General features: G+C 52.9%; 56 protein-coding genes, 4 tRNA genes, 3 rRNA genes and 1 riboswitch (2 of these 64 cut by a window edge). Of the genes, 36 read left to right on the top strand and 27 right to left on the bottom strand.

Annotation, left to right across the window (positions count from 1 at the left end):
• Positions 1 to 863: the 5' portion of an ABC transporter permease gene (locus ASD8599_RS01750; protein WP_108826941.1), read on the bottom strand. It extends 64 nt beyond the left edge of the window; only the first 863 of its 927 coding nucleotides appear in the window; it begins with the start codon at positions 861 to 863; its stop codon lies beyond the left edge, outside the window.
• Positions 863 to 1,954, bottom strand: a complete 1,092-nt coding sequence (locus ASD8599_RS01745; RefSeq protein ID WP_108826940.1) for an ABC transporter ATP-binding protein — start codon at positions 1,952 to 1,954, stop codon at positions 863 to 865. The genes ASD8599_RS01750 and ASD8599_RS01745 overlap by 1 nt, the downstream gene beginning before the upstream one ends.
• Before the next feature lie 282 nt (positions 1,955 to 2,236).
• Here ASD8599_RS01745 and ASD8599_RS01740 point away from each other — a divergent pair, with 282 nt between their 5' ends.
• From ASD8599_RS01740 to ASD8599_RS01695, 10 genes are all read left to right on the top strand, one after another.
• Entirely contained in the window at positions 2,237 to 3,514 is a 1,278-nt protein-coding gene (locus tag ASD8599_RS01740; protein ID WP_108829952.1) for a flavin-containing monooxygenase, read from the top strand.
• A 16-nt stretch (positions 3,515 to 3,530) separates the two neighbouring features.
• On the top strand, positions 3,531 to 3,947 hold the full coding sequence (locus ASD8599_RS01735) for a RidA family protein (RefSeq protein ID WP_108826939.1): 417 nt from the start codon (positions 3,531 to 3,533) through the stop codon (positions 3,945 to 3,947).
• Positions 3,944 to 4,618, top strand: a complete 675-nt coding sequence (locus ASD8599_RS01730; protein WP_108826938.1) for a DUF1028 domain-containing protein — start codon at positions 3,944 to 3,946, stop codon at positions 4,616 to 4,618. Before ASD8599_RS01735 ends, ASD8599_RS01730 begins: the two co-directional genes overlap by 4 nt.
• Positions 4,619 to 4,723: 105 nt before the next feature.
• Positions 4,724 to 5,653, top strand: coding sequence for a LysR family transcriptional regulator (locus tag ASD8599_RS01725; protein ID WP_108826937.1), 930 nt, complete (start codon positions 4,724 to 4,726; stop codon positions 5,651 to 5,653).
• A 106-nt stretch (positions 5,654 to 5,759) separates the two neighbouring features.
• Positions 5,760 to 7,829 carry an oxidoreductase gene (locus ASD8599_RS01720; protein ID WP_108826936.1) on the top strand — a complete coding sequence of 690 codons (2,070 nt, stop codon included), beginning with the start codon at positions 5,760 to 5,762 and terminating at the stop codon, positions 7,827 to 7,829.
• Complete coding sequence (locus tag ASD8599_RS01715) at positions 7,826 to 9,157, top strand: pyridoxal phosphate-dependent decarboxylase family protein (protein ID WP_219928847.1); 1,332 nt, start codon at positions 7,826 to 7,828, stop codon at positions 9,155 to 9,157. The genes ASD8599_RS01720 and ASD8599_RS01715 overlap by 4 nt, the downstream gene beginning before the upstream one ends.
• 97 nt (positions 9,158 to 9,254) lie before the next feature.
• Positions 9,255 to 9,473: riboswitch (cobalamin riboswitch) on the top strand.
• A gap of 120 nt (positions 9,474 to 9,593) precedes the next feature.
• Positions 9,594 to 10,001 (top strand): DUF1636 family protein, encoded by a 408-nt coding sequence (locus tag ASD8599_RS01710; RefSeq protein WP_108826934.1) that lies wholly within the window; start codon positions 9,594 to 9,596, stop codon positions 9,999 to 10,001.
• Complete coding sequence (locus tag ASD8599_RS01705) at positions 9,998 to 10,780, top strand: ABC transporter ATP-binding protein (RefSeq protein ID WP_108826933.1); 783 nt, start codon at positions 9,998 to 10,000, stop codon at positions 10,778 to 10,780. The genes ASD8599_RS01710 and ASD8599_RS01705 overlap by 4 nt, the downstream gene beginning before the upstream one ends.
• A 13-nt stretch (positions 10,781 to 10,793) precedes the next feature.
• Complete coding sequence (locus tag ASD8599_RS01700; protein ID WP_108826932.1) at positions 10,794 to 11,729, top strand: ABC transporter substrate-binding protein; 936 nt, start codon at positions 10,794 to 10,796, stop codon at positions 11,727 to 11,729.
• Between the two features lie 6 nt (positions 11,730 to 11,735).
• Positions 11,736 to 12,788 carry a FecCD family ABC transporter permease gene (locus ASD8599_RS01695; RefSeq protein WP_108826931.1) on the top strand — a complete coding sequence of 351 codons (1,053 nt, stop codon included), beginning with the start codon at positions 11,736 to 11,738 and terminating at the stop codon, positions 12,786 to 12,788.
• A gap of 248 nt (positions 12,789 to 13,036) precedes the next feature.
• On the opposite strand, the gene ASD8599_RS01690 is transcribed toward ASD8599_RS01695, so the two are convergent.
• Positions 13,037 to 13,453 carry a MerR family transcriptional regulator gene (locus tag ASD8599_RS01690; RefSeq protein WP_108826930.1) on the bottom strand — a complete coding sequence of 139 codons (417 nt, stop codon included), beginning with the start codon at positions 13,451 to 13,453 and terminating at the stop codon, positions 13,037 to 13,039.
• A gap of 45 nt (positions 13,454 to 13,498) precedes the next feature.
• On the opposite strand from ASD8599_RS01690, the gene ASD8599_RS01685 reads away from it, so the two are divergent.
• Genes ASD8599_RS01685 through ASD8599_RS01675 form a run of 3 tightly spaced genes read left to right on the top strand, consistent with a single transcriptional unit; the run spans position 13,499 to position 15,479 of the window.
• Positions 13,499 to 14,296 carry a transglutaminase-like domain-containing protein gene (locus tag ASD8599_RS01685; protein ID WP_245925905.1) on the top strand — a complete coding sequence of 266 codons (798 nt, stop codon included), beginning with the start codon at positions 13,499 to 13,501 and terminating at the stop codon, positions 14,294 to 14,296.
• Positions 14,296 to 14,931, top strand: coding sequence for a cation efflux transmembrane domain-containing protein (locus ASD8599_RS01680; protein WP_108826928.1), 636 nt, complete (start codon positions 14,296 to 14,298; stop codon positions 14,929 to 14,931). The genes ASD8599_RS01685 and ASD8599_RS01680 overlap by 1 nt, the downstream gene beginning before the upstream one ends.
• On the top strand, positions 14,928 to 15,479 hold the full coding sequence (locus ASD8599_RS01675) for a methyltransferase family protein (protein WP_108826927.1): 552 nt from the start codon (positions 14,928 to 14,930) through the stop codon (positions 15,477 to 15,479). The genes ASD8599_RS01680 and ASD8599_RS01675 overlap by 4 nt, the downstream gene beginning before the upstream one ends.
• A 67-nt stretch (positions 15,480 to 15,546) precedes the next feature.
• Here ASD8599_RS01675 and cueR read toward each other — a convergent pair whose 3' ends face one another.
• A complete protein-coding gene (cueR, locus tag ASD8599_RS01670) occupies positions 15,547 to 15,930 on the bottom strand; it encodes a Cu(I)-responsive transcriptional regulator (RefSeq protein ID WP_108826926.1) in 384 nt (127 codons plus the stop codon).
• Between the two features lie 110 nt (positions 15,931 to 16,040).
• On the opposite strand from cueR, the gene ASD8599_RS01665 reads away from it, so the two are divergent.
• The 6 genes from ASD8599_RS01665 (at position 16,041) to ASD8599_RS01640 (ending at position 20,250) form a co-directional block, all read left to right on the top strand.
• Positions 16,041 to 16,790 carry a glutaredoxin family protein gene (locus ASD8599_RS01665; RefSeq protein ID WP_181364383.1) on the top strand — a complete coding sequence of 250 codons (750 nt, stop codon included), beginning with the start codon at positions 16,041 to 16,043 and terminating at the stop codon, positions 16,788 to 16,790.
• Between the two features lie 73 nt (positions 16,791 to 16,863).
• Complete coding sequence (locus tag ASD8599_RS01660) at positions 16,864 to 17,301, top strand: c-type cytochrome (protein ID WP_108826924.1); 438 nt, start codon at positions 16,864 to 16,866, stop codon at positions 17,299 to 17,301.
• A 27-nt stretch (positions 17,302 to 17,328) separates the two neighbouring features.
• Positions 17,329 to 17,670, top strand: a complete 342-nt coding sequence (locus tag ASD8599_RS01655; RefSeq protein ID WP_108826923.1) for a copper resistance CopC family protein — start codon at positions 17,329 to 17,331, stop codon at positions 17,668 to 17,670.
• A gap of 2 nt (positions 17,671 to 17,672) precedes the next feature.
• A complete protein-coding gene (locus ASD8599_RS01650) occupies positions 17,673 to 18,521 on the top strand; it encodes a copper resistance D family protein (RefSeq protein WP_108826922.1) in 849 nt (282 codons plus the stop codon).
• Positions 18,522 to 18,529: 8 nt separating this feature from the next.
• The gene (locus tag ASD8599_RS01645; RefSeq protein ID WP_108826921.1) at positions 18,530 to 19,828 is read left to right on the top strand and encodes a multicopper oxidase family protein; all 1,299 of its coding nucleotides are present in this window, start codon (positions 18,530 to 18,532) and stop codon (positions 19,826 to 19,828) included.
• A complete protein-coding gene (locus ASD8599_RS01640) occupies positions 19,825 to 20,250 on the top strand; it encodes a c-type cytochrome (RefSeq protein ID WP_108826920.1) in 426 nt (141 codons plus the stop codon). The genes ASD8599_RS01645 and ASD8599_RS01640 overlap by 4 nt, the downstream gene beginning before the upstream one ends.
• 18 nt (positions 20,251 to 20,268) lie before the next feature.
• Here the strand turns inward: ASD8599_RS01640 and ASD8599_RS20365 are convergent, their stop codons facing one another.
• Together ASD8599_RS20365 and merF are read right to left on the bottom strand one after the other, a co-directional pair.
• Positions 20,269 to 20,493 carry a GDCCVxC domain-containing (seleno)protein gene (locus ASD8599_RS20365; protein ID WP_081498354.1) on the bottom strand — a complete coding sequence of 75 codons (225 nt, stop codon included), beginning with the start codon at positions 20,491 to 20,493 and terminating at the stop codon, positions 20,269 to 20,271.
• The gene (gene merF / locus ASD8599_RS01630; RefSeq protein ID WP_108826919.1) at positions 20,472 to 20,678 is read right to left on the bottom strand and encodes a mercury resistance system transport protein MerF; all 207 of its coding nucleotides are present in this window, start codon (positions 20,676 to 20,678) and stop codon (positions 20,472 to 20,474) included. The genes ASD8599_RS20365 and merF overlap by 22 nt, the downstream gene beginning before the upstream one ends.
• A gap of 107 nt (positions 20,679 to 20,785) precedes the next feature.
• Here merF and ASD8599_RS01625 point away from each other — a divergent pair, with 107 nt between their 5' ends.
• Positions 20,786 to 21,193 (top strand): MerR family transcriptional regulator, encoded by a 408-nt coding sequence (locus ASD8599_RS01625; protein WP_108826918.1) that lies wholly within the window; start codon positions 20,786 to 20,788, stop codon positions 21,191 to 21,193.
• 7 nt (positions 21,194 to 21,200) lie between these two features.
• On the opposite strand, the gene ASD8599_RS01620 is transcribed toward ASD8599_RS01625, so the two are convergent.
• Entirely contained in the window at positions 21,201 to 21,734 is a 534-nt protein-coding gene (locus tag ASD8599_RS01620) for a Crp/Fnr family transcriptional regulator (RefSeq protein WP_245925903.1), read from the bottom strand.
• A gap of 121 nt (positions 21,735 to 21,855) precedes the next feature.
• Between ASD8599_RS01620 and ASD8599_RS01615 the strand changes: the two genes are divergently transcribed.
• From ASD8599_RS01615 to ASD8599_RS01605, 3 genes are all read left to right on the top strand, one after another.
• Entirely contained in the window at positions 21,856 to 22,377 is a 522-nt protein-coding gene (locus ASD8599_RS01615) for a hypothetical protein (RefSeq protein ID WP_181364381.1), read from the top strand.
• A gap of 164 nt (positions 22,378 to 22,541) precedes the next feature.
• On the top strand, positions 22,542 to 23,102 hold the full coding sequence (locus tag ASD8599_RS01610) for a recombinase family protein (RefSeq protein WP_108826916.1): 561 nt from the start codon (positions 22,542 to 22,544) through the stop codon (positions 23,100 to 23,102).
• Positions 23,103 to 23,281: 179 nt separating this feature from the next.
• Positions 23,282 to 25,453, top strand: coding sequence for an AAA family ATPase (locus ASD8599_RS01605; protein WP_108826915.1), 2,172 nt, complete (start codon positions 23,282 to 23,284; stop codon positions 25,451 to 25,453).
• Between the two features lie 92 nt (positions 25,454 to 25,545).
• On the opposite strand, the gene ASD8599_RS01600 is transcribed toward ASD8599_RS01605, so the two are convergent.
• Positions 25,546 to 26,925, bottom strand: a complete 1,380-nt coding sequence (locus ASD8599_RS01600; protein WP_108826914.1) for a hypothetical protein — start codon at positions 26,923 to 26,925, stop codon at positions 25,546 to 25,548.
• A 170-nt stretch (positions 26,926 to 27,095) separates the two neighbouring features.
• Between ASD8599_RS01600 and ASD8599_RS20205 the strand changes: the two genes are divergently transcribed.
• Positions 27,096 to 27,263 (top strand): hypothetical protein, encoded by a 168-nt coding sequence (locus tag ASD8599_RS20205; protein WP_181364380.1) that lies wholly within the window; start codon positions 27,096 to 27,098, stop codon positions 27,261 to 27,263.
• 553 nt (positions 27,264 to 27,816) lie between these two features.
• Here the strand turns inward: ASD8599_RS20205 and ASD8599_RS01590 are convergent.
• Entirely contained in the window at positions 27,817 to 28,479 is a 663-nt protein-coding gene (locus ASD8599_RS01590) for a heparin lyase I family protein (RefSeq protein WP_245926111.1), read from the bottom strand.
• A 322-nt stretch (positions 28,480 to 28,801) separates the two neighbouring features.
• Here ASD8599_RS01590 and ASD8599_RS01585 point away from each other — a divergent pair, with 322 nt between their 5' ends.
• The gene (locus ASD8599_RS01585) at positions 28,802 to 29,221 is read left to right on the top strand and encodes a helix-turn-helix transcriptional regulator (protein WP_108826912.1); all 420 of its coding nucleotides are present in this window, start codon (positions 28,802 to 28,804) and stop codon (positions 29,219 to 29,221) included.
• A 3-nt stretch (positions 29,222 to 29,224) separates the two neighbouring features.
• Here ASD8599_RS01585 and ASD8599_RS01580 read toward each other — a convergent pair whose 3' ends face one another.
• Complete coding sequence (locus ASD8599_RS01580; RefSeq protein ID WP_108826911.1) at positions 29,225 to 31,765, bottom strand: DEAD/DEAH box helicase family protein; 2,541 nt, start codon at positions 31,763 to 31,765, stop codon at positions 29,225 to 29,227.
• Positions 31,762 to 33,645, bottom strand: coding sequence for a site-specific DNA-methyltransferase (locus ASD8599_RS01575; protein ID WP_108826910.1), 1,884 nt, complete (start codon positions 33,643 to 33,645; stop codon positions 31,762 to 31,764). Before ASD8599_RS01575 ends, ASD8599_RS01580 begins: the two co-directional genes overlap by 4 nt.
• Positions 33,646 to 33,915: 270 nt before the next feature.
• On the opposite strand from ASD8599_RS01575, the gene ASD8599_RS20200 reads away from it, so the two are divergent.
• A complete protein-coding gene (locus ASD8599_RS20200; RefSeq protein WP_181364379.1) occupies positions 33,916 to 34,086 on the top strand; it encodes a hypothetical protein in 171 nt (56 codons plus the stop codon).
• Positions 34,083 to 35,705, top strand: coding sequence for a recombinase family protein (locus tag ASD8599_RS20535; RefSeq protein ID WP_422664757.1), 1,623 nt, complete (start codon positions 34,083 to 34,085; stop codon positions 35,703 to 35,705). Before ASD8599_RS20200 ends, ASD8599_RS20535 begins: the two co-directional genes overlap by 4 nt.
• Here the strand turns inward: ASD8599_RS20535 and ASD8599_RS01555 are convergent.
• From ASD8599_RS01555 to ASD8599_RS01540, 4 genes are all read right to left on the bottom strand, one after another.
• Positions 35,662 to 35,738 (bottom strand) — tRNA-Met (locus tag ASD8599_RS01555). The genes ASD8599_RS20535 and ASD8599_RS01555 overlap by 44 nt on opposite strands.
• Positions 35,739 to 35,820: 82 nt before the next feature.
• On the bottom strand, positions 35,821 to 36,981 hold the full coding sequence (locus ASD8599_RS01550; RefSeq protein ID WP_108826908.1) for a DegT/DnrJ/EryC1/StrS family aminotransferase: 1,161 nt from the start codon (positions 36,979 to 36,981) through the stop codon (positions 35,821 to 35,823).
• The gene (locus ASD8599_RS01545) at positions 36,978 to 37,907 is read right to left on the bottom strand and encodes a GDP-L-fucose synthase family protein (protein WP_108826907.1); all 930 of its coding nucleotides are present in this window, start codon (positions 37,905 to 37,907) and stop codon (positions 36,978 to 36,980) included. Before ASD8599_RS01545 ends, ASD8599_RS01550 begins: the two co-directional genes overlap by 4 nt.
• A gap of 129 nt (positions 37,908 to 38,036) precedes the next feature.
• Entirely contained in the window at positions 38,037 to 38,765 is a 729-nt protein-coding gene (locus tag ASD8599_RS01540) for a Crp/Fnr family transcriptional regulator (RefSeq protein ID WP_245925901.1), read from the bottom strand.
• Positions 38,766 to 38,851: 86 nt separating this feature from the next.
• Between ASD8599_RS01540 and ASD8599_RS20105 the strand changes: the two genes are divergently transcribed.
• Entirely contained in the window at positions 38,852 to 39,220 is a 369-nt protein-coding gene (locus ASD8599_RS20105) for a hypothetical protein (RefSeq protein WP_146188173.1), read from the top strand.
• On the opposite strand, the gene ASD8599_RS01535 is transcribed toward ASD8599_RS20105, so the two are convergent.
• Both ASD8599_RS01535 and ASD8599_RS01530 read right to left on the bottom strand, forming a co-directional pair.
• Positions 39,171 to 39,515, bottom strand: coding sequence for a phage holin family protein (locus ASD8599_RS01535; protein ID WP_108826906.1), 345 nt, complete (start codon positions 39,513 to 39,515; stop codon positions 39,171 to 39,173). The genes ASD8599_RS20105 and ASD8599_RS01535 overlap by 50 nt on opposite strands.
• A 1-nt stretch (position 39,516) precedes the next feature.
• The gene (locus ASD8599_RS01530) at positions 39,517 to 39,852 is read right to left on the bottom strand and encodes an ElaB/YgaM/YqjD family protein (RefSeq protein ID WP_108826905.1); all 336 of its coding nucleotides are present in this window, start codon (positions 39,850 to 39,852) and stop codon (positions 39,517 to 39,519) included.
• Between the two features lie 170 nt (positions 39,853 to 40,022).
• On the opposite strand from ASD8599_RS01530, the gene ASD8599_RS01525 reads away from it, so the two are divergent.
• Together ASD8599_RS01525 and ASD8599_RS01520 are read left to right on the top strand one after the other, a co-directional pair.
• Entirely contained in the window at positions 40,023 to 40,184 is a 162-nt protein-coding gene (locus tag ASD8599_RS01525; RefSeq protein ID WP_108826904.1) for a DUF1328 domain-containing protein, read from the top strand.
• Between the two features lie 46 nt (positions 40,185 to 40,230).
• Complete coding sequence (locus ASD8599_RS01520) at positions 40,231 to 40,728, top strand: Dps family protein (RefSeq protein ID WP_108826903.1); 498 nt, start codon at positions 40,231 to 40,233, stop codon at positions 40,726 to 40,728.
• A 70-nt stretch (positions 40,729 to 40,798) separates the two neighbouring features.
• Here ASD8599_RS01520 and ASD8599_RS01515 read toward each other — a convergent pair whose 3' ends face one another.
• Positions 40,799 to 41,608 carry a response regulator gene (locus ASD8599_RS01515; protein ID WP_108826902.1) on the bottom strand — a complete coding sequence of 270 codons (810 nt, stop codon included), beginning with the start codon at positions 41,606 to 41,608 and terminating at the stop codon, positions 40,799 to 40,801.
• 105 nt (positions 41,609 to 41,713) lie between these two features.
• Between ASD8599_RS01515 and ASD8599_RS20195 the strand changes: the two genes are divergently transcribed.
• Genes ASD8599_RS20195 through ASD8599_RS01500 form a run of 4 tightly spaced genes read left to right on the top strand, consistent with a single transcriptional unit; the run spans position 41,714 to position 45,670 of the window.
• Complete coding sequence (locus ASD8599_RS20195; protein WP_181364378.1) at positions 41,714 to 41,878, top strand: NepR family anti-sigma factor; 165 nt, start codon at positions 41,714 to 41,716, stop codon at positions 41,876 to 41,878.
• Entirely contained in the window at positions 41,875 to 42,432 is a 558-nt protein-coding gene (locus ASD8599_RS01510) for an RNA polymerase sigma factor (RefSeq protein WP_108826901.1), read from the top strand. Before ASD8599_RS20195 ends, ASD8599_RS01510 begins: the two co-directional genes overlap by 4 nt.
• A gap of 35 nt (positions 42,433 to 42,467) precedes the next feature.
• Entirely contained in the window at positions 42,468 to 44,132 is a 1,665-nt protein-coding gene (locus ASD8599_RS01505; protein WP_181364377.1) for a histidine kinase dimerization/phosphoacceptor domain -containing protein, read from the top strand.
• Positions 44,133 to 44,143: 11 nt separating this feature from the next.
• The gene (locus tag ASD8599_RS01500; protein WP_146188172.1) at positions 44,144 to 45,670 is read left to right on the top strand and encodes a phospholipase D-like domain-containing protein; all 1,527 of its coding nucleotides are present in this window, start codon (positions 44,144 to 44,146) and stop codon (positions 45,668 to 45,670) included.
• Here ASD8599_RS01500 and ASD8599_RS01495 read toward each other — a convergent pair.
• From ASD8599_RS01495 to ASD8599_RS01450, 9 genes are all read right to left on the bottom strand, one after another.
• Positions 45,634 to 46,662, bottom strand: coding sequence for an AI-2E family transporter (locus ASD8599_RS01495; RefSeq protein WP_181364376.1), 1,029 nt, complete (start codon positions 46,660 to 46,662; stop codon positions 45,634 to 45,636). The two genes, ASD8599_RS01500 and ASD8599_RS01495, sit on opposite strands and share 37 nt — an antisense overlap.
• A gap of 77 nt (positions 46,663 to 46,739) precedes the next feature.
• On the bottom strand, positions 46,740 to 46,928 hold the full coding sequence (locus tag ASD8599_RS01490; protein WP_108826897.1) for a PLD nuclease N-terminal domain-containing protein: 189 nt from the start codon (positions 46,926 to 46,928) through the stop codon (positions 46,740 to 46,742).
• A gap of 101 nt (positions 46,929 to 47,029) precedes the next feature.
• Positions 47,030 to 47,863: a glycosyltransferase family 2 protein gene (locus tag ASD8599_RS01485; RefSeq protein ID WP_108826896.1), complete on the bottom strand. Its 834-nt coding sequence runs from the start codon at positions 47,861 to 47,863 to the stop codon at positions 47,030 to 47,032.
• Between the two features lie 125 nt (positions 47,864 to 47,988).
• Positions 47,989 to 48,103, bottom strand: a 5S ribosomal RNA gene (rrf, locus tag ASD8599_RS01480).
• 180 nt (positions 48,104 to 48,283) lie between these two features.
• Positions 48,284 to 51,114: ribosomal RNA gene (locus ASD8599_RS01475) — 23S ribosomal RNA — on the bottom strand.
• A 395-nt stretch (positions 51,115 to 51,509) separates the two neighbouring features.
• Positions 51,510 to 51,586: transfer RNA gene (locus ASD8599_RS01470), tRNA-Ile, on the bottom strand.
• Positions 51,587 to 51,639: 53 nt separating this feature from the next.
• Positions 51,640 to 51,715 (bottom strand) — tRNA-Ala (locus tag ASD8599_RS01465).
• 254 nt (positions 51,716 to 51,969) lie between these two features.
• A 16S ribosomal RNA gene (locus tag ASD8599_RS01460) occupies positions 51,970 to 53,434 on the bottom strand.
• Together the 16S, 23S and 5S rRNA genes with 2 tRNA genes alongside form the textbook arrangement of a ribosomal RNA operon.
• Positions 53,435 to 54,369: 935 nt before the next feature.
• Positions 54,370 to 54,445, bottom strand: a tRNA-Lys gene (locus ASD8599_RS01450).
• Between the two features lie 97 nt (positions 54,446 to 54,542).
• Here ASD8599_RS01450 and dapF point away from each other — a divergent pair.
• Both dapF and mtaB read left to right on the top strand, forming a co-directional pair.
• The gene (gene dapF / locus ASD8599_RS01445; RefSeq protein WP_422664738.1) at positions 54,543 to 55,385 is read left to right on the top strand and encodes a diaminopimelate epimerase; all 843 of its coding nucleotides are present in this window, start codon (positions 54,543 to 54,545) and stop codon (positions 55,383 to 55,385) included.
• Positions 55,382 to 55,869, top strand: the start of a protein-coding gene (gene mtaB, locus ASD8599_RS01440; RefSeq protein WP_108826894.1) for a tRNA (N(6)-L-threonylcarbamoyladenosine(37)-C(2))-methylthiotransferase MtaB. It continues 766 nt past the right edge of the window; the window shows 488 of its 1,254 coding nt (coding positions 1–488); its start codon is at positions 55,382 to 55,384; the stop codon falls past the right edge of the window. The genes dapF and mtaB overlap by 4 nt, the downstream gene beginning before the upstream one ends.

Genomic DNA, 55,869 nt, shown 5'->3' with positions numbered 1-55,869 from the left:
GTCAGCAGGATCATCGAGGCGGCGGCCCCAAACGGCCAGTTGCCAGCGTTGCCTTTGAACTGCTCTTCAATCAGTGAACCGATCATGAATGTTTTGGCACCGCCCAATAGATCAGGGGCCAGAAACGCGCCGAGGCTGGGTACAAAAACCAGAATGCAGCCCGCAATCACACCGGGTTTCACAGCAGGCAAAACGATGCGGCGCAGGGTGGTGAATTTTGAGGCGTAAAGGTCTGCGGCGGCCTCGCTCATGGTAAAGTTATAGCGCTCAACGGCGGCGTAAATTGGCAGAACCATAAACGGCAAATAGCTGTAAAACAGTCCCAGTTGCACAGCGAGGTTGGTGTTGATGATGCGCAGCGGGTCATCGATCAGCCCTGCGCTGATGAGGAAATCGTTCATTGGCCCTTCATCGCGCAGCAGGAATTTCATCGAAACCGTGCGGATCAGCAAGTTCACCCAATAAGGAATTGTGATCAAAAACACCCATAGGGCACGGGTTTTTTCTGGGCGCGTCGCAATAAAATAGGCGGTTGGAAATCCGATCAGCAGTGAAAGAATTGTCGCAAGACCCGCCTGCCAGATCGAGCGCCAGAAGATACTGATATAGGTCCATTGGAGGGTTGGATCGCTGTCGCCAAACAACCCGCGGTCAAAAAAGAACTGATCATAGGCGGCCAGCGAGGGTTCCCAAATGACGCCGCCACGAAATTCTTTTGTCAGGAACGAATAGATCAACATCACGCAGACAGGTGCAAAGACAAAGACCCCCAGCACGACCCAAGACGGCAACAGCAACCAGTGTCGCGCCTTTGCGTAAGTATCTGACGCGGATGACCCGCCCGATGCAGCACCCCCTGCCATTAATCAACCAACAGGCGCGCAGCACCTGCTTCCATATTGACGAAGGCGGGACTGCCGATGTCGATAATCCGCTTGTTGCCACGGTCCGAATTAGAGGTGCGGATCGTAAACTGCGGGCCATCATCAAGGTCGATGATCGTATTGATGTCGGTGCCGATGAAAATATTCTCAACGACTTTTCCGGGCAGGCTTTCGGGTGACAGTGCGCTGTCCGACAGCGTCAACCGTTCGGGGCGTACAGACAAATGCACTTTTGCACCCACATCCACCCCGTCCACCGCCATGCAGCTCAGCGTGTTGGCCCCACCAATGGAACACAGGGCGCGCCCGTCGGTGATCTTGTCGACGGACACCTCCAGAAGGTTCGTGTCGCCGATGAAATCCGCCACAAACATGTTGCGCGGGTGTTCGTAAATATCACGCGGTGCGCCAAGTTGTTGCAATTCACCCGCAGACATAACCGCAATCCTGTCGGACATGGTCAGCGCTTCTTCCTGATCGTGGGTCACAAAAATAAAGGTAATGCCGGTCTCGCGTTGAATGTGTTTCAGTTCAATCTGCATGGCCTTGCGCAGCTTCAGATCAAGCGCGGACAACGGCTCATCCAGCAGCAAAACTTTGGGGGATGGGGCCAAGGCGCGGGCCAAGGCAACACGCTGCTGTTGACCACCCGACAGTTGCGCCGGTTTGCGGTGGGCGAATTGCGTCAGTTGGACCAGCTCAAGCATCTCTCCGGCACGTTTACGCGCATCCGATCGCGAGGCGCCTTTCATCTCAAGGCCGAACCCCACGTTATCAAGGATCGTCATATGCGGAAACAGCGCGTAGTTCTGAAACACCGTATTCACGGGGCGCTGGTTTGGCGCCAGTTTCGCGATCTCGTCGCCAAACAGAAAAATCCCGCCTTCTGTGACGTCTTCAAAACCCGCAATCATGCGTAGCAGTGTGGTTTTCCCACAGCCAGAGGGACCCAAAAGGGTGAAAAATTCATTGTCCCGTATGCCAAGCGAAATTTTTTGCAGGGCGGTGAAACTTCCGTAGCGCTTGACCGCGCCGCGCACATCAACCGCAATTTCCGCAGTGTCCTGCATTGGTGTCCCCCAGCATTGTAAGGAACCCAGCATGCACAGCCTTTGCCAAAGCCATCCCGCAGGTTCCTTGGCAAAGGTTAAGACGAAGCGTGGGATGTTAAGAAATCGTTTCTGCCGAAGGCGGGCTTAGGTGAATCCTTCCTTTTCACACAAAAACTTAGCCAAGACCTAATCAGGACTAATGTAGACACTTCTTTCCCCCACGCGCAGCTAAAGGCAGAACTGGAACACAAGCGGATGAAACCACATCCAAAACACATCACGCTCGGGGGGATCACGCCTATGCCAGTTGAAACCATAGACACGCTTGTTGTTGGGGCGGGGCAAGCGGGAATTGCGCTGTGTGAACATCTGGGCAAACAGGGCGTCCCGTTTCTAGTGCTTGAAAAAGATCGCATCGCCGAGGCCTGGCGTACGTCGCGGTGGGACGCTTTGGTGACAAACGGCCCTGTCTGGCACGATCGGTTCCCCAACATGGAATTTAACGGCAACGCACCTGATGAATTCGTCGGCAAAGATCGCGTCGCCGACTACATCGAAGAATATGCGGCGATGGTGGACGCGCCTGTGCGAACGGGTGTGGAAGTGATCAAGGCCGAACGCTTGCCCGATCGTGCCGGATTTCGCGTCGAGACCACAAATGGCGTGATCGAGGCTGCGCGCATCGTATCTGCAACGGGCGCATTTCAACATCCGGTGATCCCACCGATTGTCCCAGCTGCCGCGCCGGTGACACAGATACATTCCGCCGACTACCGCAACCCCGACCAACTTGATGCAGGGGCGGTTATGGTCGTTGGGGCCGGATCGTCCGGGGCGCAGATTGCGGATGAATTGAACAGGGCGGGGCGCAACGTGTTTTTGTCCGTTGGCCCACACGACCGCCCACCGCGCCGCTATCGCGGGCGCGATTTTGTGTGGTGGTTGGGTGTTTTGGGATTATGGGATCTTGCCGCCCAAGAACCCGGCACCGAACATGTGACGATCTCGGTCAGTGGTGCATATGGAGGTCGCACCATGGATTTCCGCCGCCTTGGACACGAAGGCGTGACGCTTCTTGGTCTTACTGACAAATATGCGGACGGCACGCTTTCATTTGCGGATGACCTAAAGGAAAATGTTGCAGCGGGTGACGAAAATTACCTTGATCTGTTGGATGCGGCAGATGCTTACGTGACGCAAATGGGCCTTGACCTGCCTCCAGAACCAGAAGCACGCGAGGTGTTCTCTGATCCGGCAAGCCTAAGTGATCCCATCGGCAGTCTTGATCTGGCGGCAGAGGGTATCACGACGATCATTTGGGCAACCGGATACAAACAGGATTTCGGCTGGCTTAAGGTCGATGCCTTTGATGACAAAGGCGCGCCCATCCACCAACGCGGCGTATCTAAAGAACCCGGCGTCTATTTTCTGGGTCTGCCGTGGCAGTCACGGCGTGGATCGACCTTTCTTTGGGGTGTCTGGCATGATGCAAAATTTGTCGCAGACCAGATTGGCATTCAACGCGCCTACGCCGATTATCGTGGTGCCGCTGAAATCGTGCGCCCCGCCGCAGAATAACTATAGGAACGTCCAAATGGCCCATACCCGCATTCGCAAATTCAACACTTCGGACACCTATCCCGAACAGAACCTCGACAATGATCTGTGCCAAGCGGTTGTCACGGAAGGCGGAAAGACCGTCTGGCTGCGTGGCCAATGTCCACAGAATTTGGATGACGCAGTGAACATCACCAGCAACGATCCAGTCGAGCAGACGCATAAAGTCATGCAAAATATCAAACAGCTGATCGAAGAAGCGGGCGGCGAGATGGAGCACCTTGTCAAAGTCGTGGTCTACATCACCGACGTGCGCCACCGCGAAGCCGTTTATCGCACCATGGGGGAATACATCAAAGGCGTGCATCCGGTGTCGACAGGTTTGGTTGTGCAGGCCCTCGCGCGGCCCGAATGGCTGGTCGAAATTGACGGCACGGCGGTGATCCCCGCATGACCTTTTCCCTCGTTGCACGCTGCGCCGAGACTGGCATGTTTGGTCTGGCGATTTCATCCTCTTCCCCTGCCGTTGCGGCACGATGTGCCTATGCCCGCGCAGGCGTTGGCGCCGTCGCCTCACAGAATGTGACGGACCCAACGCTGGGGCCATTGGCGCTTGATCTGATGGCCGAAGGGATGACTGCGCCAGAGGCCATCGCAGCCGTACAATCGCAAGGAAAGTTCATCGAATACCGTCAGGTCCTGGCGGTCGATAAAACAGGCGCCACAGCCATCCATTCCGGCCCGAATTCCCTTGGCATTTGGACACAAGCGCAAGCGCAGGATGTGGCGTCTGGCGGCAACATGTTGGCCAACGACGGTGTGCCGCAGGCGGTTGTGGACGGGTTTCTTGCGTCCACGGGGCATCTTGGAGATCGCCTGATTGCCGCGATGCGTGCGGGGCTGGCACAGGGTGGCGAAGCGGGGCCGCTTCATTCCGCTGGAATGCTGTTAGTGGACAAGGTCGCGTGGCCCGTGGCGGATTTGCGCTGCGATTGGACAGAAACCTGTCCAATCGAAAATGTCGCAACGGCTTGGGAAATCTACAAGCCCCAACTGGACGCCTATGTGCAACGCGCAATTGACCCTCGCGAGGCGCCTTCTTATGGCGTCCCCGGTGACGAATAGGACCTTTCTTATCGCGCCACCGCTTTTGCAGATCTACACACCGGCCCCATTTATGTGGCCCCTTATTCAGCTTGATCCTGCCTGCGGTTCAGGCATGTTGGATTAATGGCATCACGGTTCACATTGCGGCAATTGGAATACTTCGTCTCTGTCGGCGAACAGGGGTCCATTGCGCAAGCAAGTGCGATGGTGAACGTGTCTTCGCCCTCGATCTCGGCTGCGATCACCCAGTTAGAGGCTGAATTTGGCCTGCCGCTTTTTGTACGCAAACACGCCCACGGCCTAAGCCTGACGCAGGCAGGCCGGCAATTCATGGATCAGGCACGCAGGGTTCTGAACGAGGCCGAAGGTCTTAATCGGCTTGCGGGCACCATATCGGGCAACGTGCAAGGCCCGCTGAATGTCGGCTGCCTTTTGACGTTTGTGCAGGTGTTGTTGCCCGCAATCCGGCGCAGGTTTCAAGACGCTCATTCCGACGTACAGGTTTCGCAATTTGAATGTGACCAAGAGACACTGATCGAAAAGCTCAGATGCGCTGAAATTGACGTGGCCTTAACGTATGATCTGGAAATTCCGCCTGATCTGGAGTTCATCCCTGTTCGCTCACTGCCGTTGTATGCGGTCGTGTCGGGGTATCATCCTTTGGCAGACCACAAATCCGTCTCGGTCAAAATGTTGGCGGATCATCCAATGGTTTTGCTCGATCTGCCGATCAGCAGCACCTATTTCCTTAGCATTTTTGAACAGGCATCTGTCGCCCCGAAAATCGTGGAACGGACTCGCGATATGGCGGTAATGCGGTCATTGGTGGCCAATGGTTTCGGATTTTCCATGGCCAACATCCGGCCCCATTCCGACCTGTCGCCTGACGGGCGCGAATTGCGGTTTATTCCATTGGAAGGCACACACCGCCCTATGCGATTGGGGTTCGTGATCCCGCACGGCGCACGGTCGGTTTTATCCGTGGATGCCTTCATTGATCACGCAACGCAGTCGATCTCGAAATGGGGATACCCCGGTGTCCCTGCGTCGTAAAAGACTTAAGCCCACCCTAAGCCGTGATTCCATAACTGCGACTTTAGCCTAAGCCATTATTCTGTCACGACTGCAAACACAGCAGCTTTCCAACAGGAGCCTCACCGTGCGTGATCCCCGCTACGACATCCTATTTGAGCCGATGGACATTGGGCCTGTCACCGCCAAAAACCGGTTTTATCAGGTGCCCCATTGCAACGGTGGCGGATATCGCGATCCGTCTGCGGCGGCCGCGATGCGCGGGTCCAAAGCCGAAGGCGGTTGGGGTGTGATTTTCACCGAACAATGCGAGATGCACCACACCTCCGAAATCACACCGTTCATCGAATTGCGCCTGTGGGAAGACAAAGACATCCCCATGTTGCGCAAGATGTCAGACGCCATGAAATCGCATGGCGCACTTGCGGGAATTCAACTGGCGTATTCCGGCGTGAACGGCCCGAACCTTTACACCAAAGAAGTCCCCTTGGCGGTCTCTGCCCAGCCCATCCGCACCTTCACCAATGATCCGGTTCAGGCGCGTGCCCTAGACAAGACAGACATCCGCGATCTGCGCCGGTGGTTCGTGAATGCCGCAAAGCGATCCCGGAACGCAGGCTTTGATCTGATTTGCCTTTATGGCGCGCATGGATTCGGAATTTTCCAACACTTCCTCAGCCGCGCCACCAACCACCGGACGGATGAATACGGTGGCAGCCTTGAAAACCGCGCACGGTTTGTGAACGAGGTCATCGCCGATGTGCGCGATGCGGTGGGCGATACCATGGGAATCACCTTGCGGGTGTCTTTGGACGAAACCATCGGGCAGCTTGGATTTTCCAACGCCGAGGTGCGCGAATTTGTCGATATGAACCGCAACCTGCCTGACCTTTGGGATTTGGCACAGGGCACATGGGAAGAATGTTCCGGCCCGTCGCGCTTTAAGGAAGAGGCGGCACAGCATGCGCTGGTTCAAGGCATCCACGCGCTGACGGACAAGCCCATTGTCGGCGTTGGTCGCTTCACCAGCCCCGATGTGATGGCAAAAATGATCAAGACAGGCACGCTTGATTTCATCGGCTGCGCACGTCCGTCAATTGCAGATCCGTTTTTGCCCAAAAAGATCGAAGAGGGCCGCATCGACGACATCCGCGAATGTATCGGCTGCAACATATGTGTGACCGGTGACATGACCATGTCGATCAGCCGCTGCACCCAAAACCCGACGTTCATGGAAGAATGGCGCAAAGGGTGGCACCCCGAACGAATGAACACAAAAGGCAACAGTTCCAATGTGTTGGTGGTGGGTGCTGGACCTGCGGGACTTGAAGCAACACGCGCGGCTGCGATGCGCGGCTATGACGTCGCATTGGCCGAAGCGGGCACCGTTTTAGGGGGCCGCGTCGCGCGCGAGCGCATGCTTCCTGGGCTTAGCGCTTGGGGTCGCGTGGCCGATTACCGTGAATACCAGATCAGCCAAAAGCCAAATGTGGAACGCTATTTCGACAGTGAACTCGATGCAGATAGCATCCTTGAGTTCGGCTTTGAAAACGTCTGTATCGCCACAGGATCGCAGTGGCGCCGCGACGGTGTTTCGCGCCAACATGTGGTCCCGTTTCCGACGGACGTCGCAATGCCACTGTTCACGCCAGATGATCTGATGGACGGCGCATCCCCAAGCGGGCATGTGGTGATCTATGACGATGACCACTATTATATGGGCGGCGTCATGGCAGAACTACTGATCCAGAAAGGCTGTACCGTCACTTTGGTCACCCCCGCCGCTTACGTCAGTGAATGGACGCTCAACACGCTTGAACAACATGAAATCCATCGCCGTTTGGCTGAGATGGGCGTGCAGATTGAACTGAACCGCGGCGTGGTCGAAATCGCATCGGATCATGTTGTGACCAATTGCATGTTCACCGACCAAACCCGTCCGCTGGAATGTGACGGGATTCTGCTTGTGTCCTCGCGCTTGGAAAACAACGCCGTCTATAACGACCTGAAAACGCGCGAGGCAGAATGGGCCGACGCGGGTATCAAATCAGTCAAACTGATTGGCGATGCGAATGCACCGGGGCCGATTGCTTGGGCCACTTACGCAGGCCACCGCTATGCGCGGGAACTGGATGGGGAAGACATCGGCGACGCGCTGCCATTTCGCCGAGAAATCACAGAGTTGGCCGTAGATTGAAAACTGCATTTCCCTTTCCCACGTCAATGGTGACGGACATCCTGACATGGACGCGCACGCGCATTCTGGGTGGACAAGACCCCAAACATGGGGCGCAAAGCAACGCGGTCCTTGAGCCAATTCTGGGCGGTTCGATCACGCCAGACGGGATCGGTGCAGAGGCCGCTTTTGGCCTGTTCACCGATACGATTGTGCCCTCAACACGTCCTTTCGGGCACCCGACATCGCTAAGCTTTGTGGCCTCGGCCCCCAGCCAAGCGTCGCTTAGTTTTGATGCAGCTCTTGGGGCGGCAGGTATTTTTGCAGGCAATTGGGATGGTGGTGCGGGGGCCATTCACGCCGAAAACCAAGCGCTGGACTGGCTGGCAGAATTGGCCGGCTGGGACGCGCAAGCCGGTGGTGTTTTTGTAGCGGGCGGAACGCTTGGAAACCTGTGCGCTTTGCACGCGGCCCGCGATTGGAAATCCAGACGCTGCGCCCGCCCTGACCGTTGGGCCATTCTGTGTTCGGCTGAGGCGCATAGTTCTATTGAGGCGGCGGCCAGTGTGATGGACGTCGATGTGATTCCGGTCGCAGCGGACGCCACAGGACGGATGAATGCGCAGGCTGCGCGCGATGCATGGCAACCAAATGTCTTTGCAATCGTCGCCAACGCAGGCGCAACCAACAGCGGCGCGGTTGATGACATTCAGGGGTTGGCTGACCTTGCCGAGGCACGTGACCTTTGGTTGCATCTTGACGGGGCTTACGGCCTTGCAGCCATTGCAGATCCTGAAACGCGACCGATATTCGACGGAATTGACCGGGCGCACAGCCTGATCGTTGATCCGCACAAATGGCTGTTTGCACCCTACGACAGCTGTGCATTGATCTACCGCAACGCCGCGGATGCCGCCAACGCCCACGGCCAAAGCGCGGTCTATCTTGATACTGTGGACAAAACGCACTGGAACCCTTCCGACTATGCGCTGCACTTGACGCGTCGCGCCCGTGGGCTGCCGTTCTGGTATTCTTTGGCCACGCATGGCACCCAAGCTTACGGCGATGCGATCGCGACAACGATATCGATTGCACGCGACATTGCGCAGGGTATCGAACGCATAGAAGGGCTGGATCTGCTGCTTGGACCGCAATTGTCCGTGGTTCTGTTCCGTCCGTCACACATGTCCGAGGACGCCATGGTCCGATGGGCCGAAGAGCACCGCCGTTCCGGTGCCCTGCTGTGTTTGCCGACAAAATGGCGCGGCGAGATGGTTTTCAGGCTTTGTATCGTCAATCCCGAGACCGATGCGAAAACTGTGTTAGAGACCCTGAAAACCCTGACCTGATCCATATCAGTGGCAATCCACGCGCCCCGTTCACGTCTTGATGTCGCTTTATGAAAGCAATGTGCCTTCATTTGGATTGACCTTGGAACGTGACTATCGCAAGGATGAAGAAGATGGTTTCCAGTCGTCTTACACGCGCCTGAAATGAAAAGGGAATACGGTGAGGCCAAGCTAAACAGCGCCAAATCCGTAACTGCCCCCGCAACTGTGAGCGGTGAGTGACCTCGATAAAAACCACTGGGCCTGTAGGGTTTGGGAAGGTTCGGGGAAACGCTGATCCGCAAGTCAGGAGACCTGCCATCAAGCGGCGCTTTGGTGCCGTTAATGCAACTCAACCCAGACGGGGAGTCTGGTTCGGAGGTTATGATGGCGGCACGGGATTTCCCTGACCTGACTATGTATCTGCCCTGCACCCCGCGTCATCGCGGAGGGCGATATGAACAAAGAGCACACCCATAAAATAACGATTTGCACATCGTGCCGACACAAAGGCACTGAATGTCGGCCCGGCTATGAACTGATCGAAAAGATTCGAACAGCGATCCAAAACGCAGGGGACACAATCACGGACGATTTTGAAATTTCGGGCGTTGCCTGCATGGCTGGCTGTGACAGGCCCTGTACGGTTGCCTATCACGGCAGTCGCAAAGCGACCTATCTGTTTGGCGACATTGATCCTGCCGTGGATGTGGATGATCTTGTCAGTTTTGCCACCCAATATGCCCATCTACATGATGGATGGTGTTCGTCTCTGGATCGGCCTGGCAAACTGCGCACGTCAACTTTGGCACGTGTGCCAGCCGCGATAATTGCGGTCGAAGCCAATGATGTTCGCGCATCATGAAGGCCGCAGATCTTGCGGTGCGGGATGTCAGTTGGACACCCGCCAAATCACCCCAACCCGTTCTGCATTCTACGACCTTCACCATTTCTGCTGGGCGCGTGTTGGGCGTTGTCGGTCCAAACGGCGCTGGCAAATCTACTCTGCTACGTTTGCTATATCGCTTTCAAAAACCTCAAACGGGTCAGGTGCTGGTCGGTGGCCAAGACATTTGGTCACTGACTGCGCGTGACGCGGCAACACGGATCGCCGCCGTGCTGCAAGAACAGGCGTCCGCATTTGACCTAACGGTACGAGAGATCGTCCGCTTGGGCAGAACGCCATACCGGTCAGGGTTTGCCGCAGCTGGCAAGAAAGATGAAAACGTCGTGGATGGCGTCCTTGAGCAACTCAACCTTCTTGAGTTGGCCCATCGTGATTTCAGCACCTTATCGGGGGGTGAAAGACAAAGAGTCATGGTTGCGCGGGCCTTGGCACAGGAACCACAGGTTCTGATTCTTGATGAACCTACAAACCACCTCGATGTGCGCCATCAGCTTGAAGTCATTGCGTTGATTCAAAAACTGGGTCTGACCATTGTCGTATCTTTGCATGATCTCAACATGGCCGCCCGCGTCTGTGATGATGTGTTGATCCTTAAAGACGGATACCCGCAAGGCTTCGGCCCCCCACAGGCTTTACTTTCTGATCAGCTTGTGACGGACACGTTTCAGGTCGTCGCACAGCGCGAACATCTCAGCCTGAGTGGCGCGTCCCACTTTTCCTTTAGCCTTCCCGAATGAAAGACCCCCAAACATGAAACTCGCCTTTACCGCTTTGACGGCCCTTTCCCTGGCAAGCACTGCCATGGCCCAAACCACGGTGCAAAGCTGCGACCGCACTGTCACATTTGCAACGCCACCAAAGGCGGCAATATCCAACGATGTGAACCTGACAGAAATGATGCTGGCGCTTAAACTGCAGGACCATATGGTCGGCTACACGGGCATTTCAGGCTGGAAGACGCTGGACGACAAAATGACAATGGGCGTCGAAGCGCTTCCTGAACTGTCATCCAAATACCCCGCAAAAGAAGTCCTGATCGGCGCTGATGCCGACTTTTTCTTTGCGGGTTGGAACTATGGCATGCGTGTCGGCGGCGAGGTCACACCACAGACGCTAGCCCCCTTTGGCATCGCGGTTTATGAATTGACCGAAAGCTGCATCCACGTTGGCCCAAAAGATGCCGCTTCTATGGATGACATGTACAACGACCTGCGCAATCTGGGTGCGATCTTTGGCGTATCAGTCCGCGCCGAAACCCTGATTGAAGGATATCAATCCGAATTGGCGGCATTTCTGGATGAACAGTCGGCGCTGGAAACGGCCCCACGGGTTTTTGTCTATGACAGCGGCGAAGATGTGCCGTTTACAGCAGGCCAATTCGCTATGCCCAACGCGCTGATTGAAGCTGCAGGCGGCACCAACATCATGAATGATCTGGACAAAAGTTGGGCCACCGTCGGTTGGGAGGCGGTGGTTGATCGCAATCCCGAAATCGTCGTGATCGTAAACTACGGCGAAGTCACCGCCGATCAAAAGATTGAATTCATGATGTCCAACCCCGCTTTTGCCGACATTGACGCCGTAAGGAACAAGCGGTTCGTGGTGCTGGAATATGTGGAAGCGACCCCCGGGCCACGCAACATCGAGGCCGTCAAAACTCTTGCTGCCGCGTTTCGGGCTGAATGATTGCGCATGACGCAAGCTGCAATCAACACACATCCCCCAAAAGCCAGAGGTCTTCGGATCATTGCCCTCTTGGGTGTTGTGGCGTTGTTCGGGTCGTTGTCGATTGCAGTCAGCGTCGGGGCCGTGGCTGTCCCGCTTGAAACCGTCTGGAGCATTCTGGTCAACAAGATTGCTCCGGACACAATCACGCAAGACTGGTCCAAAGGTCGGGAGGCTATCGTTTGGAAAATCCGCCTACCAAGGGCCATCCTTGCCTGTTTGGTGGGCGCGGGTCTCGCAATGGTCGGCGCAAGCCTTCAAGCCGTGACACGGAACCCGCTGGCAGATCCACACCTGCTTGGCATTTCGGCAGGCGGAGCTTTCGGGGCGATATTGGCCCTGCTACACACCGGGCTGTTCATTGGCCTTTTGACTGTCCCGTTGTTCGCATTCCTCGGCTCTTTGGCGGCGACATTGATTGTACTTGCAGTCTCACAATTTGCATCCGCCACCAGCGCCGACCGGCTGGTTCTGGCGGGCGTGGCCGTGTCATTTATCGTGATGTCAGCCGCAAACGTATTGATCTTTCTTGGCGATCCGAAAGCTGCCCATACCGTGGTGTTTTGGATGTTAGGCGGCCTTGGCCTGGCCCAATGGAATCAGTTGATGTATCCGGCCGTCGTCCTGCTTTTGTGCGGAACATACCTATGGCTGAAATCAGGTACACTGAACGCGATGACAATAGGGGATGAAACCGCCACGACACTTGGCATCCCGGTTGCGCGTTTCAGGCTGACCATTTTTGTCATTGGCGCTTTGATCACAGGGGTCATGGTGGCGTTCTCTGGCATAATAGGCTTCGTCGGCCTGATGATTCCACACATCGTCCGCATGCTGGTGGGTGGTGATTACCAACGCCTCCTTCCTATCTCTGCACTTTGTGGTGCTGTTTTTCTTGTTTGGGCTGACATCATTGCAAGGACAGTTATGGCACCAGATGACATGCCAATCGGAATAGTTACCGGCTTAATCGGCGGCGTGTTCTTTGTCTGGTTGCTGCGAAAACGAATGGGCGCGTGATCGCTTGCCTGTAACTGATGGCCAATAGCGAAAAATACGAAATCTTGAATTTTCCCTGCCACAGGACTCGTATCTGCACATCTCTTTAGAACCGGCACCACCACCAACGAAAAGAGCCACCCGAAGGCGGCTTGTAACGTGCTGATCTAAATCAGTAATATTGGTTGCGGGAGTTCGTCACTACCGAAAGCGAATGATTATCATTTTGGAAGTCTAACTAACAACGAAGCGAATTTTGCCAAATTGCATCAATGTTCACCACGACAGTGTTGATGGTCGGCCAATGATGCCAGAACATAGCATTCCTCTGAATTTCCCTCCCCATCACATCCGTCGGCGATGCGAACCAGTTCGGATTCCAGTGCCTTGAGCCTTAGCAGCTTCTCACGCACATCGGTCAGTTGATGCTGGGCGATCAGCGTGGCCTCTTGGCAGGAGCGGTCAGGATGCTGCTGTAGATCAATCAACGCGCTGATGGCTTCGATGGAGAATCCAAGGTCACGGGCATGTCTGATGAATCCCAGCCGCTCCAGACCATCTTTGTCATACCGTCGTTGATTTCCTTCGGTGCGACCTGCGGACACCAGCAATCCAACCTGTTCATAGTACCGAATGGTAGGGACTTTCACACCCGTCTGCTTTGACAATTGCCCGATAGAAAACATGCGATTTACCTCTTGAAGCTCTAGTGACTAGAGGTTGTAGATAGGATGGGACACAAAGAAAAGGCGATTCGTATGTCCTCTGATCCAATGACCCAGGAGACCCCACTCCTCAATTACTCATCAGGCCCGATCCAGTCACTGATTGCAGATCGTGGGTGGTCCAAACTTGAACTCGCTGAACGGGCAGAAGCTGCATATGAGTTTGTCAGGAATGAAATAGCATTTGGCTATAACAGCGACGACACGCTGACAGCCTCTGACGTGCTGCGAGATGGTTACGGTCAGTGCAATACAAAGACCACGCTACTAATGGCATTGCTGCGGGCCATGGATTTGCCATGCCGCTTCCATGGTTTCACGATCCACAAGTCCCTACAACGTGGTATCGTTCCCGAAATCGTCTACCCCCTTGCGCCGACCAACATCCTGCACTCTTGGGTGGAAGTCTTATTGGACGGGAGGTGGGTCACCCTTGAGGGCTTCATCCTCGATAATGCCGTGCTGAATGCACTGCAAAGAGCTTTCCCCGATCAGGATAGCATCTGTGCCTATGGTGCTGGCACGGACAACCTCCAAGCCCCTGATGTTAGATGGTCTGGGCAGGACACCTACATTCAAAGAACGGGGATCAACGCCAACTTGGGGACGTTCGCATCACCAGACGCTTTTTATGCGGAACATCGGCAACTGCGTGGCATCAAAGGATTGCTGTATCGACTCGTGATCCGCCACTGGATGAACGCACGTGTGGAACGCCTACGTCGTGGCCTAGTGCCGACCATCCCTAACGGTCCCACAACTGCATTGCCCCCTCAACAGGCTAATGTGAAGGAGGCTGTGTAATGTCGGGTTGCTGTGGACATGATGCGAAGTTCGAAGGCGTCTCGGCTGATTACAAACGCCGCCTATGGATCGTCATCGCCCTGAACGCCACTATGTTTGTGGTCGAGATGTCGGCGGGTCACTACGCCAAATCTCAGGCCCTTCAGGCCGATGCGTTGGACTTCTTAGGCGATGCCCTGACCTACAGCATTTCATTGGCAGTCATTGGTGCGTCAATACAGGTGCGCACGAATGCTGCATTGGCAAAGGGACTGAGCCTATTCTTGATGGGGCTTTGGGTCTTCGGCTCGACCCTTTACCGCGTATTCTACGTTGGAGTGCCTGAAGCGGGCATCATGGGGGTCGTAGGTGTTATGGCAATGGCAACAAACCTGGCCAGTGTCCTCCTGCTGGTTCGATACAAGGACGGAGATGCCAACGTCAGATCGGTCTGGCTGTGTTCACGCAACGATGCCATCGGCAATGTGGCGGTTGTCTTTGCCGCCATCGGTGTCTGGGGAACCGCGACAGGTTGGCCAGACCTGATCGTTGCGGGGATCATGGCGACGTTGTTCCTTTCGTCGGCGTTCCAGATCGTGCGTCAAGCGTTGCAGGAACGACGTGATGCGATGCAGCACATCCACGGGGCAACATGATGGTCGTTCTGCTTACCAACATGGGGATCGTTATTGCGTTCGGGACCTTGGCTGCGATTGTCTGGTCCATCGTTTGTCCTGACCGCCGACTGTGGCCGCCAAAAGAGTATACGGCACTGACACCGATCTTGGTGTGGGTGCCAACGTTCACCCTGTTTGGCACCATGATCGTTGTTGGTGTCATGGAGTGGGGTTCTTGGACCATTCCAGCTGCAATCAGATACGGTTTGGGAGGGATGTTGATCGTCCTTGGCAATCTGGGTGTGTGGTCGGAAGTTTTGAAATTTGGCGTCGATCAAACTGGTGGTGCGCCAGGTAACCTGAGAACGTCAGGTCTGTATCGGTATTCCCGCAACCCGCAATATGTATCCGACATCATGATCGTTTTGGGGTGGGTCATGATGTCAGCATCGCCTTCGGCATTCGTGATCGGGTTGGTGTCAGTATCGGTTCTGATCGTCGCCCCATTTGCGGAAGAGCCTTGGTTGAGACGGACCTACGGTGAGCAATATGCCGATTATGCTACCAAGGTCAGGAGGTTCCTATGAAGCGTATGGGACACGTTGATCATTGTGCGCTCATCCAAGACCCAAAGGCTTTGGCTGAGATCAACGGTTAACCGAGATAATCGATGATCGGACAATCGGGGCGATGATCACCACGGCAAGATGTCACCAGGTGAGCTAACTCATCATGAAGCGATTGAAGTTCACGTTGCTTCTCTTCGATCTCTTCCAAACGCTTGGATGCGATGCGTTTCACTTCTGCGCTGGTGCGGTCCTGATCCTGGTATAGTCCGAGGAGTTCACGGCACTCTTCGATGGTGAAGCCAAACTCGCGTGATCTTCGGATGAACACGAGCTTTCTCACAGAAGCATCGTCATAGGTGCGATATCCTGCATCAGAACGTGACGGAGCCTGAACAAGGCCGATGTCAGCGTAGTAACGCACGGTTTTGACGGGGAGACCCGCAGCCTTTGATGCAGCCGAAATATTCACAGGACTTACCTCTTGACCTTCCAGTTACTGGAGAGATTAGGTTGCTGGTGAATGAGTTTCAAGGGTGCCGTTCGAATGGATGGCCGCACCTGTGTAAGGAAAGTATGACCATGCCCAAAGATACCACCACCAAAACTGCGACCCTCTATCGGATGGTGATGACCGATCACATGTGTCCGTACGGATTGAAGTCGAAAGACTTGCTGGAACGTCAGGGCTTCAAAGTTGATGATCGCCACCTCACCAGCCGTGACGAGGTTGATGCATTCAAAGCCAAGCATGATGTGAAGACGACGCCACAGACGTTTATTGGTGAAGAACGCATCGGTGGCTTCGATGATCTGAATGCATACTTTGGAAAAACTACCAAGGCTGAAGATGCCACGACCTACAAGCCTGTGGTTGCCTTGTTCACGGTTGCTGCGTTGATGGCTGTCGCGGTCACCTGGCTCATCCTTGGCACCATGTTCACTGGGCGGACGGTTGAGTTGTTTATTTCGATTTCAATGGTCTTGTTGGGCCTCCAGAAACTGCAAGATGTTGAACGGTTCGCCACCATGTTCCTGAACTACGACCTGCTTGCTCAACGTTGGGTTCGATACGGATATATCTATCCGTTTGTCGAAACGGGTGCAGGGCTGCTCATGATGGTGGGCGTTCTCACATGGTTGTCTGCACCAGCCGCGTTGTTCGTTGCAAGCATCGGCGCGATCAGTGTGTTCAAGGCGGTCTACATCGACAAACGCGAACTTAAGTGCGCTTGCGTAGGCGGTGACAGTAAAGTTCCACTGGGTTTCGTTTCGCTCACCGAGAACCTGATGATGATCGGTATGGCGATCTGGATGCTCTCGAAGCTGTGATCACTTAACATTTGACCCTCCACCAACTGGAAGGCTTAGCGGTAACAAAAAGACATGAGGATCAGTGCCTTCAATGAAATCGACTATCGCTATTGCTGCTATTTTGGTTGCAGGTGGTGTGGGCTACGCGATGTGGCCCACCACAGTACCGCACACCACAACGACAGACGCTGCTATCGTCATGGAAGACGGAGTTCTTGCAAATGTCCTGCTGCCTAACACGCTGTCCCAGAATGCCCAGATCGGGCAACTCGCCTATGAAGCCAAATGCGCGGCTTGCCACGGGGCGAATGCGGCGGGCCAAGATGGCGTCGCACCGCCGCTGGTCCACGTTATCTATGAGCCAAGCCATCACGGTGATGAAGCCTTCCAAAGGGCTGCTGCCATGGGCGTTAGGGGCCACCACTGGCCGTTTGGCGACATGCCGCCAGTTGAGGGTGTAACACGGGGCGATGTCACCATGATCATTGCCTACATTCGAGAACTGCAACGTGCCAACGGGATCAACTGATCTCCAACAACAAGACTGGAAACAACAATGAAAGCTATTCTACTCGCAGGCATGATCGGGATTTGGGCGACAGGTGCGATGGCACACTCGCCCCTAGACGCAACGACACCAGCTAACGAGGCCATCGTCACAGAGATGCCGACCGAAGTCTTGATGAACTTCAAAGGTGACATCCGCCTGACGCGGGTCGCGATCACACATGCCGACACCCACAGTATGGACATGGACCTTGGCGAACAAACGGCGTTCACACAGGAGTTTGCCTTGCCAATGCACGACATGGGAGCAGGAACCTATGTGATCGAATGGCGTGGGCTGGGTGTCGATGGCCATGCCCTGAACGGTAGCTTCAGCTTCACTGTCGAATAACGATGCCTGATGCGTTCGGTCTGGCGGCCATCGTCACAAAATTTGCCCTCTACCTTGGCGTGATGACTGCGGCTGGCACTGTCATGGCGACGCTGATGTTTCGGCTAGATCGCACACGTGGTTTGGCCGCAGCATTCGCTGTTCTAGGGTTGGCGGCGACCATCCTTGCCTTCTCATTACGCGGAGCCAACCTGACGGGTGATCTCAGCGGTATGACTGATCCAGAGATGCTGGGCCTTCTTTGGACTACACCTGTCGGAACGGCATTGCTGTTACGTTTGGTGGGGCTTAGTCTGTTGATCACTGGCCTGTTCATGGTCCGCGTCGGAGCTTGGGTGTCGGTGTTAGGTGGTATCATTGCGATCTGGTCATTCGATCATGTTGGACATGTCTCTGGCCGTGACACGACCCTGCTCGACATTGCTTTGACATTGCACCTGCTGACCGTTGCCCTGTGGATCGGAGTTCTAACGCCGTTGAAACGACTGGCATCATCGTCAGCCACTTATGCGTCGGCTGCGGATGTCGGGCATCGGTTTGGCAATGTTGCCACCGTTACAGTCCCTTTGTTGATCATCGCAGGTGGCTACATGGGCTACGAGTTAGTTGGTTCATTCTCTGCGCTTTTAGGAACTGGATACGGGCAGGCATTGATCATCAAGGTGCTGCTGGTCGGTCTGCTTCTTGGGTTGGCCGCTGCGAACAAACTTCGGTTCATTCCTGCGCTTCGTTCAGGTGATCCAACAGCCGCAAGCCATCTCTCCAAGTCGATATCAGTCGAATGGTTGGTCATTCTTGCAGTGCTGGGAATGACCGCTGTTCTCACAACAAATCTGACTTTGCCAACATGAGGCACCACATGAACAGACGACACTTTTTAGCTTCCGTCTCAGCCACAGCGATCATGCCCTTACCGAGCTTTGCAGCCCAAGATACGGTGCGATTGAGGGCTGAAGCGGTAATACAACAAATCCTACCAGATGGAAGTGGTGTGACATCCATGCTGGGCTTCAACGGATCAATGCCAGGTCCCGAACTGCGGGTGCGTCGTGGTGAGCGTGTCAACATCGATGTTGAGAACGGTCTTGAAGAAGGCACCGCTGTGCATTGGCACGGCATCAGGTTGGAAAACCAGATGGATGGTGTGCCGATGTTGACGCAAGAGTTGATCGAACCCTCCGAAACCAAAACCTATAGCTTTGTCCCGCCAGACGAAGGCACTTATTGGTATCATTCCCATTACATTTCTCATGAACAAGTCGCACGTGGCATGATGGGCGCGTTGATAGTTGAGGACGAAACACCCCCAGATATCGATCACGACATCACCGTGCTGATGGCGGATTGGCAGATGCAAGAAGATGGCAGCCTATCCGATGAGTTCACCGACATGCACAGTGTCGCCCACGGTGGTTACATGGGAAATTTCGCCCGTGCGTTCCTGTCCCAAGATCAGGTGAAGACTGGGGATAGGGTTAGGTTTCGGTTGATCAATGCAGCGACGAATCGCATTTTTCCTGTAACGGTAAGCGGCGTCAGCGGGTTGGTTGTGGCCTTGGATGGCATGGCTCTATCGGAGCCACGTCCTATGGCCGAGCTTACCCTCGCACCCGCACAACGGGCAGACTTGATCGTTGATGTCACTGGCCCCGTTGGGTTTGATATGCTGACCCGTCAGGGACCATATCAGTTGGCTGATCTGGCTGTGAGTGGCACAAATACGGATAGGGTGGATGGGCCGATCATGGCTCTGTCACCGCCCAATCTGCCAACACCTACTGATCCCACGCAACATCTGACGTTGACGATGATGGGTGGTGCAATGGGCGGTCGCCACGATGGCGACAATATCTGGGCCTTCAACAACGTTTCGGACCTACAAGGCGACCCGTTCGGATCATTCCAAAATGGCGAGACTGTGCGGATCACATTTGTAAACGACACCTCGTTCCCGCACGGCATCCACCTGCATGGTCACCACTTCTACGAGGTTGATGAGAGTGGGGCCTTGGGCGATCTGCGAGACACAACTCTGGTAAACGCAGGTGAAAGCCGTGATGTGATCTGTGTCTTCGATAACCCTGGTCGTTGGCTGCTGCACTGCCACATGCTCAGCCATGCCGTTGGCGGGATGCGCACATGGGTGAACGTGGCATGAGGTGGATGATCCCAATCTTGCTGTCTTTGGCATCCCCAGTTGCCGCTGATCATAACTGGAATCACCGTGACATCGTTGCGGGTCAAAGCCTGTATGCAGACAACTGCGCATCGTGCCACGGTGCCAACCTTGAGGGACAGCCGAACTGGCAATCCCCGAACGCCAATGGTGTGCTTCCAGCCCCGCCGCATGACGGGACAGGTCACACGTGGCACCATGATGATGAACTGCTGTTCGAATATACCAAGCTCGGTGGCACTGCTGCATTGGAGGTTAGGGGTGTCACTGGGTTCAACAGCGGAATGCCCGCATTTGGTGAAACACTCACCGATGATGAGATATGGGATATCCTCGCCTACATCAGATCAACTTGGTCTGAGCGGGAACGCGATGTCCAAGCCAGCAGGAACCTTCCCCACTAACAATTCAGTGGAGTCGTTTCATCCACAACAGGACTTGCCCTCTTGTATCGGGGGGCAAGGAACCGTTGCATATGAACAGTAAACGCAGCAGTCACCGCTCAGTGGCTTGAGTACAGTTTGGCATGACTTGCATTCATAAAACCACTGACACGCATCTGTTGGCATCATTTCAGTTTCGACATGCCCACAGTCGGGGCAGGTCAGTGTGGACTCAAGAACAACTACTGTTTCCGTCGTTGCCATATCGCGTACCACGTAAGAATAAGAAACCCTGCCAGAATTGGCAGCAAAACTGCGTCGTTATACAGCACACCCAATAACCCAGTAAGACCGAGTGCGGTCAAAACGATTGGCAGCAACGGCGTAAAGCAACACAGCGCAGCAAGCAGCGTTCCCCCAATGCCAAATGCCAGCATTTTATTTTTCATATTGCTATCCCTCGTCGTCCCGACTGTGCGGTTATCGCCAGAGTTTGATTTGCATTGGCACCCGCCATCCAGTCATAGCTCCTGTAGCAACTACAGGAGCAAGAGAAATGTTTACCATCGGGAAAGCTTCGCAGAAGAGCGGCGTCCACATTGAGACGATCCGTTATTACGAACGTGAGGGGCTTGTTCCGAAACCTGATCGCTCGGCGGCAGGGCGACGCCTGTATACCGCTGATGAAATCGCAAAGTTGCGTTTCGTAAAGCGTTCCCGTGATCTTGGGTTTCCGATGTCGATCATTCAAACGTTGCTTTCACTGAACGACGAGCAAGGCCGTTCTTGTAAGGAAGTGAAGAGCATGGCCGAAGACCAACTAGTAGCGATCAATGCAAAGATTGATAGTCTTGAACGACTTCGTGCGGGCTTACAGAGCCTGTCTGCGAGTTGTGATGAGGGGACATCTTCATGCCCGATGCTGGACAGCTTGATGAGTGAAGCTCCGACGGTGCCACTTTAACTGACTATCAGTCAATTGATCTGAATGATTGCGCTAGGCTGTACTGTCCACGTCCCGTTTGAACCACACGACCGTCATCACACAATGCCCGCAGTGCGCGGTAGCAGGCTTCGTGACTGAGGTCGATGCGGGTCGCCAACTCGGTGATCGTTGCATTGAAGTAGCCTGCCTGAACAGCCGCCAAGATGCGGTCCTTGGCCGATGGGATTGCCAGCAACTCGATATGTGCGCGGTAATGTTGAACCTGGACAGCCAGCAACCTTGTGAAGCTTTCGGAGAACTCTGGATTGGATTGCAATGTGGCTTTGACATCTGCCTTTGCGATCTTCGTGACGCTCCCAGCTTCAGTGCAAATCGCATCGCAATGGTAGGTCTCTGAGAAGACTGAAGCCTCAGCAAACAGCCCGCCCGACAATGCCCTGTGCAAGGCCAAAGTATCGCCACCCAGTCCAGTTCGTTGCAACGTCACGCACCCAGAGACGACACGATAAAGTCCCGATGTTGTCTGATCCTGGCGAAACAGCACGTCCCCCTTCCGCATTTCAATTGTGCGACACGCAGTCCTGGGCAGATGGGAGAAGGGATCATCAGAAAACATATGATCCAGATCATAAAGTATCAGTGTGGAGTTGGCTAGGATGATCAAGAAATAGGAGTGTTCAATGAAACTAGGTCTTTTATCAGCAGCCATGATGTTCGTCGCATCGGGTGCTATGGCACAACATGCGGATACGTCGGGGACACCTAATGAAACGGGTCAGTCACAGTTCGCGGCGATTGCTGAGATCGTCACCCTGCTGCGTGATGATCCAAACACGGATTGGGCGCAGGTCGATATCAAAGCTCTGCGTGATCACCTCGTGGATATGGACAACGTAACGACGAGGGCATCGGTTGAGCGAAAGGACGATGAGTTGAGTGTGACGTTCACAGTCACGGGAGATGATGTGGTAGCATCGTCCATCAGACGCATGGTGTTAGCACATAGCCCGATGTTGCAGGGATCATCGGATTGGACCGTCACCGCTGGGGAAATAGATAATGGCGCATCGATGCTGGTTCAGGTCGGGTCAGATGACGAGTTGAACCAAGTGCTGGGCCTGGGATTCTTTGGGTTGATGACAATCGGTGCGCATCACCAACAGCACCATCTCATGATCGCGACTGGGCGGTCGCCACACTAACCGCTTCGTTTCTCACAAACGGTCGTTATCCGAGTTCTCAATTGCTCAGACTGAACATGCACTCCTGGCCCATAAACCACATGCATTAATTCTCTCATTTCCCCCTATCGAAACCATCACGTCATCCTGCTATGATGTCGATGAGTTTTGAGAAAGGGGATGGGATGAAAGTTGGATATGCACGGGTCTCAACTGATGGCCAAACCCACGACGCCCAGATCAATGCCTTGAAGGCGGCGGGATGTGATAAGATTTTCGTCGAGACTGCTTCGGGTGCCAAGAAGAACCGTCCTGTGCTGGCAGAAGTGCTGGAATATCTTCGACCGAGTGCAGACGATAAGCTGGTGGTCTATAAGCTCGACCGTGTTGCCCGCAGCCTTCCACATCTCATCGAGATCATGGAACGTTTGAACAACGACGGGATCGAGTTTCAGAGCCTGACCGAGGCCATCGATACCAAGACTCCAGGTGGAAGATTGCTGTTCCACGTGATGGGTGCCATCTCAGCCTTTGAACGAGACCTGATCATCGAGAGGACCCAAGCGGGCCTGAAGGCTGCGAGAGCAAAAGGACGGATCGGTGGACGCCCACGGCAAATGACGGATGATAAAATTAACGCGGTCCGTGAACTGCTTGCAAATGGAACACCTGTGAAAGATGCCGCTGCTGCGGTGGGCGTATCAGTGCCGACACTTTATAGGTGGGTGCCAGGTGCGTCGCGTTGAGCAACATTCGGGCCATCTGAATGAAGTTCAAATTAGTGGGGACGCAAAGACCCTTCCCATCTAAGAGTTTTACTGAATTTCATTGATAAATGATAAGTGCGATGACAGCGCCATCATGTGCACATTGAGGCACACGATCTCCACGCATAAGCTGCGTAACTACGAAGGGTAGGACGACAATGACAACAAGATACCAACTAAAGATGCAGCATTGTTACGGCATTCCCGCACTGAATCATGAGTTCACATTCGAAAACAACAACATGCCAGTAGCAATATATGCTCCGAACGGACTGATGAAGACCTCCCTGGCGCGTTCGTTCAAGGATTTTTCTAAGGGCCAAGCCCCAAGTGACCTAGTATACCCTGAACGAGCATCGTCTTTCCAAGTGTTGGATGAGAACGGAGAGCAAATACCTAATGATGCAGTGTTTGTCGTGGACTCGATCAATGAGAAATATTCGTCCGCAAAGATGTCTACGCTTCTAGCAAGCGAAGAACTCAAGGCCGAATACGATGAGGTATTTAACTCCGTTGGCCTAAAGCGCGAAGCCCTACTGAAAGTGTTAAAGAAAAAAGCAGGGATGACCAAAGGCATTGAAGAAGCCTTTTCTACTGCTGTTGGACTACCGCAGAACGAGTTCTTGACTGCATTAGGTACGGTTGAACGAGAGGTGAAGAAGGATGCTTACGCCCAATATTCGGATATAACCTATAAGGTATTGTTCGATCCGAAAGTTGTAGAACTATTGGATGACGATGAGATTCAAAAACTGATCTCGCAGTATTCAGAAGTTTATGACCAACTGCTTGAAGAATCGCAGTTCTTTAAGCGTGGCGTATTTAACCATACCAATGCGGGGTTGGTTGCTAAGAACTTAAAGGACAACGGTTGGTTTAGAGGGGGTCATACTGTAACCCTGAAGACTGGTGATGGTGTCATCGAGATTTCGAACGAAGCCGAGTTGGGTGCGCAGATCGAAGACGAGAAACAACGCATCCTCACTGATAAGACGCTAGGCGACATGTTTGCCAAAGTTGACGGAAAACTGAGTACTAAACCGCTTCAATTGTTCAGGGAACACTTGCTTGAACATCCATATCTTGTTCCCGAACTACACGACATCAACGCGCTAAAACGCAGGGTTTGGATTGGTTACCTTACGACCATGAAATCTGAGTTTGTTGCCCTGTTGGACGAGTATGACGCAAGCGTGGAGAAATTGAAGGGCATCGTTGTCAAAGCGGAAGCAGAACTGACGCATTGGGAAAAGGTGATTTCTAAGTTCAACAAGAGGTTTACGGTCCCGTTCAAGGTTGGTGTTAAGAACAAGGCCGATGCGGTTTTGGGTATCGAAGGACCGCAGATCGAATTTATTTTTAAGGACACGGATGGTAACGCCGATAGGCGGATGGCACCTGACAAACTTTCACAGGTTTTGAGTAATGGTGAACGCCGAGCTTTGTATATCTTGAACATCATTTTTGAAGTTGAAGCGTTGACGAACGCCCAGCATGAAACGCTTCTTGTGGTCGATGATATTGCGGACTCGTTCGACTACAAAAACAAATACGCCATTATTGAATATCTAAAGGATATCAGTCGCGTGGATCACTTCCACCTCATGGTTCTTACCCATAACTTCGATTTTTATCGAACCGTCAAGGGGCGGCTTAATGTCTTCAATCCGAATAAACTGATCGCAGGTCGTTTCGAAAATGAGATACGTTTTCAAGGTGATTCAATGGGGGATAACCCGATTGGCGCTTGGACTGGTGCATTGGACGATCCCAAGTGCATGGTCGGGTGCATCCCATTTGTGAGAAATCTCGCGGAGTACAGTGGCGATAATGAAACCTTCACCAGTCTTACGAACCTACTTCATGTTAAGGCAGCGTCTGATGCAGTCACATTTGATGACCTCAAAACGGTCTTCCAAGGGACTCTCTCCCCCAACATGACGAACGATTGCTACAGCGGGGACGAGTCAGTCTTGGTGAAGGTCACCTCTATGTGCGGGGATATCATTGATGCGCCGCTCGACGAGGTAGAGTTACTGGACAAGGTAATCTTATCCATGGGTATTCGTCTTGCAACCGAACGCTTCATCATTAGCAAATTGGCCGATCCGAACTTCGCCAACGGGATAGCGAAGCGTCAAACGAGCAAGCTAATCAAGCAATATGATCGTGAAAACGACGATGAAGTTGCAATGGCATTGTTCGAGCAAGTCTTACTTATGACTCCTGAGAACATTCATATGAACTCATTCATGTTTGAACCGATATTGGACATGGCCCCGATGCACTTGCATGATCTCTACCGTGGGATAACGGCGTTGAACAATTGATAGTAAGTGTGCGAAGCGAAGCAGCGGCGAAGCCAAAGTATGGACATCAGTCGAACCCACAGGCCTTCATCTGATCCCCAACAAAACATGACCTATGGCTTCACCGACCATCGATCAAAGTCATGGTAGTGGGTATCAGGATTGATCCCCGAACAGTTAGTCATCGAGTCCCACTCAGCATCATAGGTCAGAGGCCTTGAACGCAGGTCTCGCACTCGGCCCTTCAGGTGTGGCGGCACTTCAAACGGGGGAAGGAGGCCATGATCGCGATGCAGTTCGATCTTGTGTTCACCATCTTTCTTCCCCTTACCACCACGTCGATCTTCGTCCGTCGTCATGTCAGCATCGATCATCCGAATGTAATCCATCTCCGACTCAGAATACCATTTCTGTGCATGTGAACTCTCAACGGAGTAATATAGAAGCTTCGGTCCTACCCGATCCACAAACTTCGCCCATTGGACGATGGCTGCATTCAGGTCGATGACAGATTGATCGACGTGCGTGTTCATGGTTGCCCCATAGAACGCCGCAGACATCCGTCGCATCAATTCGTCTGCGGTCTCACGTTCGCCGCCTTTGGTCTTCCGCGTCGGAGGCTTGAACAATGCCATCGGCATCTTGTTCACGTATGACAGTATCTTCGACAAGTGATCGAGGAGCTTCTTGTTCTGCTTCACTTGGTCAAACTGCACACGGTGCCAACTCGGAGTGGACGATGGATAGGTCTTGCGAAGCCAATCTTCCAGCACCTCCCTGTGGGGAACACGGGTGAAGAAATGCCCAGTTAGGGTCCATCCACCAGCATCAGTCGCAGTCACCCCAAGCTGCTTCAGCAAGCTGATCGACTTGGGTTCGTTGGTGAGGTTCTCAAAGGTCTTCAGATCGAACTCTAGGGTGCCTGTCATCGTCACTCCGTGGCGTTTGCGCCCCATATGGGCCACGGCACGTTGCATCACTCTATGAGCAGCTACCATAGCCTCCTCAAGCTGATCGAGGTTCTCAGCGAAGTCGAAGATGATAGTGACCAGATACAACTCCTCAGTGACCCGTGGGAACGCATACCTGCTTTGTGCAGCGAAAATCTGACGGGTCTCTCGTTCATGACGCCAGATCGGGCATAGAGGGAAGTCCTTCTTCCTCGCTGTTGGCCTGGCCCACATCTCATCAAGAATACGCTGGCAGTGCGGATCGTCTGGGTATTTTCGCAGGGCAGTGATGGTCTTACGTGCCGCATCCAGTTCGGTCTCAAGTTGGACCCGTTCCAGGATTTGCCCATATTCCGTCTGTGGGTCGAAAGCCGCCTTGAACTCGTCACTGAAGGTATCGTCGGTTCCTAGCTTCTTCTGTATACGGCTGAGTTTTTGCGCGTCGATACGTCTGTCCGCAATAGCACGGCCTTGAGGTGAGAACGCCAACTTTCCATCCTTTCGGACGCTCGTCGTGTTGGTAACGAATCTCTGCTTCTTCATGCTCAAAGTCCACAATCCACCTTGGTGTATCGTGAGTCTTTGTCGATCAACCGTTCTACACCTGTTCAACATATATAGGGTTGGAACGGTGATAGGTGAAACAGGTGTCAGATAACTGTTTCTCGGTCGTTCAACACGCCATCTGCATAAATATGGGTGGAGGTATCAGCATGGAAAACACCAAGAACACTTTGGCAGTGCGTTCAGTATCGGGCTTCACCCGTGAACGATTGGACCAACTCAGGTCTTATACGCGGCTGACTTGTGGCAGTCTGATTGACGATGCCGTTGACGCATTGTGGCGGGAGTATGTGGCTGAGGGACATGAATTGCCATGACGTGAGAACAGTTCGCACCCAGGACTTGAAACCAAAAAATTCTCACGTAGCTTCGGGTTAAAGGACTTGGCTAGTCACCTTGTCTGAGGCTTTGACCACCTTGCCGACGTGCGGTCCTCATAGCCGCACACGTGTCGTTTGTCTGAATACAAGGCAGGGTTGGTCAGGGCCTCACAAATTAGTCCTGATGTAGTTAGTGACTTCGGCACAAGGGGCGTGTCGATCCATCATTTTTACCATATCGGGGTTTTTCGTCCGTGGGTCACTGATGCCCATTTCCGCATTGAGTAACCGAACAGCACCCCTGTGCAACTTCACCGCCAGCAATAGGCGCGGAGCGAAACCACTGGGCCAATCGGCTGCGGCAAAAGCGTCAGACAAATACGGTTCGAGTAGTGCTTCGTATTCTTGCGTCATCAACATCATCACCTTCCGTTTGTAAGCCTCTGGGATATTTAGGGGCCGTGCTCCCATCGCCCGTCGGACTGAGTTTCTATGAAAAAGTCGTTCCAAAATCGCCTGACGTGCCTGACTTGAGATCACCAGAGTGAGTTCAGTCAACTGGCGGCAATCCAGCAGCCTCACGCATCCTGACATCTACGTCCTCACGCCGCGACCCAGCCAGCATCTCATCGTAGAGGATGACATGCGTCGGAAGTTGATCATGGTTCTCCAGATATTGACTGACGAAGGAGTTGTAGATGCCATACTTGAAGCCGATCCGTTGGCTGCGACCCCACATGCTTGGGGGCATCAAGGGACTGCGACGTTCACAGAGCAAGGCATCGTTGCGGTAGAGTTGGAAATACAAGTCTTCGCCACCCTCACCATAGTGGGCATAGACGGTGACATCGTTCCACCGCCCACGCCATGTCGCCATGGACCCAAGGCTGCAATAGGTGTCGTCAGAATACAGGATGTAGGGGCTGTCATTGAACGTAAGCTGCCAAAGCGGAAAAGCCTCACCATCGACCTTGACCTGAGACAGGTGTGTGTTGGCACGACCAAGACTCACGAAGTCGGATGGAATGTATATCGAGTAGCCATACCAGATGCCCTCGTGAGGCTCAGAGAAGCCGTTCAGGGGGTGTTCTCGCCGTTCTACCCGTCCTCGGTCATTGGCACAGTCGTCCCAGCCCCTGCTGCGGCCACAGTCACCATCTCTGATCTCGAACCGCTGTGCCACTTCACCACGACGGGTGAAGCCGCTTACCATTGCGAATTGGTATGATGCACCATGCGATAACGGGGATTCGATGCGTGTGTTCTCAAGGATGTTCGTGGCGTTCTGGGCCGACGCTGGTAACGCCAACAAAGCCAAGACGAATGCCGCAAACGGCCCAAATCTCACCAAATCAGATACCACCTGAGCGATCCTTCGTCATGACGGGTTTGAGTCAAGAACGCCACTAAGTGGATGTTCCGAACATAATACGTCATATTATGACGGTAAATGACCAAATACGCCACATGGCGTGACTCTACTAGCAGGGAAAAATCGGCGATTATGACAAACGAACAACAGCAGGTAGCTCACGATGGCCAACAAGGTGCCGAACAACATTGCAAGATTTCGCAAGGCACTAAACCTGTCTCAGGCTACGTTAGCAGGTCGTCTCAACATATCCGTCACTCAGTTATCTCGACTAGAACGTGGGACATCATCACTCACGCAGGAACGGATGATGGAACTTGCCAGAGCCTTCGAGATCGAGCCGCACGAGTTGTTCCGTTATGCGACGTCCAGGGAGAAGCTTGAGTTGGACCTGATGCGTGAGGTCATCGTCCAACTCGATGAAATGGTAATAAGGCTGGGCATCTCGTTGTCACCACAACAACGGGGGGACCTCACCATTGCGTTGTATCGTCTTGAAACCAAATTTCTGAGCGAAGCCGACCTGGCAGAGCATGAGGTCGATCTGAAGAAATTCGAGGATATGGTGAAAGCCCTTGGGTGATCGTCAGTTGATGAAGACAATCTCGGCGATCTCGAACTGTTTCTGATCGACGATACGGTGCAAGCTACCTTCGTATGCCGCACGAACCCAGACGCCATCGGAACGGTAGGTCCAGAACACGTTACGATATTCTCGGTGGTGAACCCTAATCTTTTCGATGTTGTTATCCGACTGAAGACGCCCTGTGCTGCCATCGTCCTTAATCTCGATAAGGGCAATACTGTCTTTGCTTGTCCGATTAACCACACCTACCACGAAGTCTGGGAAGAATCGTTTTCCCGAAGGCAACATCAGACGTGTCGCCCACGTTTCATTTTCAGGGTTACGCAGCCACCACTTCACTGCGCCTGAATTGTCCTGATCGAGCAATTCGGCAAAGGATCGTTCTTCAAGATTCATTCTTGCAGGGTAGACGCCATAGGCTGATCGGTTCGCTGGAGCCAAACCATCTGGACCGAAGTATTGCAGTGGGATTTCGGCTGAGTTGTCGAGGCGCGTATTGCGTCCGTTCGCTTCTTTGATCGCTTCCTTCAGGGCTTCAGGCTGCAACATTCCTGCAAGGTCTATCGCACGACGCATGTCCGTTTCCGTGACATCCAACCCGTCGTTTTCTACAATGGACTTTAGTTCGTTAAGCAAGGCCCGCTTGAGTGCGCGGATGTCGATAGCGTCATTGAATTGGAACGCAAGCTGGGCGCGTTCAGCAATCTTTGCGTTTGAAAGGCGAACACCAAAGTCAATGCCACCATCATCGCTACGGCCTTCCGCCACGACTTCACGAAACAAGTCCTCGAAGCTGAGATGGGCTTTTGTCTTCCGTTTCATCAGCAGTGACTTGAGATCAGCCCGCTGACAAAACGACTTTGCGATGTCGTCTATCATGGCATTGATGCTGGTTGGATCAGGAGCAAGCTCCCGCCACAGGGCTTTGGGCAATCCAAGGTCTTGCTTCAACGGATAGGCTCGCAAGTTGGGATTGGCGGGAATAGGGTCAGCAGTAGCTGCTGCTGACGCAGGCAAGCCAGTGAACAATGGCACCTGCACGGCACTTTGCCATGCTTCACCTTTTTGAATTGCCTCGTCTTGTGCCTGCAACGGTAGTTCCGTGACAGATGCGTGGACCATGCCTGACGCCACAAGGCTTTCAAGGCGTGTGGTGCGTTCCTGCTGTGTCTGAGGTGGTGCTGGCAGGTATTCACGTGGTTCTGCAGCCGCTTCCGCAGGAGGCGTTGGATCGATATCCATGAAATCGAGCCGATCCGTGATCAACTCGATGCTTTCCTGCACCGCTTTGATCTCGTCCACGGCGGACTGAAGGCCGACCTGCATGTTTGGATCAGTAAGGAACACATACCCAGAGTCGAGAAGTTCGTCTTGCTTGTGGAATGGTCGCACCAACGGATGCACCCGCATAATGCGTCCAACAATCTGAAGACCGAAATCCGTCCCACGGTTGGGACGCACGGATACCAGGCTCCAGGCACGGGGGGCATCAAACCCAGTCGCCACAGCAACCTTGAACACCAGCACTTCGATGTCAGGATCATAAGCCAACGTGTGGAAGTTTGGATCGGGTTCACCTGATGTATGGGTGGCAATCGCTGATGGTGGAACGCCAACATCGTGCAGCTTTGCCTTGACCCGCTCAACGGGATCATCTTCACCTTTGGCCTGATCTTCGACCTGCACCAACAGCAGCGGTGTCAGCGTTATACCACGAGCATTCAACTGGTCCTTGATCCGAAGGTGCTGGGACCACGCCGCAGTCAACGTAGCCTGTTCATGATCAATCAAAACTTCATCACCAGGTCGGAACTGGATCACACCCAGCTTCAAGCCGACTTTATTCAGACCTGCGTCGACGACTTCAGAACGTGGGATTACAATACGGCTGGCCACGTCAACACCTGCCTGAGTGCTAAATGCCTTTAGCTTGTCATCGTTGGGGGTTGCAGTCGCGAGGATTGTGAAATCAGGTCGCAAGATATCAAGATAAAATCTTGCTGCGGCCTTGGCACTGGCCCCAAAATTCAGATGCGCCTCGTCGATTACCACGCCAACAAAAAAACCTTTAGACCGCCATTCAGCAATCAGTTCATCCAACGAAAGCTTGCTCTCAGATTTACGTCTAACCTTTCTCGCATTCGCGTCGTTTGCGGCGACCGTCTTCCAAGTCTGGATAAACACATCACCATCATGTGTGCCAGGTGCTTCCCGATCTTTACCAACATCACGCAGCCGAAGTGAGCCTGCTTGTTCTGTAAGTGCGTCCCGTGTCTGAGCAACTAGGCCCGTATAGGGCGTAAACCATAACCAAACGGTAGGGCGGCTCAAAGCGCCCCTGAGGCCCTCAAGCATTCGCCCCAGCACCAGGGTCTTGCCAGAGCCCGTCGGGCTTTGCAGCAGTGTCACGCCCTGCTTCAAGGCAATCTGGTTGCGTTGGTCTGGGTCTGTGTCGTGAAGCCGTGCAACCTTCGTCACCACGCCAGTCAAAGCTTCGACCGCATTGGTCTGGTATCTCGCCAAAGCGTAGCGGTCACTCATGCGCGAAAGGCTTTCACAAGTGTTTCCCGCACGGGCGATACATCGATGTGCATCCCATCAAGGTGCTGCGTGATCTGACCTGGTGCCCAAGCGTAGACATGGACGTTTTGCAGAGTCCGTGGACGCAGCCATTCGATCAAGGACAGGTCGAATCGATCCACCAGCACCAGCGTGGCACCATCGCCCTCATGCACGTTCCACGACTGCTCCGCATCGTATGGCGTAAGTGGCAGACCGTGGAAAGCTTCCAAACAGGTCCAAGCATCAGACGGGTTCAGGTCATAGTCCAGGTCCTCAAAGTCGATCTGCTTGGTTCGCAGGTAAGCAAAGCCCGCTGCAAGGTCCGCATATTTCTTGTCGTCCGACGCATTCAATCGTCTCACACGTTCGGCGGTGACATCCCGACAGATGTTCTTGTCGGGGTCATCTTCGGTGGCTTCGGTTGACGACGCCATGATGAAGCGGCGGTCACCTCCATCCTCGGCATTGAGTTCCATGACTGCCTGAGCCGTGGTGGCTGAGCCAGCGAAGAAGTCGAGGACGAGATCATCCAAGGCAGTCGATTGCCGCACCAGTTCACGGATTAACGAAACGGGTTTAGGGTAGGTGAAAGCCTTTGACCCAAATATATCTTGAATTTCGGTTGTACCCTCCTGATTCGTTCCAGAGACAATATGTGCATTTGCGTCGGTTTCGTCACTTAAGGGCAGTGTGGATTTTTCGGAAAGAGGTGTGATCCATGAAGAAATTGGCTGGGTAGAGTTCTTTAGTTCACGCTTGTAACGAACCCATTGAGGCAATCCAAAGCCGATCTTCTTACCTACCCAAAAGTCGAGATGGGGCATATCAGCCCAAATCTTACGGGTTTTCCGAGCCATTGGAACATCAGAACGTTCTATCGCATCTAGCAATTCCTCACGAGATGACCACACTTCCACGCGTTGCTCAGTTGGAAACTCAATACGTTTCTGCTGAACCCACTTACCGATCTGATCGCCTAACGGCACAAGTCCAGCCGTTGCCTCATCAGGCGGAAATACAGGCATAACATCTGGTGCTTCTGCGGCATCATACTTCGAGCCTTTTGGAAACGGTGAGGGCCAAACTCGTTGAGGATTAGGTGGGTAATAGATACCCGTTGATGGGTCGAACATTGCATAGAAGCCGTTAAGCCTTTCGGACATATCTTTGGGTTGGCTTATGTCACTTAGGCGATAGTGATCCTTTTGTTTTTCATCCCAAAAAACGTATTTTTCGTAGGTTTTTTCATATCCACCAAACCGAAACGCTGGCTTACCGAAGGCCAGTATATGTTCGTGGTTGTCAGAGACGAATGCACCCTTGGCATCGTTTCCACCTGTTCTAGTCCGCCAGGTAAAAGAGGTAAGCCGCATCCCTGGAAGCGCCTCATCTGCCATCAACTCCAGCAAAGCCCGCTGCTCATCATTGATGGAAATCAGGATCACGCCATCCTCGGCCAACAGGTCACGAGCAAGGGTCAAACGGCGATACAGAAACTCTAGCCAGGTTGATTGGCGAAAGCGATCCTCAGCACTCATGTATCGGTCGTTATAGACCCAGTCTTTTTTACCCGTGTTATAGGGCGGGTCGATGTAGATGCACTTCACCCGACCACGGTGCGTCATCCGCAACCACCGCAGGGCGTCATAATTGTCGCCCTCGATCACCAGATTATCCCATGGTGCGGGCTTGTCCGACAAATCACCGTTGATCTGGGCGACGATGAAGTCGTGGTCCAATGCCTTGTCCGCATCAATCTCATCCCGCTCCCAGACCAGCCCAAGCTTCTTGGTGCGGTCGTGCTTCTCCAAAAGCTTGATCAGTTGGGTCTTGTGGAGATCGTCGTATTTGCCAGTCATCGGAAATCCAGTTTTTTCAAGGACATTAGCCTTGGGCTGCCAAAGTGAACAGAGGCCAAAGAAATGATTCCACGGCTGGTCTTGAAATTAAGTATGTTAGACCACATCTCACCCATAATGTGATGTTCCCTTGCTTAGACGTTCAGTCGGAGCCGAACCACATCTAGGTCAAACGACAACGTATTCGGCGCTGAGGCGCTGAGCCTATTTGTGCGCTTCATTAACTGGAACTGAGGGTGGAAAACTCAGACCCAACGAACGGGCCTGTTTATGGACACCCAAATTTTAGTCTCGGATCAAACTCCGACGCGACCTAACCCCCAACACCAGTCGAACGCAGTGGATGAAGCTCTTCTCATGCTATGTCGTTTGATGGGCAAGCAATGTGCATTGGACTTCATGCGCGATCCTGACATTCTGGACGAAGGGGGATCAGAATGACTCGGTGTGCGATTTACTGTCGATATTCGACTGATATGCAGAAAGAATCGTCTCTCGTTGATCAAGAACGAGAGGCACGTGAGTATGCAGAACGGCATGGTTGGACCGTAGTTGGTGTTTATGCTGACGCGGCCATGAGTGGCGGATCATCTAATCGCCCCGACTTTGAACGTCTCAAAGCAGATGCTGATCGTGGTGCATTCGACGTGGTTCTTTCTGAATCCCTTGATCGCTTGTCTCGCAACCTTTCAGTTAGTTCCCAACTTCTTGATGAACTCAATTTCGCGGGCGTTCGACTGTTCACGATCCAGTACGGTGAGATGAACAAGATGCTTGTCGGTGTCATAGGGGCAGTCTCAGATCAGTTTTCGTCGGACCTGCGTGATAAAGTTAAGCGTGGTCAAAAGGGGCGTGTTCTCCATGGTAAAGTCGCTGGAGGGGTGGGCTACGGTTATACCGTCGGCGAACCAGGCGAACGAAAAATTGACCCCGAGCAAGCGTTGGTTGTGCATCGCATTTTCAACATGTTCGCCGACGGGGTCAGCCCAAGGGCGATTGCCAAAATTCTGAATGACGAGGGCATTGAAGGTCCAAAAGGCAACGTTTGGAAGGACACTACCATTCGTGGCCAACGTGATCGGGGCACTGGCCTGCTGAACAACGAAGCTTACGTTGGGCGACTGATTTACGGTCGCACCCAATACACGAAGAACCCGAAGACTGGGCGTCGGGTATCTCGGCCCCAACCTGAAGAGAATTGGACCGTCACTGAAGTGCCTGAACTGCGGATCATTAACGACGAACTCTGGCACCGTGTGAAAGAACGACAAGCCGTGAATACAATTGTCATGCCACGTGATGGCGACAACCGCGCAATGAACCGTGTGCACAGGAAGGTGCATCCTTTGTCTGGGGTCCTGATCTGTGGATGCTGTGGTGGCCCATTGGCCATTACCGCAAAGAATCGATACGGATGTTCTGGTTACCGCGCATCTCGCACATGTGAAAATAGTCGGACCATTCCTCGGAAAGAAGTGGAAGATCGGGTCTTCGAAGGGCTTCGCTCTGGTCTGTTGAACTCTGACTACCTTGATACCTTTGTTGCCGAGTTTCAGAGAGAGGTAGACCGCCTACGCAAGGCAACCACATCGGAACTGGCGTCGAACAAGAAACGTCTGGCCAATGTGGCACGTCAGATTGATCGCATAGTGGATCACATCGTCAACGGGACCGATACCAAGAGCATCACAAGTAAGCTTGTTGACTTGGAAGCCGAGAAGGAATCATTGGAAGCTGAAGTCAGTCAGTCCGAAGACAGCACCACTGTCATCCCGATACATAATATCGGTCAGGTCTATCGTGCCAAGATCAGACAACTTACTGATGGCCTGAGTGACCCTGCTATCAAGCTCCAAGCCATTGAGGCCATTCAGGGCCTAATCGACCACATCAAGGTAACTCCAACAAACACTGGCTTTGACGTGGAACTTCACGGTGAACTGGGTGCAATCATGGAAATGGTAGACCAAAACGACCGACGCCCCGCAGTTTATACTGCGGGGCGTTCGTTGTCAGTGGTTGCGGGAGTAGGATTTGAACCTACGACCTTCAGGTTATGAGCCTGACGAGCTACCGGGCTGCTCCATCCCGCGCCAATACCGTGCGTTTAGTCCGGAAATTTGGGGACTGCAAGGGGGTGCGGCGGCTTTCGCCTAATAAAATCGCATCCAAGCCCTAAAGCGCTTTCAAAGCGGCGATGGCTTCGGTGATCGGATAGTGATGGTTGCCCACAAACAGACCGTTGGCGTCGATGTAGTCGGCATTGGTTAGCGATCCGTGAATGGAATGGTCGATGTGTTGCATGACTTCGTTCTTGGTGAAGTTACCTGCAACGATCGGGCGGCATTCGAACCCTGCGGCCATCAAGCGTTTTACCAATTCAGGGCGCTGCATGTCAGCATCCGGACGGAGCACAAGACTGAAGCCAAACCAGCTGCTGTGTCCGATTTCCTGCTGGATCATGAACAACGGATGCTGTCCCAATTCACGCTGCACCATGGCGCCATTCGCGCGGCGGCCTTCGATCAGACCGGGTAGTTTTTTCAGTTGTTCCTGGCCCAGCGCCCCGGACATTTCCAGCGGCCGCAGGTTGTAGCCCGGCAACACAAACCGGAAACTTTCTTCAAACGGATCATCGGACTTTTCGCCTGTAACCTTGTTAAACTTGGGCAAATTCCGGGTCCAGCCATGCGCACGCAGCGACAACATAACATGATACAATTCTTCATCGTCGGTGACGACAATACCACCTTCCATCGTCGAGATGTGGTGTGAGAAAAAGGCCGAATAGGTGCCCATGACGCCGAAGGTTCCAGCCTCTTTGCCCTGATACGTGGCCCCCATGCTTTCGCAATTGTCTTCTATGATGATGATATCGCGATCCCCGATAATGCTTTTTATGCGGGCAAAATCGTTGGGGTTTCCCAAAAGATTAACCACCATGATAGCGCGGGTTTTGTCTGTAATCGCGGCTTCAAGCTGATCCAGATCATAGTTCAGTGTGTTCAGGTCGATATCGACAAACTTTTGGTGCAGCCCGTATTGCGCAAGCGGATAGTACGTTGTGGACCAGCTGACGGCCGGTACGATAATTTCATCGCCGCGCTGCAATTTTGGTGTTTTCGTGTAGAACAATGCCGCCGTCATCAAAAGGTTGGCTGACGATCCGGAATTTACCATAACGGCATAGGTGCTGCCGAACTGCTTGGCAAATTGGGCTTCGAAGGTTTTCACTTCTTGCCCCATCGAAAACATGTCCGATGCAATGACACGTTGCAGCGCTTCTTGTTCTTTTTCGTCCCACGATGATGTGGCCAATGGGAATTTAGGGCTCATTTGGAAACCTCGTTCAGATAATGTTCGTATGTTGCGGACAACCCGTCTTTCAGTGACGTTTGCGGCGACCATCCCCAAGCCGTTTGGCGGCGCGTGTCCGTAAGCTTTTGTTTCATGCCGACGGGCTTTGACAGGTCATGCACAAAGCGCCCTTCCCAGCCGACAATTTCAGCGACCGTTTCATAGTATGCGTTGATAGTATGGTCGTGACCCAACCCGACATTCATGAGATCGGGCAAGGTATTGGTATCGCCCAGCGACCGATGTACGGCGTCGGCCAAATCGGCGGCAAACATGAATTCGCGGCGCGCCGTGCCGTCGCCCCAAATTTCAACGGTCTTTGCGCCTGTGGTTTTTGCAATGTGCATCTTGTGGATGATCGCGGGAACCAGATGTGAATGCTTCGGGTCGAACTTGTCATGTAGGCCAAACAGGTTGCACGGGATCAAGGTTTTGTACTGCGCCGCACTGTCTTGCGCGCTGATGTATTGGCACATGCGCGTCGCCATAATCTTGGCCAGCGCGTAGCCTTCGTTTGTAGGCTCTAACGGGGCAGTCAGAATCATATCTTCGGTCAAAGGATTGGGCGCACCGGCAGGATACATGCATGTAGACGCAAGGTTGACCAGTTGCGAAACCCCCGCATTGTGGGCTTCCATGATCACGTTTCGACCAATTGTGAGGTTGATGTCGAGGAACCCGACAGGGTCGGCCATATTCGCCTGAATACCGCCAACTTTACCCGCTGCATGCACCACCGCGTCCGGCTTTTCCGCCGCGAAGAACGCACGCACCGCATGCGCGTCGGTCAGATCCAGTTCAGACGATGTTGGCGCCAGAATAGTCCATTCCTGAGCGTCCGGATGGGCAAGAACGTTTTTCCCCACCATGCCATGTGCGCCAGTTAGAAATAGTTTTTTGCTCATGCCGTCCCCAAGCCTTTGTTTCGTTTGCGCATAGCATCCTTATCGCGAGATGGCTTTAAGGAATTACAGCATAGCGCAGAAACGCCGAGGTCTTAAAGATGTTCGCAAGCACGCACAGCCCATAGCGCACTACAAGATGGGGCGTACCGGCGGCGCGGTGGTTTCGACCATTGCAAGATCGGCAAGAGCCTGCAGATCACTGACCCGCAATTCACCTTCTGTCCAATGCGCCAACTGACGTTTGCGCAAAATCCCAAGTGTTTTGTTGGTATGCACCAGTGACAAACCAAGCGCGTCCGCAAGATCCTGCTGTTTGAAAGGGAACGCCATCTGACCGCCGCGTTCCATGCCAAGGGACTTGCCGCGCAAAAACACACGCACCAAAGCCCATGCCACGCCTTGCAACGCGGTGCGCTGCCCAAGGGTCGACACTGCTTCGCCTAGAAAATGTTCTTCTACGGCGGCAAGCCATGTCAGCGAAAACGCGCGTTCGGGGCGTTCCTTGAAAAACTGCCAAAGCGATGCACGATCGAAAACGCAAAGCGTCATTTTGGTCGTGGCTTCCACAGAGTGGCCCATTTCACCCATAATGCCCGCCTGCAGGCCAATAAAATCACCGGGAAAAATAAAGCTGACCACCTGCCGTTCACCGTTTGGCAACAGTTTATAGCGCAACCCCATGCCATGCAGCGCGGTGTACAACTGAGGGCTGTTTGAGCCTTCCATCAAAATTGGCGTTCCGGGATCCACGATCATTTCACCCATCTTGAACCGCTGCATGAATCTTACGTCTTCCGCAGACAGGTCTTCAAATGCGTCTCGGCGGCGCAAAGGACAATTCTCGCATTTTGTCGCCACAATAATGGTCCTTCCTATGTCATAGATTATAGCGACTGTGGTATCATCGCTGTAGTGTAGTGGAGTACATCAAACATGGATGAATCATGCCAAGCGTCTTCATCATTGTCGAACCCGACCCCATCGTTAGCATGGATCTAACCGGTATCCTAAGCACAGCGTTTCAGGATAGCAAAATCCACGTCGTCCCGAATTTGGCTGACGCCCGCAGTCTTGCTGTGCGCGGTGCTGGCACTTGCGTGATTGCAAGCGTCAGTCAGGCATTCAACGATCCATCGGAATTCCTGAACGAATTGGCGTCAACCGGGGCAAGCGTTGTGTGTTTGGGAAAGCCAGATGATCCTGGCTTTCCTTGTGTGTCTGTCGACGTTCCATTCAAGGCAGAAATGATCATCGACGCAGTCGCTAGTGCCGCCTCTGGTCAGACCGGGCACCGGCCTCCAGTCCATACATAAAGGCTTGGATGATAGGCGGCCCGGACGTGGGTGCCTGTGCAGGCTGATCGTGCAGACCCTTTACGACCTCATTGTCACTGTCAGACCGCGCCCCAACACCGATCATAATCAGACCAGTTCCAAGATACGCCGCCGCAACGATGGTGGCCGTCAACTGCATGCCAACCAAAGGCACCAAAGCCAGCCAGCCCGCCAGCGTCAGGAACGCTGCGCCAACGCAGCACAGCAGCAGGCCACCCGTCAGGAAGCCTGCCCGCTTTGCTGTGTTCGCAGCTTTTTTGCGAATACCAAACATCTTATTTCCGTGTGCTCAGCAAACCGACCAAAAAGCCGACGCCCGCTGCGACGCCCAAAGCGGTCGCAGGCTGCTTGCGGATGAAATCGTTGGCTTGGCCCTGCAATTCCATCGCCTGAAGCCGCGCTGTCTCTGCGTGATCGTTGGCTTGGTCACGTACGTCGGACAGTTTTGCTTTTGCTGTCGATACTGCTTCATCGCCTTTGGCTTTGCCCATTTGGGCGATCGTGCTGGTCAAGGAACTGATGTCGTTTTGCAGAACCTCGATTTGTTTTGCGATGTCTTCACCTGTAGGTGTGCCAGCTTTTCCGTTCAGTAGTTTTGCGGCATTTGCCATGGTTGTCTCCTTTTCAGTTGCTGACCACCCAACCCGCTTACCGCGCAGAAGTTCCGAAAAACTTTACAGACAGTTTGCAAAAAAGATTGGAACAGATTTCAGGGAAGGTGGGTTGGTATCTCAGATGGCGCCACGGAAACTGGCGTAAAACGCAATGAATGGAGACACTAATGCTACATTATGCACTGATTTTTTTCGTCGTAGCGATCATCGCTGCTGTTTTCGGATTTGGTGGCATCGCCTCGGCGTCAGCCGGCATCGCACAAATCCTGTTTTTCATTTTCTTGGCCCTCTTCGTGCTGACTTTGGTCATGCGCGTGTTCCGCAGCTAAGCCCGAAAAGCAGTTGAACCCCGATCCAAGAACAAAGGAAAATATCATGACACAACCACTTAACGTCGTAGGCGAAGCCCGTGAAATCTCGACCGGAGTACGCGAAGCCGCAACGCTAGCAGAAGGCTTAACCGACATCCTTGCCGACACTTACCGCCTGACGTTCAAAACCCACGCCTATCACTGGAACGTCGAAGGGCCGCTGTTCTTCGCCATTCACAACCTGACCGAAGGCCAGTACGAGGAAATGTTCGCAGCGGCTGACGAAATTGCAGAACGGGTTCGCGCAATCGGCCAAATGGCGCCCATGACGATGGACCAGATCATGTCTAATTCTGTGATCGAAGATGCACACACATCCCCGTCCGCAGGTGAAATGTGCGATATTCTGGCAAAAGACCATGAACGCGTCGCCCATCGCCTGCATGCATTGATCAAGATTGCTGGCGAAAAACACGATCCGGTCACGGAAGACTTGGCGACATCACGGGCTGCCTTTCATGAGAAAGCCGCGTGGATGCTGAAGGCGATGACGGCGCAATAGCGCCAACCCCACACCATCAAACAAAAAAGCCCGCAAGCAGACCAGCTTGCGGGCTTTTTTGATTTTAAAATTACGACTTCAAAGTCTGCGTAGACGCAAAGAACATCGCTTGGCTGACGGCCGACTGCACCTGTGCTTCGTGGAAGGGCTTTGAAATCAGGAACGCAGGTTCCGGTCGATCACCCGTAAGAAGACGTTCTGGGAAGGCAGTGATGAAGATCACTGGCACGTCCATGACTTGCAACAGATCGTTTACCGCATCAATGCCAGAGGAATTGTCGGCCAGCTGAATGTCAGCAAGGATCAGATCAGCCGGGGCTTCTTTACCCAACGCGACAGCTTCTTTGTGGGTGCGCGCCACACCTGTAACCTCGTGCCCCAAACCCGTAACAATAGCGGTCAGGTCGGCGGCGATGATCGGTTCATCTTCAATAATCATGACACGGCCCGTGACGCTTTGCGCCAGCTCTGTATTCGCAGCGCTGATCAGGTCACGCACCTCTTCCACATCCGTCTGCATAATCTTCGCGATGTTATCGAGGCTGAATTCCTCGATGGTGCGCAACAGCAGAGCTTCGCGGGAATTGGCTGTTAACTTGGCCAGAAGGCCCTGCGCGCGACCTCGAAGGCTGTCTTCGGGTTCTGCAAACATTTGGCCTGTTGTGATCCAGATCGCATGGAAACATTTGAACAGATTTACTTTGACCGGATCATCGTTATCAAAGGGGCTTCGATCTTTCAGGATAGTCTCAAGTGTGGCGACGGTATACTTGTCCCCACGCGCCTGCGACCCTGTCAAAGCGCGCGTGTAGCGTCTGAGATAGGGCAATTCAGCAGCGATAAGTTCCGAAAAATTCACTTCGGCTTCCGACTGGTTCATTTTTTTTGGCCTTTTTTCAATTATTCTTGGAACCAAACGCAGGGGAACGCAGTTGGTTCCCGTGGACGTCAGATTTATTTGAAGTAAGTGAGGCAAGGCAAAGAGATGGCAAGCTCCGAAGATCAAAAACAAGCTAAGATCGCGCAATATATAGACAACAATCTGAAACAGGTTTTTTCCGATCTGGAAAAAGACGACATGCCGGATCAAATTATTGATCTGCTTACTGTCTTGCGTGCTCAGGACGAAGAGCTGAAGGGCCGAAAATGAGCACGCTTGACCCCAAGGACGAGCTGGTCACGCATTTGCCAGCCCTTCGCGCTTTCGCATTGAGCCTCACGCGAAATCGCGCAACCGCTGATGACATGGTGCAAGACGCCGTGCTGAAAGCATGGAGCAATATGGATAAGTTCAAACCCGGCACAAACATGCGTGCGTGGCTGTTCACTATTTTGCGAAACACCTTCTACACAAGCCGCAGAAAGCTGAACCGCGAAGTCGCTGACGTCGACAATGCGTTTTCTGACACGTTGGCTGTCAAACCTGAACATGACGGCCGTCTACAAATGATGGACTTCAAACAAGCCTTCGACCAATTGCCCGACGAACACCGTGAGGCGTTGATTTTGGTTGGTGCCTCTGGATTTTCCTATGAGGAAGCGGGCGAAATGTGCGGTGTGGCGACAGGAACCATCAAAAGCAGGGTCAATCGTGCACGCACAAAGCTTGCCAGTTTGCTGCAACTGGACGATGATGACGCCTTGGAACTGACCGACACCGCGACACTTGCCGTCGTAGGCAATCCTGGAATCCCATCTGTATGAACAATCTTCGGCCTCGCAATTTATTGGTGCAAACCATGTTGCTGATGACACTGGCGCTGCTTCCTTTAGGGGCGGTCGCCATCTTCCAAACCAACCGGGTTGCAACCGAAGCCGAAAATAGCGCCCAACTTGCTTTGCTGGCGGTGACGGGTCGCGCCGCCAAAACAGAAGAACTTCTTATCGAACGCGCCTTTGGAGTCGCACAGTTTTTTGGATCGATTGCAGGCGATTTTGTGGACGATCCAGACGCATGCACCGAGCACCTTGGATCGTTTATCGAAAACGACGACACTTACAGTTTCATCGGGATTTTACCTATTTCGGGGTTAATGACCTGCTCATCGACTGGGCAAGACTACGATTTTTCCAGTTTTCCGAACTTCAAACCCATCATGGACGCCCAAAAGAGGTCAATTGAGGTAAACAGGAATGCCGCGCTGACAGGAAAGTCGGTGTTCATCGTTTCAGAACCTTTTGAACTGGACGGCGCATTTGCAGGCTTTATTTCGATTTCGATCCCTCACGACGGGTTGCCAAATGTGTCAGATCAAATTGAAGCACTTGGACTGCAAGAACTGGTCACATTTAACGCAGACGGTGAAATCCTGACGGCGCGCAGCGACATCGACACCGCCGCTTTGCAACTGCCGGCGTCAATGCCTTTGGACACGCTGTCGACAACCCAGACCAGAGCCTTCAAAGCCAAAAATACCGCAGGAGAAGCCCGCAGATACACTGTTGTGCCGATCGAAGGCAGCCCCGCGACAGTGATGGGGATATGGCGTGTGGACACTGGGTTGGGCAATCACATTGCTGCGTTTATCCAGCCTGCACTGTTTCCGGTTCTTATGTGGGTCGCCAGCATGAGCGTGGCGATGTTGTCCATCTACACCCTTGTGTTGCGCCATATGGTGCAGCTGCGCAAAGCCATGGACAATTTCGCCAAAAACCGCAGGATGAGTGAACCTGAAAAGCCGATGACCATGCCCATCGAATTCCAGTCTTTAAACGATAACTTTGAGGCGATGGCTCAGAACATCATGCAAGATGAGGCGAAGCTGGAAGATTCATTGCGTGAAAAGAATGTACTGATCAAGGAAGTTCATCACCGGGTCAAAAACAACCTTCAATTGATTTCGTCAATCATGAACATGCAAATCCGCGAAGCCGAAAGCGAAGAAACCAAAACGGTTCTTGCACGCTTGCAAGACCGGATCATCAGCTTGGCCACCATTCACCGGGATCTGTACCAATCCCAAAATGCAGGCCGTGTGAACTCAGGCGCGCTGGTCACCGATATCGTTGAAAAAACACTGGAACTTGCGACATCTGGCAACGATGTGGTGGACGTTACAACCAACATCGAGCTTGTCTTGTTGTTCCCCGATCAAGCTGTTCCATTGTCTCTGCTGATGGCTGAAGGCATGACCAATGCTATGAAATACATCAGCAGTTCGGAAAATAACAAACCTTGGTTAAAGGTCAGCTTGGTTCAGGCTGACGATACTTGCACAGTGTCGATTGAAAATTCCGTGGGCGCATCCGTCACGTCAGAAAGCACAGGTCTTGGCGCACAGCTGATTACGGCATTTGGCATCCAATTGGGTGGTAAGATCGACGTAGAAAAAGACGATGATCGCTACGCAATGACGGTGCATTTCAAAATTGCAGAGTTTACCCCCGAGACACCGGACTTTTGACAGGCAAAGATGTGAAACGTCGTTTTGATATTCTGATAACGGCATCCGAGGCCTTTCCGGCGTTCGAGACAGAATTTATGAACGCGCGGCATGAAATTATTGCCAGCTTTCGCATCTTTGACCCCGAAACACCGCTGCGGTCCGAAAGGGCCAAAGTGATCGGGAAAACGTGGGCTGATCTGATCACAGCCACCTTGAATCGTGGTGTGCGCATCACATTGACGATCAGCGATTTCGATCCCGTTGTAGCACCACGCAGCCACATTTATACTTGGGCCTGCGTGCGCCGGTTGAATACTGCCGCGCGGGCGTCAGATAATCCGGCATTTTTCAAAGCCACCGCATCAATGCACCCTGCACGTGTGGGCCTTCTGCCACGGCTGTTGTTATGGCCACGCCTTGTAGGGCAATTGCAGGAAAGTCTGGATAAGGCAAAAGATGAATTGAACGCGGAACTGCAAGGCGATGAACGGGCAGCACCCCGCTTGTTGCCCTTGGCAAAACGCAAAAATGGAAAGTGGAAAGCCCGGTTGTTTCCTCCACCTCCCTTACATCCTGCAACCCATCACCAAAAAATAGCGGTGTTTGACCGGACCAACCTGTATGTGGGCGGATTGGATCTGAACGATCACCGCTATGACACTGTGCAGCATGATCGCGCAGCAAAAGACACATGGCATGACGTTCAGATGATCGTGGATGGACCTGTGGCACAAGAGGCTGCGGAGCATCTGGAAAGCTTCAATGCGGTGACCCAAGGGTTTCGCGCCCAACCTACGAAATATCTGTTGCGAACGCTGTCACAGCGACGCCGCTTTGCACTTCCGTTTCTGTCACCCAGAAAGAACGTCCAAGAGCTGGCCGAGATACATCTTTCTGAAATCTCTAAATCAACACGCTTGATCTATCTAGAAAGCCAGTTTCTGCGAGACCGCAAATTGGCAAAGCATTTGGCAAAACAAGCAAAGCGTGCGCCAGACTTACGCGTGATCATCGTTTTGCCGGTTGCCCCTGAAGAAGCTGCTTTTGATGACACACCAGGCAGCGACGTGGCGTTTGGGGATTATTTGCAAACCAAATGCATTCAGATAATGCGCCGCGCCTTCGGGGGACGATTGTTCATAGGCTCGCCGCTGCAGCCCCGCAAAGTGGACGACGACGGGCGTGCAACTGATCACGACGCGCCGCTTGTGTATGTCCATTCTAAAGTATCGATCTTTGACGATCGACGCGCCATCGTGTCCTCTGCGAATTTAAACGGTCGTAGCCTCGGCTGGGATTCAGAGGCCGGGATCGCCACCCAAACCCCTCAAGAAGTCGCCGCACTGACGCAGCGGTGTTTTTCCAATTGGTTGGGGCCGAATGCAGATGACGCTTGTTTCAATTTGGCGACCGCTCAGCAGGCATGGATGTCACATGCGTACAACAATGCAAGACTGGCACCGGAGGCACGAAAAGGTTTCATCTTGCCCCACTCCACGGAAGCCGCCGCGGAATTCGGTTACAACCTGCCAGGGGTACCTGACGAGATGGTGTGATCATCTATCCGTTTAAAGGCCGCCATGCACCAAACCAAAAGGGGAATGGCGATGATCCCGCCGATTGGCCCCCAAAGCCAGAGCCAGAATACCAAAGATAGAAACACCGTCAAAGGGTTCACAGACAAGCTGCGGCCCACCAATGTAGGTGTGACAAATTGCGATTCAGTGGCGTTGATAGACAGATAGATCGCAGCCGGTAAGAAGCTGATAGGGCCATCGAACACCACAATGCCTGCGACCAGAAGGGTAACAACCAGTGTTATGGGGCCTAGATACAGAATATAATTCAAACCAAACGCCATGAGCCCCCAAAGTATAGGGGACGGCATTCCCAGAAAGTACATGATCAATGCAACAACTGCGCCCATGCCGGCGTTTATGGCTGTAATGGTCAGAACGTAGCGGGCGACTTGTTGCCCCGCAAAACGCAATTCATTTTCCCCAAAGCGGTGAAATGAACGGCTTGCCCAATCGTAGATCTCGTTACGCGACATTAGGAAAAAATACAGCGTGCCTGTAAAAATCAGGAATTGTGCGGCAAATTGTGGGGCCAGAAACAAAGCATCGGTGATAGACGGAATACTGACGCTGCCTTCTGTGGCCGCAACACCGTTTGCGGGCTCAATGGCTTGAACAACATCTTCAGATATTTGTTCAAGGCCCCTGAGAACCCGTTTAAATTCGTCAACTGTCGTCCGCAGTTCTTCCCAAATTAGGGGCGCTTGGCTAACGACCTTGGAAACGTAGGGTTCGGCCAAAAGCAAAATCGCCAAAATTGTCAAAATTGCAAGCAACACGGAAAAGAACGCAGACAACGCTGGCGGCACCCGTAGCCGATCCCATAGATCGGACAGGGGCGTTAGGACGACCCCCAGCAACAGTGCCGAAATGATCGGGGCCCCAATATCCTTTGCATGTTGCAAACTGAAAAGGATCGTTGCGCCAGCCAGAATTGTCAGACATGTCGCTGAAAGGCGGCGTTGTAACATTTTGACCCCAGGTGACTTTGCGTTCTGAAACGGAAAAAGCGGCGTGGTTTTACCCACGCCGCTTGGCTTGAAAGATGTTAGGCGATGCTTGGGTTTGATCGCGGGCCTGCAAAGAACCATGCGATGAAGCCGATAACTGGCAAAACCAGAACCAACAAGGTCCAGATCACTTTGCCGCCGGTCGAAGCGCCGGACCCAATAATTGAAACGATCGCCCAAATGTTAAGGGCCAAGATAATTACACCACCGATACCAGCATATTCCATTGTGTCTATTCCTTCTTGTTTGCTTGTAGACCCAACGCACAACAAACGTTTTGGTTCCAAACCGTAGGAATATTTTGATGAAGACCAGCTGGCGGGTTGTCTTACGGTTCTAGGTTTGGAAACCACACAGGGGGCTGTGTCTTATAGTGAAATCGCAGTTTTTTACAACGAACGGCTCTTTTCTCGGCATCGCGGATCGGGTTCGATCCCAGCTTGTCGTAAGCAATACTTTCTGCGTTTCGGAAACCTGTATTCTCCTTGGATAACAGCTGGTTGTATACTTTTTCGGTCTCTTTTTTGGTGTCTTTCCAAGCAACACCAGGCAGCCCAATTCCGTCTTGGTTTGCAATGTTTTCTCTGTGTTGATTGGATATCGCGGTCTGCGACAGATCAGCATATTTCAAATGCAAAAGGTATAAACCGGGAGGCATCTGGTACGGATATTTGGCAACCAAACCCTTGCGGATACGAACCCCATGCAGGAACAGCCGTGTGTCATCGCTTACGGCGAACGCTTTGCTATAGTGCCCGGTAAACGCCAGCTCATACCCACTCTCTAATTGGAAGAGGTCGCAACCAAGCGCGAAAACCGCTGCATTCTCGTGACCTGCCAAAACGTCAGAAAGACAAGAGTATCGTTCTGGATCATATACGATCAATTCATCCGCATCAGTTCGGATGACCCAATCAAACACATGGGACAGAGACGCTTGTAGACCGTTTAGAAGACGGCCCCGCACAAGGTCGAAGCTTTCTAAAGTATCCCGTGGGATCGTGATAACATTTGCACCCTGCCCAATCTGATCGATCTTTTCGTCTTTGCCGTGAGCAACAATGTAAAGGTTTTCTAACCCGACCAAAGCCGAGTGATGCCTGACCCACTGCGCAAGCGCCCAGTAGTCTCTATAAACCATAGTAATCGCGCAAATTTTCATACAGAGTTACTATCGAAGATAGGTAACAACAAACAAGTCATTTACCTTGTTTGGCATTTGCGGTTTTTGGTTTTAGATTTTTGTGTAATTTTTGTTATCGTTTAAGATTGAATGGTTCTTATTAGGTTTGGCGATGACCTACTCTCCCACGCCTTAAGACGCAGTACCATCGGCGCTACAGTGCTTAACTGCCGGGTTCGGGATGGGACCGGGTGTTTCACTTGCGCTATGATCACCAAACCAAAAAAGAACCATTCAAGTTGCTGCTTTGAACAGCAACGATACAAAATATAGTGTTGTCCAAGTCAGCGTACGCTGAACTTAACTTATGTGCTCCGTGCTGTGCACATAAGGTGATGTGTATGCTTTTGATTTACCGTTCATCGCTAAACTTCCTAAGAAGTCTTGCTTTTACTGGATCAAATCAAGCCTATCGAGCAATTAGTACCAGTCAACTGAATGCGTTACCGCACTTACATCTCTGGCCTATCGACGAGGTGGTCTACCTCGGCTCTCAGGGATATCTTGTTTTGAGGGGGGCTTCCCGCTTAGATGCCTTCAGCGGTTATCCTGTCCGATCATAGCTACCCTGCACTGCTGCTGGCGCAACAACAGGTCCACCAGTGGATCGTTCACCCCGGTCCTCTCGTACTAGGGGCAACTCCTCTCAAATATCCTACACCCACGGAAGATAGGGACCGAACTGTCTCACGACGTTCTAAACCCAGCTCACGTACCTCTTTAAACGGCGAACAGCCGTACCCTTGGGACCTGCTCCAGCCCCAGGATGAGATGAGCCGACATCGAGGTGCCAAACACTGCCGTCGATATGGACTCTTGGGCAGTATCAGCCTGTTATCCCCGGCGTACCTTTTATCCGTTGAGCGATGGCCCTCCCACTTGGGACCACCGGATCACTATGGCCGTCTTTCGACTCTGCTCGACTTGTCAGTCTCGCCGTCAGGCTGGCTTCTGCCATTGCACTCAACGAGCGATTTCCGACCGCTCTGAGCCAACCTTCGCGCGCCTCCGTTACGCTTTAGGAGGCGACCGCCCCAGTCAAACTACCCGCCACACAGGGTCCCGGATCCGGATAACGGACCGCGGTTAGACATCAAGCGAGCGAAGGGTGGTATCTCAAAGATGACTCCACAGAAACTGGCGTTCCTGCTTCAAAGTCTACCACCTATTCTGCACATCGCTAGCCTAATGCCAGTGTGAAGCTGTAGTAAAGGTGCACGGGGTCTTTCCGTCTAACCGCGGGAAACCTGCATCTTGACAGGTAATTCAATTTCGCTGAGTCTATGTTGGAGACAGCGGGGAAGTCGTTACGCCATTCGTGCAGGTCGGAACTTACCCGACAAGGAATTTCGCTACCTTAGGACCGTTATAGTTACGGCCGCCGTTTACCTGGGCTTCAATTCAGAGCTCTCACCCCTCCTTTTAACCTTCAGGCACCGGGCAGGCGTCAGACCCTATACGTCGTCTTGCGACTTCGCAGAGCCCTGTGTTTTTAATAAACAGTCGCCACCCCCTGGTTTGTGCCCCCAGCCCCTAGTTGCCTAGGAACCGGGCCTCCTTCTCGCGAACTTACGGAGGTATTTTGCCGAGTTCCTTCAACATAGTTCTCTCAAGCGCCTTGGTATTCTCTACCAGTCCACCTGTGTCGGTTTAGGGTACGATCTTATAGGAGGGCTATTTCCAGGAACCTCTAAGCAGCCCATTCAATCCGATAAGGATGAACTACCTTCGAGATCCGTCACCACTCCATGGCCCAGGAATATTAACCTGGTTCCCATCGACTACGCCTTTCGGCCTCGCCTTAGGGGTCGGCTTACCCTGCTCAGATTAGCTTTAAGCAGGAACCCTTGGACTTTCGGCGAGAGTGTCTCTCACACTCTTTGTCGCTACTCATGTCATCATTCTCACTAGTGATCTCTCCACCGGATCGCTCACGCGCCGGCTTCACAGAAAGCTCCTTGTGTCCAATTCCACCCGAAGGAGGATAAGGACACATGGAACTATGTCACACTACGCTCTGCTACCATGCAATAAATTGCATCCTAAGCTTCGGCTCATGGCTTGAGCCCCGTTACATCTTCGCCGCAGGACAACTTAATTAGACCAGTGAGCTGTTACGCTATCTTTAAAGGATGGCTGCTTCTAAGCCAACCTCCTGGTTGTTTTGGTCGTCCCACCTGCTTTCCCACTTAGCCATGAATTGGGGGCCTTAGCTGTAGGTCAGGGTTGTTTCCCTCTCCACAACGGACGTTAGCATTCGCTGTGTGTCTGCCGACTAGTACTCCCGGGTATTCGGAGTTTGGTTAGGATCAGTAAGCCTGTGGGGCCCCATTACCCATCCAGTGCTCTACCCCCCGGGGTATTCGGTCGACGCTCTACCTAAATAGATTTCGCAGAGAACCAGCTATCTCCGAGTTTGATTGGCCTTTCACCCCTAGGCACAGCTCATCCCGATCTTTTTCAACAGATGTGGGTTCGGTCCTCCAGTAAGTGTTACCTTACCTTCAACCTGGCCATGCCTAGATCACTCGGTTTCGGGTCTGATCCACCTAACTCATTCGCCCTATTAAGACTCGCTTTCGCTGCGCCTACACCTAACGGCTTAAGCTTGCTAGATAGACCAAGTCGATGACCCATTATACAAAAGGTACGCTGTCAGGCCGCAAGGGCCCTCCAACTGTTTGTAGGCGTTCGGTTTCAGGTACTGTTTCACTCCCCTCGTCGGGGTGCTTTTCACCTTTCCCTCACGGTACTGGTTCACTATCGGTCAGTAAGGAGTACTTAGCCTTCGAAGGTGGTCCTCCGATCTTCGAACAGGATTTCACGTGTCCCGCCCTACTTAATACGTCTGATCATGCTTCGCATACGGGACTGTCACCCACTATGGTCAACCTTTCCAGGTTGTTCTGCTCGCAATTACAGCTCGGCTGGTCCCCGTTCGCTCGCCGCTACTAGGGGAGTATCAATTGATTTCCTTTCCTCCGGGTACTTAGATGTTTCAGTTCCCCGGGTTTGCTCTTATAAACCTATGTATTCAGTCTATAAGTACCTGTTTCAGCCCGTTATTAATTACCAAGGTAATAATAACAAACTGTCAGGTGGGTTGCCCCATTCAGAAATTCATGGATCAAAGCTTATTCTCAGCTCCCCATGACTTATCGCAGAGTATCACGTCTTTCATCGCCTCTTACTGCCAAGGCATTCACCAAACGCCCTTCTCGCGCTTGATTTGATCCAGAAAAAGAAAGACTTGCGTCTAACGCGGAGCGAGAAGCTGGTAAGAAACTCACTCCATTCTTCTGGTCAAAAGTATACTTTTCCCGCCAGCATGTTTGTATCATGCTGACTAGTTGAATGCTTCGTGCGAAGCATTCGTGGTTAGTGTACTTGACTTGGACAACTCTGTTCGTTTCAGATGGCAGACGCTTGAGAGGCCGAGGAAACAGCCTATGTCAAACGCTCGCGTCGGGCCGAAGCCGTCAGCACCAAACTGAGATCATCCACTTACTTATGGCGATCAAACAGTGTTGATATTTTGTATCTCTATAAACGATGTCAAAGTCTGTAGAACAGACTGTCAAACCTTTCCGTAGAAAGGCTTGATGATGTGTTCTATCTTTCAAAATGGTGGGTCGAGGAGGACTTGAACCTCCGACCTCACGCTTATCAGGCGTGCGCTCTAACCACCTGAGCTACCGACCCATTTTGATTGGGTCCGTTTCAGGACCGCGCATCCTGGCAAATGCCGGAATGTTTGGTGGAGCCTAGCGGGGTCGAACCGCTGACCTCCTGAATGCAAATCAGGCGCTCTACCAACTGAGCTAAGGCCCCAGCTGATCTTGCGGATGCAAAATCGGCGTTCGTTGGTGCATGTCGCACCTTCTTCCCTTCTCGGGATATTGGCTACGCCAATACCCTGACAGGGCTACGCGCCTTGCTGCGCAAGACGCTTGCTGAAGAGATATGAGGACGGCTCGGTCCGAAGGTCATCTTGCGATGCCTTTGATGTTGAACAGCTTTGTTTGCTGTTCTTGCTAAGTGTTCCACGAGTATGAACAAGTTCATGCTGCTAGGAACATCCTTAGAAAGGAGGTGATCCAGCCGCAGGTTCCCCTACGGCTACCTTGTTACGACTTCACCCCAGTCGCTGATCCTACCGTGGTCCGCTGCCTCCTAAAAGGTTAGCGCACGGCCGTCGGGTAGAACCAACTCCCATGGTGTGACGGGCGGTGTGTACAAGGCCCGGGAACGTATTCACCGCGTCATGCTGTTACGCGATTACTAGCGATTCCGACTTCATGGGGTCGAGTTGCAGACCCCAATCCGAACTGAGACAGCTTTTTGGGATTAACCCATTGTCACTGCCATTGTAGCACGTGTGTAGCCCAACCCGTAAGGGCCATGAGGACTTGACGTCATCCACACCTTCCTCCCGCTTATCACGGGCAGTTTCTTTAGAGTGCCCAGCCGAACTGCTGGCAACTAAAGATGTGGGTTGCGCTCGTTGCCGGACTTAACCGAACATCTCACGACACGAGCTGACGACAGCCATGCAGCACCTGTATCTCGTCCAGCCTAGCTGAAAGCTCCATCTCTGGAGCGACGACGAGTATGTCAAGGGTTGGTAAGGTTCTGCGCGTTGCTTCGAATTAAACCACATGCTCCACCGCTTGTGCGGGCCCCCGTCAATTCCTTTGAGTTTTAATCTTGCGACCGTACTCCCCAGGCGGAATGCTTAATCCGTTAGGTGTGACACCGAACAGTATACTGCCCGACGTCTGGCATTCATCGTTTACGGTGTGGACTACCAGGGTATCTAATCCTGTTTGCTCCCCACACTTTCGCACCTCAGCGTCAGTATCGAGCCAGTGAGCCGCCTTCGCCACTGGTGTTCCTCCAAATATCTACGAATTTCACCTCTACACTTGGAATTCCACTCACCTCTCTCGAACTCAAGACCAGGAGTTTAAGAGGCAGTTCCAGGGTTGAGCCCTGGGATTTCACCCCTTACTTTCTGATCCGCCTACGTGCGCTTTACGCCCAGTAATTCCGAACAACGCTAACCCCCTCCGTATTACCGCGGCTGCTGGCACGGAGTTAGCCGGGGTTTCTTTACCAGGTACTGTCATTATCATCCCTGGCGAAAGAGCTTTACGACCCTAAGGCCTTCATCACTCACGCGGCATGGCTAGATCAGGCTTGCGCCCATTGTCTAAGATTCCCCACTGCTGCCTCCCGTAGGAGTCTGGGCCGTGTCTCAGTCCCAGTGTTGCTGATCATCCTCTAAAACCAGCTATAGATCGTAGACTTGGTAGGCCATTACCCCACCAACTATCTAATCTAACGCGGGCTGATCCTTCTCCGATAAATCTTTCCCCCGAAGGGCGTATATGGTATTACTCATCGTTTCCAATGGCTATTCCATAGAGAAGGGTACATTCCCACGCGTTACTAACCCGTCCGCCGCTCCACCCGAAGGTAGCGCTCGACTTGCATGTGTTAGGCCTGCCGCCAGCGTTCGTTCTGAGCCAGGATCAAACTCTCAAGTTGAAAAGCTGTTACCAGCTTATCCTTGACGTTCGAACCTCTGCACATCGTTAGCCTTACTAAATGCATCCTGTGACAGACACAAAGTTCAGACCAACATCTCTGTTTGTCTGTGCTTCAGTTACCAAAGTAACCGAAGAACCGTACAAACAGTGAAGCTGACACCGGTCATCGATCAACACATAAATGCGTCTCTCTACCGGCGTTGATATACAGAAGGTTGATCCATCGAATGAACCAAACCGCCCACATATCTCTTCAGATATTCAATTTTCAAACAACGTGGGATCAGATCCCGCAGACAAAATCAAACCAACAGCGCCCTAACTAAACGACGCGCTAGCATCAATCGTATCTGTATTTCGTATCACCTCGAACCCCGCTGCATTGCTGCTTTGTTGTCTCTGGCGCCTCAGTGGGTGGCTCGTTGCTCCCTGCTGAGAAATGTGTCTATAAAGACAGCTCTCAGAACCCACAACCCCTTTTTTCGATTAATGTGATTTTTTTTGAATTTCTTTTCCGACTGCCTGTTTTTGAACGGTCTGCACCAGGGCAACGTAGTCCCTTGAAGGAACCCACTGACCATAACCCGGTAAATCCGTTCAAAACGATCACTACAGTTGCCCTGCATAGCATGAAGCCTTCACAGCGCGCTTACACAGACGAACCTCGCACGGCATATAGAACGCGGTGCCCCTCGCGCACTTTAACATGGCAGTCCAAACCCTCGGTCATGACCCAACGCGGCACGCCCCTAAAGGCATAGGCGACAAGACAGGTAAAAGGATAAAGAAGGGACATGCGCAGGAACGGGGTTTCACCCAACACAGCTTACGATGCACCCCGAACGACACAAAGTGAACGTTGGCCAAGATGGTAAAGCGCGATCCTATGCCCACAGGAGGCATTCGCAAGTTTTACCAGCAATAGAGGTAAAGTGGTGAGCCGTGCAGGATTCGAACCTGCGACCCGCTGATTAAAAGTCAGCTGCTCTACCAACTGAGCTAACGGCCCCACGAGGTGGGTAACTAGAAAGAGTCGCATGATTGGTCAAGCCCTCATTTTCATCTTTCTGTGCGACATACTGGATTAGATCGAAACACGGGGTTATATGCCCGCCATGGCTATAGATTCTGCACATGAACTGCCCTTTATGAAAATGCACGGGCTAGGCAACGACTTTGTCGTTATTGACGCCCGTACAACCGGGGCGGACATTACCCCTGCGTTGGCCAAAGGTTTGGCAGATCGTCATAAAGGTGTGGGATTTGATCAGCTTGCTGTCATAGAAAACGGGCAAGCGGACGCACATCTGACTTTTTACAATGCTGATGGATCAACATCTGCGGCATGCGGCAATGCCACCCGGTGTATCGCACGTTACCTGATGGACGGCTCTGGTGAAACGGCGCTTAAGTTGACGACCGATCGCGGCACGCTTCACGCCACCGACCAAGGCGCTGGTGTAACTTCGGTGAATATGGGACATCCGCAGTTGGAATGGGCGGATGTGCCTTTGGCGCAAGCCATGGATACGATGGAACTGCCTATAGCAGGGGCACCAACAGCGACAGGCATGGGCAACCCACATTGCACATTTTTCGTCGATGCCGTTGAGGCTGTAGATTTGGCGGCCCAAGGCGCCAAGATGGAACATCACCCTCTTTATCCCGAACGCACGAATGTTCAGTTTGCGCAAATCATTGGGCCAGACCACATCCGTATGCGGGTTTGGGAACGTGGTGTCGGCATTACGCTGGCCTCAGGGTCATCAAGTTGCGCCGCGGCTGTGGCTGCAGCCCGTAGGGGGCTTACAGGGCGTCAGGTGCAGATCGACCTTGACGGGGGCACATTACATATTGATTGGCGCGAAGACGGCGTCTGGATGACGGGGCAGACGATGCATGTGTTTTCCGGAACCCTCACACCAAGCTTTTTGGACAGCCTGACATGAGCGCCCCTACGTTTTCCAACCACGGTTGCCGCTTGAACGCCTATGAAACCGAAGCCATGCGCGAATTGGCCCAAGAGGCCGGATTGCAAAATGCAGTCATCGTAAACACCTGCGCCGTCACAGCCGAAGCGGTACGCAAAGCGCGTCAGGACATCCGCAAACTACGCCGTGCCAATCCGGAGGCGCGTTTGATCGTGACAGGGTGCGCCGCCCAAACGGAACCTGACACCTTCACCAGCATGGAAGAAGTCGATGCGGTGATCGGCAACACCGAAAAGATGCAGGGCGCCACGTGGCAAGGGCTGGCTGCGGATTTCATCGGCGAAACGGAAGCGGTGCAAGTGGACGACATCATGTCGGTCACTGAAACGGCGGGTCATTTGATTGACGGGTTTGGCACACGCAGCCGCGCTTACGTACAGGTGCAAAACGGCTGCGATCACCGCTGCACCTTTTGCATCATTCCTTATGGCCGAGGAAATTC

It is taken from the genome of Ascidiaceihabitans donghaensis, from assembly GCF_900302465.1.
GTDB classification, from domain to species: domain Bacteria; phylum Pseudomonadota; class Alphaproteobacteria; order Rhodobacterales; family Rhodobacteraceae; genus Ascidiaceihabitans; species Ascidiaceihabitans donghaensis.
Note: the sequence above shows the minus strand (reverse complement) of the source record. Positions and strands in the feature narration are given on the sequence as shown.

Bases quoted from the DNA above. Each gene is read 5' to 3' on its own strand.
- ASD8599_RS01745 (WP_108826940.1), bottom strand. From the start codon at position 1,954: ATGCAGGACACTGCGGAAATTGCGGTTGATGTGCGCGGCGCGGTCAAG.
- ASD8599_RS01740 (WP_108829952.1), top strand. From the start codon at position 2,237: ATGCCAGTTGAAACCATAGACACGCTTGTTGTTGGGGCGGGGCAAGCG.
- ASD8599_RS01735 (WP_108826939.1), top strand. From the start codon at position 3,531: ATGGCCCATACCCGCATTCGCAAATTCAACACTTCGGACACCTATCCC.
- ASD8599_RS01730 (WP_108826938.1), top strand. From the start codon at position 3,944: ATGACCTTTTCCCTCGTTGCACGCTGCGCCGAGACTGGCATGTTTGGT.
- ASD8599_RS01725 (WP_108826937.1), top strand. From the start codon at position 4,724: ATGGCATCACGGTTCACATTGCGGCAATTGGAATACTTCGTCTCTGTC.
- ASD8599_RS01710 (WP_108826934.1), top strand. From the start codon at position 9,594: ATGAACAAAGAGCACACCCATAAAATAACGATTTGCACATCGTGCCGA.
- ASD8599_RS01705 (WP_108826933.1), top strand. From the start codon at position 9,998: ATGAAGGCCGCAGATCTTGCGGTGCGGGATGTCAGTTGGACACCCGCC.
- ASD8599_RS01700 (WP_108826932.1), top strand. From the start codon at position 10,794: ATGAAACTCGCCTTTACCGCTTTGACGGCCCTTTCCCTGGCAAGCACT.
- ASD8599_RS01695 (WP_108826931.1), top strand. From the start codon at position 11,736: ATGACGCAAGCTGCAATCAACACACATCCCCCAAAAGCCAGAGGTCTT.
- ASD8599_RS01690 (WP_108826930.1), bottom strand. From the start codon at position 13,453: ATGTTTTCTATCGGGCAATTGTCAAAGCAGACGGGTGTGAAAGTCCCT.
- ASD8599_RS01685 (WP_245925905.1), top strand. From the start codon at position 13,499: ATGGGACACAAAGAAAAGGCGATTCGTATGTCCTCTGATCCAATGACC.
- ASD8599_RS01680 (WP_108826928.1), top strand. From the start codon at position 14,296: ATGTCGGGTTGCTGTGGACATGATGCGAAGTTCGAAGGCGTCTCGGCT.
- ASD8599_RS01675 (WP_108826927.1), top strand. From the start codon at position 14,928: ATGATGGTCGTTCTGCTTACCAACATGGGGATCGTTATTGCGTTCGGG.
- ASD8599_RS01665 (WP_181364383.1), top strand. From the start codon at position 16,041: ATGCCCAAAGATACCACCACCAAAACTGCGACCCTCTATCGGATGGTG.
- ASD8599_RS01660 (WP_108826924.1), top strand. From the start codon at position 16,864: ATGAAATCGACTATCGCTATTGCTGCTATTTTGGTTGCAGGTGGTGTG.
- ASD8599_RS01655 (WP_108826923.1), top strand. From the start codon at position 17,329: ATGAAAGCTATTCTACTCGCAGGCATGATCGGGATTTGGGCGACAGGT.
- ASD8599_RS01650 (WP_108826922.1), top strand. From the start codon at position 17,673: ATGCCTGATGCGTTCGGTCTGGCGGCCATCGTCACAAAATTTGCCCTC.
- ASD8599_RS01645 (WP_108826921.1), top strand. From the start codon at position 18,530: ATGAACAGACGACACTTTTTAGCTTCCGTCTCAGCCACAGCGATCATG.
- ASD8599_RS01640 (WP_108826920.1), top strand. From the start codon at position 19,825: ATGAGGTGGATGATCCCAATCTTGCTGTCTTTGGCATCCCCAGTTGCC.
- ASD8599_RS20365 (WP_081498354.1), bottom strand. From the start codon at position 20,493: ATGGCAACGACGGAAACAGTAGTTGTTCTTGAGTCCACACTGACCTGC.
- merF (WP_108826919.1), bottom strand. From the start codon at position 20,678: ATGAAAAATAAAATGCTGGCATTTGGCATTGGGGGAACGCTGCTTGCT.
- ASD8599_RS01625 (WP_108826918.1), top strand. From the start codon at position 20,786: ATGTTTACCATCGGGAAAGCTTCGCAGAAGAGCGGCGTCCACATTGAG.
- ASD8599_RS01620 (WP_245925903.1), bottom strand. From the start codon at position 21,734: ATGCGGAAGGGGGACGTGCTGTTTCGCCAGGATCAGACAACATCGGGA.
- ASD8599_RS01615 (WP_181364381.1), top strand. From the start codon at position 21,856: ATGAAACTAGGTCTTTTATCAGCAGCCATGATGTTCGTCGCATCGGGT.
- ASD8599_RS01610 (WP_108826916.1), top strand. From the start codon at position 22,542: ATGAAAGTTGGATATGCACGGGTCTCAACTGATGGCCAAACCCACGAC.
- ASD8599_RS01605 (WP_108826915.1), top strand. From the start codon at position 23,282: ATGACAACAAGATACCAACTAAAGATGCAGCATTGTTACGGCATTCCC.
- ASD8599_RS01600 (WP_108826914.1), bottom strand. From the start codon at position 26,925: ATGAAGAAGCAGAGATTCGTTACCAACACGACGAGCGTCCGAAAGGAT.
- ASD8599_RS20205 (WP_181364380.1), top strand. From the start codon at position 27,096: ATGGAAAACACCAAGAACACTTTGGCAGTGCGTTCAGTATCGGGCTTC.
- ASD8599_RS01590 (WP_245926111.1), bottom strand. From the start codon at position 28,479: ATGGTAAGCGGCTTCACCCGTCGTGGTGAAGTGGCACAGCGGTTCGAG.
- ASD8599_RS01585 (WP_108826912.1), top strand. From the start codon at position 28,802: ATGGCCAACAAGGTGCCGAACAACATTGCAAGATTTCGCAAGGCACTA.
- ASD8599_RS01580 (WP_108826911.1), bottom strand. From the start codon at position 31,765: ATGAGTGACCGCTACGCTTTGGCGAGATACCAGACCAATGCGGTCGAA.
- ASD8599_RS01575 (WP_108826910.1), bottom strand. From the start codon at position 33,645: ATGACTGGCAAATACGACGATCTCCACAAGACCCAACTGATCAAGCTT.
- ASD8599_RS20200 (WP_181364379.1), top strand. From the start codon at position 33,916: ATGGACACCCAAATTTTAGTCTCGGATCAAACTCCGACGCGACCTAAC.
- ASD8599_RS20535 (WP_422664757.1), top strand. From the start codon at position 34,083: ATGACTCGGTGTGCGATTTACTGTCGATATTCGACTGATATGCAGAAA.
- ASD8599_RS01550 (WP_108826908.1), bottom strand. From the start codon at position 36,981: ATGAGCCCTAAATTCCCATTGGCCACATCATCGTGGGACGAAAAAGAA.
- ASD8599_RS01545 (WP_108826907.1), bottom strand. From the start codon at position 37,907: ATGAGCAAAAAACTATTTCTAACTGGCGCACATGGCATGGTGGGGAAA.
- ASD8599_RS20105 (WP_146188173.1), top strand. From the start codon at position 38,852: ATGCCAAGCGTCTTCATCATTGTCGAACCCGACCCCATCGTTAGCATG.
- ASD8599_RS01535 (WP_108826906.1), bottom strand. From the start codon at position 39,515: ATGTTTGGTATTCGCAAAAAAGCTGCGAACACAGCAAAGCGGGCAGGC.
- ASD8599_RS01530 (WP_108826905.1), bottom strand. From the start codon at position 39,852: ATGGCAAATGCCGCAAAACTACTGAACGGAAAAGCTGGCACACCTACA.
- ASD8599_RS01525 (WP_108826904.1), top strand. From the start codon at position 40,023: ATGCTACATTATGCACTGATTTTTTTCGTCGTAGCGATCATCGCTGCT.
- ASD8599_RS01520 (WP_108826903.1), top strand. From the start codon at position 40,231: ATGACACAACCACTTAACGTCGTAGGCGAAGCCCGTGAAATCTCGACC.
- ASD8599_RS01515 (WP_108826902.1), bottom strand. From the start codon at position 41,608: ATGAACCAGTCGGAAGCCGAAGTGAATTTTTCGGAACTTATCGCTGCT.
- ASD8599_RS20195 (WP_181364378.1), top strand. From the start codon at position 41,714: ATGGCAAGCTCCGAAGATCAAAAACAAGCTAAGATCGCGCAATATATA.
- ASD8599_RS01510 (WP_108826901.1), top strand. From the start codon at position 41,875: ATGAGCACGCTTGACCCCAAGGACGAGCTGGTCACGCATTTGCCAGCC.
- ASD8599_RS01505 (WP_181364377.1), top strand. From the start codon at position 42,468: ATGTTGCTGATGACACTGGCGCTGCTTCCTTTAGGGGCGGTCGCCATC.
- ASD8599_RS01495 (WP_181364376.1), bottom strand. From the start codon at position 46,662: ATGTTACAACGCCGCCTTTCAGCGACATGTCTGACAATTCTGGCTGGC.
- ASD8599_RS01490 (WP_108826897.1), bottom strand. From the start codon at position 46,928: ATGGAATATGCTGGTATCGGTGGTGTAATTATCTTGGCCCTTAACATT.
- ASD8599_RS01485 (WP_108826896.1), bottom strand. From the start codon at position 47,863: ATGAAAATTTGCGCGATTACTATGGTTTATAGAGACTACTGGGCGCTT.
- dapF (WP_422664738.1), top strand. From the start codon at position 54,543: ATGCCCGCCATGGCTATAGATTCTGCACATGAACTGCCCTTTATGAAA.